A 57,423-nucleotide genomic window follows, 5' to 3' on the forward strand; every position below is an offset into this window, starting at 1 on the left:
GGGGCCTCAAACCCCGGGGGCCTCCCACCCTTTCCCCGCCCGCTGTTTTCCCCCCCCCGCCCCCCGGGGCCGGGTTCAGCGGCGCTGGGTCTCCTTGGCGGCCTGCTCGGCGGCCTCCTTCTCGCGCTTCGCCTTGATCCGGGCCTCTTCCTTGCGGACGTCCACCTGGTTGGCGCGCTCGTGCTGGAGCCAGAGCGGGTTCTCGGCCTTGATCGCGTCGATCTGCTCGGTGGTGAGGGCCTCGGTCACGCCGCCGCGGGCCAGGCCCGAGATGGAGATGCCGAGCTTGGCGGCGACCACCGGGCGCGGGTGCGGGCCGTTCTTGCGCAGCTCCTGGAGCCACTGCGGCGGCTCGGCCTGCAGCGCGTTGAGCTCCTCGCGGGAGACCACGCCCTCCTGGAAGTCGGTCGGCGCCGCGGCGAGGTAGATCCCCAGCTTCTTGGCCGCCGTCTCCGGCTTCATGGTCTGGCTGGTCTTCTGCTTGAGCGATGTCATGTGACAAGGGTAAGGGAGTGCGCGGGCGCTTCCGGTCACGGTCGGTAGCCTTGCCCTGTGACAGACATGCAGGTGAACCCGCCCTTCCGGCTCGCGTACGTTCCGGGCGTGACCCCCGGCAAATGGGCCCGGGTCTGGGTCGAGCGGCTCCCGGACATCCCGCTCGACCTGGTCGCGGTGCCCTCCACCGACGGCGAGCGGACGGTGCGCGAGGGCGCGGTGGACGCCGGGCTGGTCCGGCTGCCGGTCGACAAGGACGTGCTCAGCGCGATCCCGCTGTACACCGAGAGCACCGTGGTGATCTTCCCCAAGGACCACTGGCTCGCCGCCGCCGAGGAGGTCGCGCTCGCCGACCTCGCCGACGAGGTGGTCTTCCACCCGCTGGACGACACCCTCGGTTTCACCGCCGAGACCCTGCCCGGGCGCCCGGCGATCGCCCGCCCGGACACCACCGCGGACGCGGTCGAGCTGGTGGCGGCCAACGTCGGGGTGCTGCTGGTGCCCCAGTCGCTGGCCCGGCTGCACCACCGGCGGGACCTCACCTACCGGCCGGTGGTGGAGGCACCGCAGTCGCAGGTGGCGCTGTCCTGGCCGCAGGAGCGCACCACGGACCTGGTGGAGGAGTTCATCGGGATCGTCCGGGGGCGCACCGTCAACAGCTCGCGCGGCCGCGGGGCCGGGCAGGCGGCCGAGCCCCAGCAGAAGGCCCAGCCGAAGAAGGCCGCCGCGCAGCGCAAGCCGCAGCAGCAGTCCCAGAAGCCCAAGCCCAAGGCGAAGCCGGCGGCGGGCGGCCGGGGCGCGGCGGCCGCCCGGCGGGGCAAGCCGAAGCGCCGTTCCTGACACCGCCCGCGGAGTAGCGTCGGCCCCGTTCCGGACAGTCGTGGTGGGAGGAGCGGGGCCGTGTGGCATGACCTGGTGGTCGTCCAGATTCCGATCGTGGAGAAGATCCTCCGGACGATCGCGGTCTACGTACTGATCCTGGTGCTGTTCCGGCTGGCCGGGAAGCGCGGGCTGGCGGGGCTGAACACCTTCGACATGGTGGTCGTCTTCCTGCTCTCCAACGTGGTGCAGAACGCGATCATCGGCAACGACAACAGCCTGCTGGGCGGCGCGATCGGCGCGGTCACCCTGATCGCGGTGAACGCCGGGGTGACCCGCTGGCTGGCCCGGGACCCGCGGGCCGCGCGGATCCTGGAGGGCACGCCGACCACGGTGGTCCGGGACGGTGAGCTGGTGCCCGGCGCGCTGCACCAGCTGGCGCTGCGCCCCTCCGAGCTGGAGCACGCGATCCGGGTGCAGAACGGCGATGACGTGAGCGGCGTCGCGCGGGCCCGGCTGGAGCCGGACGGGCAGCTGCTGGTGACCCTCCGCGCGGTCGAGCGGAGTGCCACCAAGGGGGACGTCGAGGAGTTGCGGGAGCGGCTGGAGTCGATCGAGCGGTTGCTGGCCGACATCGCCGCCGACCGCCGGCCCCCGCGCTGAGACGGCCCGCGCTGAGACACCCCACGCCCCCGCGCTGAGACGGCCCGCGCTGAGACACCCCACGCCCCCGCGCTGAGACGGCCCGCGCTGAGCCGCGCCACGCCCCCGCGCTGAGATGTCCCACGCCCCACGCCGGCGAACCCCGGCCCCGGGGCGGGTCAGCCCTCGGTGGGTGCGGCGGCCAGGCTGGTGCCGCGGCGCCGGCCGCGGGCGGTGGCGGCGGCCAGGGCGAAGCCGAGGGCGGCGGCGAGCAGGTGGCCGACGGTGGTGAACTCCGGGAGCGGTCCCGGCCAGTCGTGGTCGCCGGCCAGCGGCCAGACGAGGACGAAGGCGGCCCAGGGCAGCCGGGCCCAGCGGGGCAGTGCGAGGGTGGCGAAGGCGAGGGCGGCCTGGGCGCCGTAGCTGATGCCGTAGTCCGAGGCCTCGCGCACGCTCTCCGGGTACCAGCCCTGGTGCAGGGCGAGCAGGATCACCAGCGCGGTGACCAGGGTGGCGCCGACGTGCCCGGCGAAGAACACCGCGGCGGCGCGCGGGGTGCCGAAGCGGCGTTCGGCCCAGGCCAGGCCGACGACGATGCCCAGGCCGAGGGTGATCAGGGTGCCGCCGAAGCCGGTGGAGGCGATGTCGGTGAGCGTGCCGTCGTACAGCAGCGCGCTGCCGAGCAGGGCGCGGACCGGGTGGTCGTGCAGGTTGTCGAGGTTGGTGCTGATGTAGCCGCGCAGGTCGTCGGCGCGCGCCTCGGACAGTCCGTACTCGACCCAGGCGTGTCCGAGCAGCAGCAGCCCGACGTAGACGAGCGTCAGCGGCGAGCGGCGGGGGTACGTGCGGACGGCGTGCAGCAGCCCGGTGAGGAGCCCCAACGGGCGTCGTGCGTTCATGGTCTGATGGTGTCCCGGTCGAGCGGCTGGTCCGGCCGGCCCGGATGCGGTCGGCCACCTCCGGACAGTACCGAATGCCGGCGGACGACGGGCGGGGGCGCCCCTCAGCGGATGCGGCGGGCGAGCGTCGCGGTGAACGGGCGGGGGGAGAGCGAGACGCTGCGGTGCGGCCGGATGGGTCGGCCGCGGGTGGGGGTGACGGTCCAGCGGGCGGCGATGGTGGCGAGGGCGAGGGCGGCCTCGGTGGTGCCGAAGGCGTCGCCGATGCAGCGGCGGGCGCCGAGGCCGAAGGGCGTGTAGTTGCCGGGGGCGGGCCGGGCGGTGGTGAGCCAGCGGTCGGGGTCGAAGCGGTCGGGGCAGGGGAAGAGGTCGGCGCGGCGGTGCAGCAGGTAGGGGCTGTAGAGGAGGGTGGCGCCGGCCGGGAGGGGGTGGCCGCCGAGTTCGGTGTCGGTGGTGGCGGTGCGGCTGAGGATCCAGGCGGGCGGGTAGAGCCGCAGGGTCTCGCTGACGATCCTGGCCGTGAGCGGCAGGGCGGGCAGGTCCTGGTGGCGGGCCGGGCGGCCGTCGAGGACGGTGTCGAGTTCGGTGTGCAGGCGCTCGCGGACGGCAGGGTTGGCGGCGAGCAGCGTCCAGGCCCAGGAGAGGGTGGCGGCGGTGGTCTCCATGCCGGCCAGCAGGAAGGTGACCACCTGGTCGTAGATCTCGTCGTCGGTCAGGCCCCGGCCGTCCTCGTCGCGGGCGCCGAGCAGGGTGGAGAGCAGGTCGTGGTGGTCGGTGCCGGCGGCGCGGTAGTCGGCGACCAGCCGGTCGGTGATCTCCCGGAGGTCCCGCCGTGCGCGGGCGAACCGGCGGTTTCCGGGGGTGGGGATCCGGTCGGCGCCGGGCAGCGGCAGCACCGTCCGCCGGGCGACGCCGCGGGCGACCACGTCCATGGCGGTGTGGACGGGCAGCGCGCCGGCCCGCTCGTGGGCGGCGAACAGGCAGCGGGCGGTGACGGCGGTGGAGAGCCGGTACATCGCGGCGGGGACGTCGACCACGTCGCCGTCGCGCCAGCGGGCGGTGGCGCCGGCGATCTCTGCGGCCATCATGGCGGTGTAGCCGGGCAGCCGGTCGCGGTGGAACGCGGGTTGGAGCAGGCGGCGTTGGCGCCGGTGGTCGGCGGCGGGGCAGGTGGCGAGGCCGTTGCCGAAGGCCGCGCGGGCCTTCTCGACGACGATGCCGCCCTTGTCGTAGGTGCGGTGGTCGGTGAGCAGTCGGCGCACCAGTTCGGGGTGGCAGACGACGTGGGCGTCGAGCGGGCCGAGCCGCAGCCGGACGAGGTCGCCGTGCGCGGGCAGGCCGGCCACGAAGTCGAGCGGGCTGCGGAGCAGGGCGGGGGCGTGGCCGAGCAGCGGGAGCGCGCCGGGGGCGGTGGCCGAGGTGTACTGGGCGGCGGTCGGTCGGTACTGGGTGGGCACGGGCGTCACCTCGGGGAGGGCGGGTTCGTCGGGCGTCCGTGATCTTTCCCGGCGCCCGTCGGCGAAACGGTCGGTGGAACGGCCGGCGCCCGGCGGGTGGGGTGAACGCGGGGGCGTACGTAGAACGGCCGTGCGCCGTGACGGACCTGACGGCCGGTTCGGGGCCGTCGTGTGGGGGTATCCGGGGGCGGTGCCGCGCGCCTACACTGCGAACCTCCATACGATTACCGGCTGGTATACCGACCGGTAAAGCCAGTTGGTACTACCGGTTGGGAGTTGGGATGGCCGACGAGCGGGCCCACGCGTTCACCGACGACGCCCTCGGCACGCACGACGCGGTGGCCCTGGCCGCCATGGTCCGGGCCGGCGAGGTCAACCCCCGGGAACTGGTCGCGGCCGCCGTCGCCCGCGCCGGCCGGATCGACGGCACGCTGCTGCCCGTCGCCCACGCCAGCCACGACCGGCCCCGGATCAGCCGTGAGGGCATCGGTGGCCCGCTCTGGGGCGTACCGACCTACCTCAAGGACAACGTCGACCTGCGCGGCCTGCCCACCGCCATGGGCAGCGAGGCCTACCGAGCCCGCCCCGCCCGCCGCAACGCGCCCTTCGCCGACCAGTTCCTCTCCACCGGCCTGGCCGTGCTCGGCAAGACCCGGCTGCCCGAGTTCGGGCTGAACGCCTCCACCGAGTTCGCCACCGCCCAGCCGGTGCGCAACCCCTGGAAGACCTCCCACTCGCCCGGCGCCTCCTCAGGCGGCTCGGCGGCCCTGGTCGCCGCCGGCGTGGTGCCGATCGCCCACGCCAACGACGGCGGCGGCTCGATCCGCATCCCGGCGGCCTGCTGCGGACTGGTCGGCCTCAAGCCCACCCGGGGCCGGCTGGTCACCAACGCCCAGGGCGGCAAACTGCCGATCGACCTGGTCACCGACGGGGTGGTCACCCGCACGGTGCGCGACACCGCCGCCTTCTTCGCCGCCGCCGAGCGCCACCACCGCAACCCGGCACTGCCCCCGCTCGGCCTGGTCGAGGGCCCCGGCGAGCGCCGGCTGCGGATCGGCCTGGTGGTGGACTCGCCCACCGCCGAGACCGACGAGGCGACCCGCCGGGCCGTCGAGGAGACCGCCGCCCGGCTGGAGGCGATGGGCCACCGGGTGGAACCGGCCACCCTGCCCTTCGGCGAGGAGTTCTCCCGCGACTTCCTCTCCTACTGGGGCTACATCGCCTGGGTGATCGCGCTCACCGGCCGGGTCATGCTCGACCCGAGCTTCCGGGCCGGCCGGCTCGACGGCCTCACCACCGGGCTGCGCCGCAGCTTCCAGGCCGAGTTCCCGCGCATCCCCGGCGTGCTGCGCCGGCTGCGCCGGGCCGAGGCCGTCTACGCCGGGATCTTCCGCGAGCACGACGCGATCCTCTCCCCGGTGCTCGCCCACACCGCCCCGCCGATCGGGCACCTCAGCCCCAACGTCGCCTTCGACGAGCTGGTCGAGCGGCTGCTGCGCTACGTCGCCTTCACCCCGGTCAACAACGTGACGGGCGGCCCGGGCATCGCCCTGCCCGCCGGGGCGGCGCCCAGCGGGCTGCCGATCGGGGTGCACCTGTCGGCCGCGCACGGGCAGGAGCGGCTGCTGCTGGAGCTGGCCTTCGCACTGGAGGCGGACCGGCCCTGGCGGCGCATCCAGGACTGACCGGAGCGTCCGGGACCGGCGCGTCCGGGACTGACCGGCGCGTCCGGGACTGAGCGGAGCGTCCGGGACCGGCGCGTCCGGGACTGAGCGGCGCATTCAGGACCGAGCAGGACCCGCCCTCAGCCGGCCGCCACCGACCGGGCGGCCTGCACCTCGTGGTGCAGCCGGGCCAGCGCGCAGTCCGGTGCCACCGCGCGGTCCGGCGCCGGCACGTCCGGTGCGTCCGGGCCGCCCGGCGGCAGCGGCGCGCCGCTGCGCAGCGCCTCGGCCAGGTCGGTCAGCTCCCGGGCGACGGCACCGACCTCGGCCGGGGTCGGCACCGCCGCGCCGTGCTCGATCCGCACCCTGGTCGCGGTGGTGGTGTCCACGATCCGCTCCACCGCGATCACCAGCGGCCACAAGGCCTCCGCCCGGGCGCCGACCGGCGGCGGCTCGGTGAGCGCCCGCTGGAACTCGCTGCGCACCGCGGAGAGGTCCCGGTAGAGCCGGCGCCGGTAGCGGGCCCGGGCCGGTTCGTCCCGGCCGGGTGCGGTGGTGAAGGCCAGCGACACGTACGAGGCGGTGTCCTGGACGGCGTCGGCCAGCCGGTCGCCGATCCGGGTGTGCCAGGACTCCGGCCAGAGCAGGTAGCCCGCCACCAGGACGATGCCGCAGCCGATCAGCGAGTCGTACAGCCGGGGTGCCACCAGGTGGAAGCCCTGGTGGTTGAGCAGGTCGGAGAGCAGCAGGATGACCGGGGTGATCGCCGCGGTCTGGAAGGCGTACCCCTTGACGGACAGCGCCGGGATGAGCATGGCGAGCGCCGCGATCACGGGCACGTCCCACCAGCCGCGCTCCACCTCGGCCAGCACCGGGATCGCGATCAGCAGCCCGGCGGCCGTCCCGAGGGCGCGCAGCACCGCGCGGGAGAACACCGAGCCGAAGTCCGGCTTCAGCACGAAGGTGACGGTCAGCGCCACCCAGTACGAGCGCGGGACGGCGATCACCGACACCAACACCTGGGCCAGCCCGATGCACAGCGCCAGCCGCAGTCCGTACCGCCAGGAGGCCCCGGACAGCAGCAGCGCCCGGGCCGCCCGGCGGGCCCGCACCTCCAGGCCGGCTGGCCGGCCGAGCCGGTCGGTGGCCGTGTACGGGTCGGGCTCCGCCTCGTGCACGACGGTGGCGGCGTGCCCGATCGCCTCGGCCAGCGCCCGGGTGGAGGGGCCGCGCGGCTCGGGCAGCGCGGGCGGTGGGGGAGCGGGGCCGGTGCGGCCCCGGGCGACGGCCTCGGCCAGTTCGCGTACGGCGGCCGGGTAGGCGGGCGACAGCGGACCGTAGCCGGGCGGGCGCAGCTGGGCCGCGGCTGCGCCCTCGACCACCGGGATCAGCGCGTTGAGCTGGGCGAGCAGGCGCACCAGGGTGGCGGAGCGGCCGTGCCGGCGTGCCCGGCGGGCCAGCAGCAGGTCGTAGGACTGGTTCAGCGACTGGGTGAGTGCCCGGCGCCGGTCCTCGTAGTCGGGGGAGCCGGTGGCCTCCAGCAGTGCGGCCACCGCCCGGTAGGTGTCGGCGACCACGGCGCGCTCGGGAGTGCCCCCGCGCAGTGGCCAGGCCAGCAGGGTGAGGGCGAGCACCAGCAGTCCGCCGAGCAGCAGCAGGCCCGGCGGCAGCCACCACGGGGAGGGCATCGGCAGGCCGGCGCCGACCACGGTGTTCAGCAGCAGGAGCAGGCCGGAGACGGAGGCGACGGCGCCGACCGAGGAGATCATGCCGGAGAGCAGCGCGACCAGGGTCAGCACCGCCACGGCCGTCCAGCCGGAGCCGTACACCTGGGTGCCGACCAGCACTCCGAGGGCGCCGAACAGCTGTGGCACGGCGATGTTGAACACCCGCATCCGGTAGGCGTCGGCGGTGTCCCCGATGACGCCGGACAGCGCGCCCATCGACACCAGCGCGCCGTAGCCGGTCCGGCCGGTGGCGGTGCCGACGGCGAGCGGGGCGGCGAGTGCCACCGCGGCGCGGGCCATCGCGGCCCAGGGGACCGGCGCGTCCCGGGGGCGCAGGCCCTCGGTCAGCCAGCGGGGCGGGGCCAGCCGGGAAGCCGCCAGCCGGGAAAGTGTCGGACGGGAAGGCGCCGGGCGGGTGCGTGCCACAGACCCAACGTACGGCGGGCCGGTTCGGTTCACCCTTCGCGGTTACGTCAATTTCCGAAACATACCCGCCCTTATGTCAGTCTGCGAAACATAAAGCGAACCCCAGAGGCGCTGTGAACTGCGCTGATTTCCCATTCGGTTACCAGTGGGAAAGGGTTGACACCATTAGTTGGTCTAGTCCAACGTATGGGGAAGCGCGGTCCGGCCGAGGCTGATGTGGGGTGAGTGCCCTTGCCGGACGGGTGAGTTGGCCCCCTGACGTGGCGTTGTGCGCTGCTCGGGGGCCGAGGCGAGACGGAGCGCATGCGGACGGGCATCCGGTCCGCGCCCCGAATTCCCCTTCCGGCCGACGACCGGCCACCGGCTCGCCGCGCCCGCACCGGGCGCCCGAGGAAGCGCTGCACCGACCACGAACCACGGAGTGACCGCCCATGCCGAGCCCTGACGAACACCCCGAGGAATATCTGTACCGCGCCGCCTCGCAGCGCCCCTACTTCAGTGCCGACACCGAGAGCTACCTCGCCGGCACCGCCCTGCGCGAACTGCGCAAGAAGCACCCGCTGCGAGTGCTCTCCGAGGCGGACTTCGCGCACTGGCAGACCTACGGCTACGTCATCGTCGAGCAGGCCATCCCGACCGAGGCCGCGCGCCGGCTGCTCGACTTCGCCTGGGAGTTCCAGGGACTGTCGCCCGACCGTCCGGAGGACTGGTACCGCGAGCGCGACCACCGTGACGAACTCGACCGGCACCTGCACATCTACGGCTTCGTCGAGGCCTACCACCACCAACTCATGTGGGACAGCCGTCAGTCACAGCGCGTCTACGACGCCTTCGTGGACGTCTGGGACTGCGAGGAGCTGTGGGTCACCCTCGACCGGCTCAACCTCAACCCGCCGAACGTGCGCAACCGCGACCGCGCCCTCATCGAACCCACCGACAAGGGCTTCGACATCGAACTCCACTGGGACGTCGACACCACCCGGGCCATGCTCCCGCAGCGCGTCCAGGGCATCATCGCGCTCAACGACACCGCACCCGACCACGGCGGCTTCCAGTGCGACCCGGAGCTGTTCCGCCGCCACAACGAGTGGCAGGCCACCCAGCCCGCCGACCGCGACCCGATCCGCCCGGATGTCGACCGCGACGAGTTCCCGGTGGTCCGGCCCGAGTTGAAGGCCGGTGACCTGCTGATCTGGAACGGCCTGCTGGCCCACGGCGTCGCCCCCAACACCTCCGCGAACGGCGTGCGCTCGGTGCAGTACCTCTCCATGATGCCGGCCCTGGAGGAGGCCGAGCCGCTGCGCCGCTCCCGGGTGGAGTCCTGGCGCACCCTCGCCACCCCGGACTGGAACCGCACCCTGGTCGGGGATGCCGACCGGCCCGAGGCACTGCGCTACGGACCGGCCGAACTCACCGAACTCGGCGAGAAGCTGCTCGGCCTGCGGTCCTGGACCGGCCGCACCTTCGAGCAGCCCGAAGGGGAGCGCCCGTGCGCGCCGTCTGCCTGACCCTGCCCACCAACCGCGAGTGTGCGGACACCATCACCGCGATCGGCGCCGAAGCCGCCCACGCCGCGCGCGAGTTCGGCGTCCTGGTGCACTACCTGGTGCTCGACTCCGCCGACCCGGCGGCCCGCGCCCGGCACGCCGCGGCCCTCGCCGCGCTGGCGCCCACCGAGGGCGTGGTCACCCACCACCTGGACGAGGACGCCCAACGCGCCTTCCTGCGCTCCGCGATCGAGCGGGCCGGAGCCCCGGACCCCGACAAGCTGCTCGACCTGATGCTGCCCGACGCCGTCTCCTACGGCGCCTGCACCAACCGGGCGTTCCTGCTGGCCGCCGCCCTCGGCTGCACCTCCGTGCACCGCCGCGACTCCGACAGCCGCTACCAGTGGCACGACGGCGCACCGGTGTTCCCGATCGACCACGAACTCGCCACCATCGGGCTCAAGGCCGCCGACGCGGCCGCCGCTGTCACCGAGCACACCCTCGACCCGGCACACGCCGACAAGCCGGTCGCCCTGGTCGGCGCCTCCTTCATCGGCGAACTCTCCGTCGACCTCGGCGAGATCCGAGCCCTCGACCCGCAGGCCTACCACGACGTGGTCGCGCTCTGGGCACCCACCGGGGCGACCGAGCAGGAACGGCGGGAACTCGTCGCCGAATCCTTCACCGGTGGCGGCACCGAACCCTTCACCGCCGACCGCGCCGTGCTCGACCGGCCCGACATCTGGCGGATCGACATGTGCAACATCGCCCTCGACCACGAGGTGTACGAACGCGTCCCGCTGCCGCCCGCCACCGACACCATCGGCAGCGACTACTTCCTGCACCACCTCGTGCACGACGCCACCCTGCCCGGGGTGACCCACAACCGGCACATCGTCAACTACTACACCCCGGAACGGCGCACCGGCCCCGGCTTCACCGCCTACCAGGAGCGCTACGCAAAGTTCCTGCTCTCCATGCTCTACCTCCACCCCGTCTACTCCGAGCTGGAACGGGCCGGCGAGGCCCTCCTCGACGAGCACCACCACGTCCGCCCGGCGGCGATCGCCGACGCCGCCCGCCGCAGCGCCGCGACGGACCGCGCCGAGAACCACCGGCGACTCGCCGAACTCGACCGCTGCTACCGGAGACTCGGCGGCAAGTACGCCGAGTTCGCCGACCACCTGACGCCCCGACGAGCGCGTCTGCTCGACGAGGCGCAGGCGGACATCGAGGACTTCGCCCTGCTGATCGACGCGTGGGGCCCGCTGGTGCGGGCGAGCAGGACCAGCCCCGCCGACCGGCTGCCGCGCTAGCGCTAGCCGCACCGGGAGTTCATCCGTGATACGTCAGACCACCGAACCGCCCACCGAGGCGCGGGGGCGGACCAACCACCGCGCCCCGACCGCGGCCGAGACCGTGCACGCCGACCGCGCGCCCCGCCCCGACCAGCACGACCACGTCGCCCTGCGCGCCGCGCTCGCCGCCGCCACCGAGGACACCGTCATCTACGACCTGGCCGGCATCGGCCGCCAGTACGCCGCCCTGTGCGCCGAACTGCCCGGTGTGGCCGTCCGGTTCGCGATGAAGGCCTGCCCCGTCGACGAGGTGCTCGGCCACCTCGCCGGGCTCGGCTCCGGCTTCGACGCGGCCAGCCCGCAGGAGATCGCCCAGGCGCTGCGCACCGGGGTGGCCCCCGAGCTGATCCACTACGGCAACACCATCAAGTCCGACCGGAACATCGCCGAGGCCTACCGGCTGGGCGTGCGCGACTTCGCCACCGACAGCCTGGAGGACGTCGCCGCGATCGCCGAACACGCCCCCGGTTCACGGGTGTTCTGCCGCATCGCGACCACCGGTGAGGGCGCCCTGTGGGGCCTCAGCCACAAGTTCGGCTGCTCGCCCGAGGACGCCCTGCGGGTGCTCGGCGCCGCCCGCACCGCCGGACTGGTGCCCTCCGGGCTGTCCGTGCACGTCGGCTCCCAGCAGATGACCGCCGAGGCCTGGGCCGCCGCGATCGAGTCGCTGGCCGCCGTGCTGGAGGCGCTCAACTGGCGCGGCATCACCCCGGACCGGATCAACCTGGGCGGCGGACTGCCCGCCCTCGGGGTGCTCGACCGCGGCGGCCGAGCGCTCGAACCGCCGCTGGACAAGATGTTCACGGTGCTCCGCGAGGGCATGGAACGGCTGCGCGCCGTCAACGCCGCCCCGCTGGACTTCCTGCTGGAGCCCGGCCGCCACCTGGTCGCCGACCACGGCGCGATCCGCGCCCACGTCGCCCGGCTCTCCTCCCGCCACCGGCTCGACGGCACCCGGGAGGACTGGCTCTACCTGAGCTGCGGCAAGTTCAACGGCCTCTATGAGATGGACCAGTTGCAGTACCGCCTGGAGTTCCCCACCCACCCCGGCGGCCAGTTCGTCAACGCCGTGGTGGCCGGCCCGACCTGCGACAGCGACGACGCGTACGCCCAGGACGGCGGCGCGGTACGGGTCCCGCGCGCGATCGCCTCCGGCGACCCGGTGTGGATCCACTCCTGCGGTGCGTACGCCACCGCCTACGCCACCCAGGGGTTCAACGGCTTCGCGCCGCTGCCGTACACCTGCGTCGGCGGCCGCTCCACCGAGCGGGGTGACACATGACCGACACCCGGATCCGGCTGCTCCGCGACACCGACTGGCCCGCGGTGATCGCCGCCGAGGAGCGGGCCTACGCCGCCAGCGGCCTGTCCGAGGGCGGTGCGGCGCTGCGCTCCCGGCACCGCGCCTCGCCGTCGACCTGCTTCGTCCTGGAGGACGCGGACGGCTTCGCCGGCTACCTGCTCGCCCTGCCGTTCCCGCTGTTCCGCTGCCCGGACCTCAGCCGGGCCTCCTCGGACGGCGCCGTGCGGTCCAGCAACCTGCACGCCCACGACCTGGTGATCGCCGAGCGGGCCCGCGGCCGGGGCCTGGCCCCGCGGTTGCTGCGGCACCTGGAGGCGGCCGGCCGGGCGGCCGGCCACCGCACCCTCTCGCTGGTCGCCGTGCGCGGCTCCGAGGTGCTGTGGACCCGGCTGGGCTACCGCGCCCGGCCGGAGGTCGGGCTGCCCGCGAGCTACGGCGCCGAGGCGGTCTACATGGCGAAGCCGCTGGATCGTGCCGCCCCGAACCCCGTGGATCCGACCCCCGGATCCGCGCCCAGAGCCGAAGTGGGCTGATGCTGATGTCCTCCCCCGCACGCGACGAGTTCCGCCGGTCCCAACTGGCCATCGGCGCACTGTTCTTCGTCCTCGGACTGCAGTACGCGACCTGGGTCTCCCGGGTGCCCGCGCTCAAGGCCCGGCTCGACCTGGGCGAGGCCCAGATCGGCCTGCTGCTGATGACCTGCGGGATCGGCGCGGCGGTGTCCTTCCCGCTGGTCGCGGTGCTGATGCGGCGGCTCGGCTCCCGGCTGCTCTCGGTGCTGTCCGCGCTGGCCCTGGGGGTGATCCTGCTGGCCCTGTCGGTGGTGCCGAACTACCCGGTCACCCTGCTGGTGCTGTTCTGCGACGGCGTCGCGGTCGGCTGCCTGAACGTCGCGATGAACGCCCAGGGCGCCGCGCTGGAGGCCCGCTTCGAGCGCACCACGATGTCCAGGCTGCACGCCACCTTCAGCGCCGGCTCGCTGCTGGCCGCCCTGCTGGCCTCCGGCGTCAACGCCTTCACCGGCACCCTCGCCGTCCACTTCGGCCTGGCCGCCCTGCTGCTGGTGCTGCTGGTGGTGGCCGCCCGGCCGGGCCTGCTGGCCGACGGGCCGCCGCAGGCCGCCGCTGCGACGGAGCGGAAGAAGGGGCGCCGAGGCTTCGCCCTGCCCGCCGCGGCCACGCTCTGGATGGGCCTGGCGATGGTCTTCGGCACCGTCACCGAGGGCGCGATGAACGACTGGTCGGCGCTCTACCTCAAGGACGTGGTGCACGCGGGCGCCGGGATCGCCCCGCTGGGCATCGCCGTCGTCTCGGTGATGATGGTCTGCGCCCGGATCTTCGCCGACGGCTGGCGCACCCGGCTCGGCGACGGCCGGATCGTGCGCGCCGGCAGCCTGCTGGCCGGCCTCGGCCTCGCGCTCGCCCTGCTGGCCGGCGGCGTCGTGCCGACCCTGCTCGGCTTCGCCTGCGTCGGCCTCGGCGTCGCCGCCGTCACCCCGTGCGTCTACGTCGCCGCCGCCCGGCAGGGCCCGGACGCGCTCTCCCTGGTCGCAGCCATGGGCACCACCGGCCTGCTGGCCGGCCCCGCCGTGATCGGCTTCATCGCCGGCGGCACCAGCCTGGTCTGGGGCATGGCCGCGGTGGCCGTCTCCGCCGCGGTGGTCTCCCTGTGCGCCACCCGGATCGGCTGGCCGCAGCCCCGACCCCGACCTGCCGCCCAGCTCGCCCCCGAGGCGAGCTGACGGTCCACCGGTTGTCGCCCGCCCGGGGGAGGGTGTCCGACGGCGTGTGGGGAGGCGAGCTTCTAGAGTCACCTGCGGTACGACCGTACGACCAGGAGCCGTGTGAGCCGCAGGAGAGGGAACAGCATGACCGAGCAGACCCCCGAGACCTTCGAGCCCTTCGAGCCCGTCGACGAGGACTGGCGCACCGCCGTGGCGATCGTCGCCCACCCCGACGACATGGAGTACGGCGGCGCGGCGGCCGTCGCCCGCTGGACGGCCCAGGGCAAGCAGGTGATCTACGTGATGGTCACCAGCGGCGAGGCCGGGATCGACTCGCTCGACCCCGAGGAATGCGGGCCGCTGCGGGAGGCCGAGCAGATCGCCTCGGCCCGGGTCGTCGGGGTCGAGACCGTCGAGTTCCTCGGCCACCCGGACGGCGTGGTCGAGTACGGCCTGCCGCTGCGCCGCGACATCGCCCGGGTGGTCCGCCGGCACCGCCCGGACATCGTGATCACCGGCAACTTCCGGGACACCTACGGCGGGGTGTCCCTCAACCAGGCCGACCACATCGCGGTCGGCCGGGCCACCCTGGACGGCGTGCGCGACGCCGGGAACCGCTGGGTTTTCCGCGAGCTGCTGGACGAGGGCCACGAGCCCTGGAACGGGGTCCGGCAGATCTGGGCGGCCGCCTCCCCCGAGGCCCGGCACGCGGTGGACACCACCGACACCTTCGACCTGGGCGTCGCCTCACTGGCGGAGCACAAGGCGTACCTCGCCGGACTGGGCGGGGCGATGGCGGAGCCCCGGGAGTTCCTGGAGGGCTTCGGCCGGGGCGCGGGCACCCGGCTGGGGACGCGCTTCGCGGTGCCGTTCGAGGTGTTCCCGCTGCGCTAGGCCCTGGCCGGCCGGACGGGACCCAGTCACTCGCGGGGCGCGGGGGGCTCGTCGGCGGAGGCGCCGGCGTCCTCGCGGCGCCGCCGCCGGTAGCGCAGCACCTGCCGCAGCAGCAGCGCCGCGACCAGCACGCCCAGCCCGACCGCGAACCAGAGCTGGTAGCGCACCGCCGTCCGGTACACCGTCCCGATGTTGGCCCCGGCGACGTACCCGAAGGTGCCCCAGACGCCCGTCCACAGCACGGCGCCGAGCAGGTTGAAGACGGCGAAGCGGCGCCAGGGCATCTCGGTGGTCCCGGCGATGATGCCGTTGTACTGGCGCAGCCCGTCCACGAAGCGGGCGACCGTGACGACCTTGCCGCCCTGCCGGGCGAAGAAGCCGTCCGCGCGTTCCATCCGGGCCGGGGTGAGCAGCACGTAGCGGCCCCAGCGGTGGACGAAGGCGCGCCCGCCGGTGTGGCCGATCAGGTAGCCCAGGCTGTTGCCGAGGGTGGCGGCGACCACCGCGATCAGCAGCACGGCGGCGAAGTCCAGGTGTCCGGTGCCCGCGTAGACCGAGGCGAGCACCAGGATGGTCTGCCCCGGCACCGGGATGCCGCAGTTGTCCAGCAGCACGAGCAGCGCCACCGCCAGGTACCCGTAGTGGTCCAGCAGTGGCGCGAGCCCGGCGAGCGCCCCGGGCAGAGGGGGCGTCGGTGCGGACACCGCTCCTCACCACCTCGCCCGGGACCGGCGCGGGATGGTGGGGGAGTGGGTCAGCGTTCCGCCAGGCGGGATTCGATGTTGCAGTCGGGGCCGGGGTAGATCAGGCCCTCGTGGCCGTCGTCGAAGCGGACCACGTACGGCGGTTCGCCGTTGGCGCCGCGCACCTCGATGATCTCGCCCTTCTGGTCGGTCATGCCCACCGCTCTGCTGTGGATGTGGAGCTGGTCACCTACCGCTGCGTGCATGGTCTGCTCCTCGGATCGTACGGCCGTTCCGCTATCCACTGTGCTGCGCGGGCGACGGCCTCGCAACGGCTCGGACGGACGGGCTCCGCGGGGCCGGTGGGCCGGGCGTCAGCGGACGGGCAGCTGTTGCGCGAGGTAACCGCGCACCAGCCGCTTGCACTCGGCGATCAGGGCCGGGTCGCCCTGGGGGTCCCCCCGGAAGGCCAGTTTGAGCACCGCGTCGGCCGCCTCCAGGGCGACCCGCAGGGCGAGCGTGGTGGCCGCCGGGTCGCCCGCCTCGAACAGCTCGCCGCCGAGCGCCTGCAGCCGCAGGGCGACGGCGGTGTTGTTGTCCACGCCCGCGTCCAGCAGGTGGGTCTCGTCGCGCACCCCGGACGGCACGACCGTGCCGGCCAGCCCGAAGTCCACCTGGCCGAAGCCGGGCACCGTGCGCTTCATCGCGACGAACTCCTCCACGGCGAGGTCGGTGAACCCGGCCGGGCCGACCGGGGCGGACCGGGCCAGCAGGGCGTCCAGGCGCTGGAGGTAGTGGTCGAGGTTGCGGGCGGCCAGGGCGGCCAGCAGGTCCTCCTTGCCGGCGAAGAACTGGTACAGGGTGCCGATCGGCACCTGGGCGCGCTGGGCGACCTCCTTGGTGGTGAGCGCGGTCGCCCCGACCTCGTCCAGCAGTCCGGCGCAGGCGTCCAGGATGCGGCCGTACCGCTCCTGGCTGCGCTGCTGGACCGGCCGCCGCCTGGCCGGACCTGGGCTGTGCTGGAGACTCCGGGCGTCGACGCTCATGGCGCAACTCTGCCGCATCGGCTGTTCCGACGGCGAATCATCGGGGCGGGAGAGCGCCGGCGTTTCCGCTGGGGAGGGAATCAACTGGTGGCCGGAGCTGAACGGCACGGTGGCGGGAAGGTGTCGACGGGTTGGCTTTGCTCTTGTCGTGGACGCGATGGCCGGTTCATACTCCTGGGGCGGATCACCTTGCGTGATCATTGCGTGCCTCTTCGTGGTGACCGCGATCCCAGCTGGCCGTGGCGACGACGGGCGTTACCGCCGCCACCCGAAGTCTGGACGGACCCGTGAGCCCCCTTGCCCGTACCGAGTCCCGTTGTGCTCGCACCCGACGCACCGGCTGTGCGTCCCGTCGACCGGAAGGAGGCGGTCGGAACGGTGACGCTGTTCTCCACGGGGCGTGAGGCCCTCGACACCGAGCACCGCCGTCAGTTCCTGGATTCCGGCTACCTCGTCCTGCCCGGGCTGCTCCCCGAGACACTGCGCGAACGCCTCGCCCCCGAGGTGGACCGGTGGGTGGACGAGGGCCTGCGGGCCCGCTCGATCGCCGCCTGCGCCGACCCCGAACGGCACGGTCCGCCCCCGGTGCTGGAACTGGAGCTCCCCGCCCACGGCGAGCTGCTCACCCACCCGCCGCTGCTGCGCGCGCTGACCGGGCTGATCGGCCCGAACTTCGTCTTCCACCACCTGCACAGCGACCGCCAGGCCCCTGACATCCCCGGCAAGCCCTGGCACCACGACTGCGAGCCCAACGACGGCGCCGACCCGTCGCTGCTGATGGTCCACGCCCTGCACTACCTCGGCGGCCTGGACGAGCGGGTCGGCAGCCTGGCCGTGCTGCCCGGATCGCACCGCACCGCCGCCGACAAGACCGCCTACGCCCACCACGGCACCGGCGAACTGCCCGGCGAGGTGGTCCTCGACCGGCTGCCGCCCGGTACCACCGTGCTGCTCAACTCGGCGCTGTTCCACACCCGCAGACCGGCGCCCGACGGGCCCGGCCGGCCCCGCTACTTCATCGACGCCTCCTACTGCCAGGTCGGGGCGCGCTGGCGCCCGGTGAAGCCGCACTGGCGGCGGATGCTCGCCCGGGCCCGCGAACTGGACCTGGCCGACGGCCAGTGGCCCGACCTGTTCGCGGAACACCACTTCACCGAGTACACCGGAACCGTCTGAACCGCCTGAGGAGCACTGCCGTGGAGATCGTCACCGCCGTCGCCCACTCCGAGGTGCACGACGCCTACCTGCGGGACCACCCGGTGGAACGGGCCCACGAGGCGAACACCAACCTGTACGGCGAGGAGAACCTCGAACGCGCCGCCGTGATCCCCGGCGGCTGGTGGCGGATCCGGCTCACCCGGGCCGACGTCCTCGGCGTCGTGCTGCCCTGGCACCTCAGCGAGGGCGGCGACCTCGAACTCGTCCCGCGCACCGGGCTGACCGTCGCCGACGCGGCCGAACGCGTCCGCACCGGTGGCGTTGACTGGGCGGCGGCCAACCCGGTCTGCTCGGCGAAGCTGCGGCTGCTCCGCCGGGCGCCCTTCAGTGCGCTCTACCTCGCCACCGCGCCGGTCGACCACCCCGACTACGCGGGTCTGGCGGTCGGTCACCGGCTGATCCACGTCGACGGACTGCACCGCATGCTGGCCTGGGAGCTGGCCGGCCGGCTGACCGAACAGACGGAGCTGGAAGGGTACTTGGCGGGCGACCCGGCCGACCTCGCCGCGCCGGACGCCCTCGCCCGGTGGGCCGACCTCGCCCCACCGGACGCCCCTATCCGGACGGGGGACGAACCGGCGTGACATCCGCGACGCAGCACGTCCGGTCCACGCCCGCCACCGGCTCGCTCAGCGCGCTGCTGACCCACCTCGCCCGCACCCACCCCGACCGGCCCGCCGTCAGCGACGGCCGCCACACCCTCGACCACCGCACCCTGGACGCCGCGGCCGGGCGGATCGCCGCCCGACTGGCCGCCGGCGGCACCGGGCGCGGCGACCGGGTCGCCCTGCTCGGGCCCCGGGACGCCCGGATGCTGGTGCTGCTGCACGGGGTGCTGCGCTCCGGCGCCGCCGCCGTACTGACCGATCCGGGCTGGACGGCGGCCGACCTGGCCCGGCGGCTGGCGGCCGTCGGGGTCGGGCGGGTGCTCGCCACCGAGGACGGGTTCGACGGGCCCCGCCGGGAGGTGGTGGACGTCCTGGGCCTCCCCCCGGCGGATCCGTCCTGGTCGGGCGACGAGCCCACCGGGGACGACCCGGCGTACCTGTCCTTCACCTCCGGATCCAGCGGCGAACCCAAGGCGGTGGCCGTCACCCACGCCAACGCCGTCCACTACGCGCACGCGCTGGCCGACCGGCTCGGACTCACCGAGGCCGACGCCCCCGTCCTCGCCCACGTCACCACGCTCGCCGCCGACCTCGGCCACACCGCCTGGCTGCTCGCCCTGGCCACCGGCGGCTCCGTGCACGTGGTCCCCGACCACGAGGTGCGCGACCCGGCGGCCTTCTGGGCCACCCTGCGCCGCGCCGGGGCCGACACCCTGAAGACGACCCCCTCGCACCTGACCGCCCTGCTGGAGGGCCGCCCGGCCGGCACCCCGCCGCTGCGCACCCTGCTGCTCGGCGGCGAGGCCCTGCCGCGCCCGCTCGCCGCCGCCCTGCTCGACGGCGGCGTCACCGAGCGGCTGGTCAACCACTACGGCCCGACCGAGACCACCGTCGGCGCGACCTGCTTCCTGGCCACCACCGCCCGCCAACTGCCCGACGGGGAACCGACCGTACCGATCGGCAGCGGGATCGGCGAGGTACAGCTCACCCTGGTCGACGGCTCCGGGCGGGCGGTGGCCGACGGTACGGCGGGGGAGCTGCTGATCGGCGGGCGGGGCGTCAGCGCCGGGTACTTCGGACGGCCCGAGGAGACCGCCCGGGGCTTCGTCCGGCGGGACGGCCGGCGCACGTACCGCACCGGCGACCTGTGCCGCCGCCGGGCCGACGGGCAGCTGGTGTTCCTCGGCCGGGTGGACCGCCAGGTGAAGGTCCGGGGGTACCGGGTCGACCTCGCCGAGGTCGAGCGGGCGATGGACGGCTACCCGGGGGTGGCCGGCTCCGCGGCGCTGCTGCGGGAGGCCGCGCTCGGAAACCAACTGATCGGCACGGTGCGGCTGTTGGACCCGTCCGTCGAGGTGGCCGGGCTGGTCGACCACCTGCGTGACCGGCTCCCCGGCTACTCCGTGCCGCAGCCGATCCTGGTGCTGCCGGACTTCCCGTACGGGGCGAACGGCAAGCTGGACCGGGCCCGGCTCGGCGAGCTGGTGGACCACCTGGTCGAGGCCCGAGCCGAGTCGGCGGAGCCGGCCGCGGACGGCCTGGCCGGGGAGATCGCCCGGTTCTGGGCCGGCGCGCTCGGACTGCCCGCCGTCGGACCGCGGGCGGACGTGATCGGCCTCGGCGGGGACTCCATCCTCGCCATGCGCACCATCGCCCTGCTGCGGCGCTCCGGACTGCGGGTCGCCTACGAGGACTTCTACCGGCACCCGACGGCCGCCGGGCTGGCCGCGGTGGCCGTGCCCGTCGGCGCTGCCGCTGGGCCGACGCAGCAGAGCGGTGGCGGCCAACTCGCCCCCGCCCAGAGGTGGTTGTACCAGCAGCGGTCGGTCGACGACCTGCGGCACTGGAACCAGTCCGTCCTGCTGCGCTGCCGCGCCACCGTCGACCCGGCCGCGCTCGCGGCGGCCCTCACGGCCGTCCTGCAACGCCACTCGGCGCTGCGCCGACCCGTCCGCCCCGACGGCCCCGGCGAACCGCTCGCCGTCACCGACCTCGACCCGCTCTCCCACTCCCGCATCCCCCGCGCCGCCGGTGCGATCGCCGACACCGTCGCCGGGGTCTGCACCGAACTCCACCGCAGCCTCGACCCGGCGGCCGGCCGGCTGCTGCGCGCCCACCTGTTCACCGGCCCGCCCGGCACCGACCAGCGGCTCGCGCTGATCGCCCACCACCTGGTGGTCGACGGGCTGTCCTGGCGGATCCTGCTGGACGACCTCGCCCAGGCGTACCGGGCGGTGCTCGACGGGGAAGTGTCCGCTCCGGGGGTGGCCGAGCCGCCGCCCACGGGCGACTTCTACCAGTGGGCGGCCGCAGTCCCTCCTGCTCCTGCTGCTCCCGATCTCGCTGTTCCCGATCTCGCTGCTCCTGTTCCCGCCGCTCCCGACGCCGGGGCGCCCACCCGACCGGCCGCGCTCAGCTGGGCGTTGGACGCCGCCGCCACCGCCCGACTGGTCGCCGCGCACGGCGGCGGGGCCGGGCTGGAGGCCGTCCTGCTGGACGCCTTCGCCGGAGCCGTCGCCGACTGGCGCGGCGAGCCCCGGCTCGCGGTGGAGGTCGAGACCCATGGCCGGGACACCGGCGGTGACCCCGGCGAACACCTGGACACCGTCGGCTGGTTCACCGCGGTCAAGCACGTCGTCCTGGACCCCTCAGCCGCCGCCGGACCGGCGGACACGGCGCGGCGGCTGCGCGAGACACCCGTCCGGCCGATGGACGCACCCGGCGCGCGCCCGGACGTCGGCTTCAACTTCCTCGGCACCTTCCGGCTGCCCGAGGAGCCCGCGCTGGACTGGACCGTCGCCGACGAGCAGGCCGGTGCGGCCCGCTGCACCGGCGGTGACCCGCTGTACCGACTGCGGCTCACCGCACGGGTGGTGGAGCAGCGGCTGGTCGCCGACCTGGTGTACGGCCGGCCCGCCATGGCGCACCCGGCCGCCCGGCGGATCCTCGAAGGCTTCGCCACCGCCCTCGCCGGGCCCACCGCGGCCCGGCCCGTCCGCTCACCGCTCTCCACCTCCGGGCAGCTGCTGCACGCCCGGGTGGCGCCCACCGCCCGGGCCGCCGTCCGCGAACCCGCCCGGGTGCTGCTCACGGGCGCCACCGGCTACCTCGGCCGCCACCTGCTGGACGCCTTCCGGCGGCGCGGCGCGGTGGTCACCTGCCTGGTGCGGGCCGCCGACGACGCCGCGGCCGTACGGCGGCTGGCCGGCGAGCGGGCCCACGTCGTCGCCGGGGACCTCGACCGCGACGGCCTCGGCCTCTCCCCGGCCGGGCTGGAGCGGGCCCGGGACGCCCGGATCGTGGTGCACGCGGCCGCGGACGTCCGGCTGGTCGCCTCGCCCGACGAGCTGGAGCGCGCCAACCACACGGCGGTGCGCCGACTGCTCGGCTGGGTCGAGGAGCACGCCCCGGGAGCCCGGCTGCACCACGTCTCCACGCTGGCCGTGTCCGGCGGGGTGGAGGGCCCGCCGCGCCGGTTCAGCGAGGCGGACCTGTGGATCGGTCAGCACTTCCGGACCCCGTACGAACGCTCCAAGTACCGTGCCGAGCAGGCCGTCCGGGCCTGGGCGGCCACCGGGCACGCCGCCTACCTGTACCGCAGCGGCCACATCGCCGCGCACAGCCGGACCGGCGCCTTCCAGGCCAACCTCGGCGACAACCGGATCTACCAGCTGGTCCGCGGCTACCTGCTGGCCGGCGCCGCCCCCAGCCGGCCGGCCACCGCCTTCGCGTTCTCGCACGTCGACACGGTGGCCGCCGGGATCGCCGCGATCGCCCTCGACCCGTACGCGGCACCCGGCGCCTACCACGTCGAGACCCCGTACGAGACGCCGCACGACGAACTCGTCGGCTGGCTCACCGCCCACGGCCACCCGGTCCGGCTCACCGACGACGCGACCTTCGCCGCCGCCCTCGCCCGGGTCGAGCGGCAGCACCCGACGGCCGCCCGGCTGGCCGCCGCCTGGGCCCAGCAGGAGGAGCGCAACGTCCGGGTGGACGGCGCGTACACCACCTCGGTGCTGGACCGGCTGGGCGTGCGCTTCAGCGCGCCGACCCGGCAGTGGTGGTCCGCCGCGCAGACCTGGGCGGCGGAGGCGGGCCACCTGCCACCCCGCTGACCCGGCCCGGCCCGGCCCGCCTCGACCCGAACCGCTCGACCCGTCCGACAGGCTCCGATCCGACAGGCTCCGATCCGACAGGCTCCGATCCGACAGGCTCCGATCCGACAGGCTCCGATCCGACAGGCTCCGAGAGAAGGCAGACTCCGTTGTCCCAGCTCTCCCCCGTACTGAAGCAGGCCACCCCCGTCGTCGCCGTGCGCGGCGAAGGCCTCCACCTCTACGACGCCGACGGCCGCCGCTACCTCGACTTCACCTCCGGCGTGGGGGTGACCAGTACCGGCCACTGCCACCCCCGGGTGGTCGAGGCCGTCCGCGAACAGGCCGGCCGGCTGCTGCACGGCCAGTACACCACCGTGCTGCACGACCAACTGCTCACCCTCACCGAACGGTTGGGTGAGGTGCTGCCGCCAGGCCTGGACTCGGTGTGCTACGCCACCGCCGGCACCGAGGCGGTGGAGGCGGCGCTGCGGCTGGTCCGGCACGCCACCGGGCGGCCGAACGTGATCGTGTTCGAAGGCTCCTTCCACGGCCGCACCATGGGCGCGGCCTCGCTCAGCACCGCCGGGATCCGCTACCGGGCGGGCATCGGCCCGCTGGTGCCCGGGGTCGCGGTGGCGCCGTTCCCGGCCGCCTTCCGGCTGCGGCTCTCGCTGGGCCTGTCCGAGCAGGAGGCGGTGGCGCACGCCCTGCGCGGGCTGGACGAGGTGCTGGCCACCGTCTCCGCGCCCGCCGAGACGGCGGCCCTGTTCGTCGAACCGGTGCTCGGCGAGGGCGGCTACGTCCCCGCCCCGGCCGGGTTCCTCGCCGGACTGCGCGAGCGCGCCGACCGGCACGGCTTCCTGCTGGTCGTGGACGAGGTGCAGAGCGGCTTCGGCCGTACCGGCCGGTTCTGGGCCCACCAGCACGAGCCCGCCCGCCCGCACGAGGAGGACTTCCGGCCCGACGTCCTGATCACCGCCAAGGGCCTGGCCAGCGGCCTGCCGCTGTCCGCGCTCGCCGCGCCGACCGACCTGATGCGGCGCGCCTGGCCCGGCTCCCAGGGCGGCACCTACGGCGGGAACCCGCTGGCCTGCGCCGCCGCGCTGGCCACCCTGGACGTGCTGCGCGAGGAACGGCTGGTGGAGAACGCGGCCGAACAGGGCGTCCGGCTGCTGGACGGCCTGCGGGCGGTCGCCGCCGGGGCGCCCGGCATCGGCGACGTCCGGGGCCTCGGGCTGATGGCGGCCAGCGAGTTCTGCCGGCCGGACGGCTCGCCCGATCCGGCGGCCGCCCTGCGCGTCCAGCAGGCCGCCGCCGACCTCGGACTGCTGCTCCTGCTCTGCGGGATCCACCTCAACGTGGTCCGGATGATCCCCGCGCTGGTCGTCACGGCCGCGCAGACCGACGAGGCACTGGCACTCTGGTCCAAGGCCGTCGCGGCCGGGGCCCGGCCCGAGGAGGCGTAGTGAACGAGCACACTGTGACCGAAATCGGCTGGAACAGCCTGGAGTTGGAGGCGAGGCGGCAGATGTGGTCGTTGCCGCTGGGCGACGACGAACGGGACCTGCTGTGGGCCGACGCCCGGGCCGGACGCTGGGGTGCCGCCGAGCCGGTGCGCGAGCGGCTGCGGGCCTTCGTCCGGGAGAGCGTCGACTCGGTCGGGCTCACCCACCTCGCCAACGTGGTCGACCCGGACCGGCCCGAGCAGGAGATCACCGAGGCGCTCGCCTTCCTGCTCCGGGACTACGGCCGGATCGTCCCGCAGAACGGGCGCGGCGACCTCACCTCCGTGCTTCGCGACCAGGACGGCGACGGCAACACCGAACTCGGCTTCCACTGCGACACCTGCGACCTGCTGATCCTGCTCTGCCTCCAACCCGCCTACCGTGGCGGAGGATTGACCAAGCTGGCGAGCGCCCGGCACGTCCACGACCTGATCGGCCGGGAGCGGCCGGACGCCCTGGTCACCCTCGGCGAGGACTGGACCTTCGACCGCACCGGCCGGGCCGGCCCGCAGCTGGTCGTCACCCCGATCCTGTACCCCCGGAAGGACGGCACGATCGGCTGCTACTACCAGACCCGCACCGTCCGCTCCTCGCCCGACCGTGGCGGACCGGAGTTGACCGACCGTCAGTGGGAGGCGCTCGGCGTGCTGGACGAGGTGCTCTACCGGCCGGAGATCGCCTTCGGCCTGCCGATGGCCGCCGGGGACCTGCTGATCATCCGCAACAGCCGGGTGCTGCACGGGCGTTCGGCGTACCTGGACGAACCCGGCCGGTACGCCCGGCGGATGCTGCGGATCTGGCTCAACGAGGGGGAGACGTGGACGCCGTGAACCCGAAGGTGGCGCTGGTCACCGGCGGCGGCAGCGGCCTCGGCCGGGCCTCCTCGCTCGCCCTGCTCGGCGCCGGCTGGACGGTGGTGCTCGCCGGGCGCCGCAAGGACGCGCTGGAGGAGACCGCCACGCTCGCGGCCGTCGACCCGGAACGCGTGCTCGCGGTGCCGACCGACATCCGCAGCCCCGAGGAGGTCGCCCGGTTGTTCGACGCCGTCCGCGACCGCTACGGCCGGCTCGACCTGCTGTTCAACAACGCGGGCGCCGCCGCCCCGCGCCGGCCCATCACCGACACGCCCTTCCAGGACTGGAACCGCGTCCTGGACACCATCGTGACCGGCAGCTTCCTGTGCGCCCGGGAGGCCTTCCGGCTGATGAGCGCCCAGAGCCCGCAGGGCGGCCGGATCATCAACAACGGCGCACCCTCGGCCCACGTGCCGCGCCCCAATTCCCTGGCCTACACGGCGGCCAAGCACGCCGTCCTCGGCCTCACCAAGGTACTCGCCCTGGACGGCCGCCCGTACGGCATCTCCTGCGGGCAGATCGACGTCGGCAACGTCACCCCGACGGACGGCGGGCCGCAGCCCGCCGCGATGCAGGCCGACGGTTCGATGGCGGTGGAGGCGACCATCCCGGTCGAGCGCTTCACCGACGCGCTGCTGCTGATGGCCTCGCAGCCGCCGGACACCACCATCCAGTCCCTGGTGGTGCTGCCGACCACCATGCCGTTCGTCGGAAGGGGTTGAACCGTGCTGGTCAGTGCCCGCTCCTTCGCGGAGTACCGGGCGATGTTCGCGCTCACCGACCGCGACCTCGCCCAGCGGGTCCTGGACTGCCCGGGCGGCGCGGCGAGCTTCGTCGCGGAAGCCGGCCGGCAGGGCATCGACGCCGTCGCCGTCGACCGCGAATACGCCGTGCACCGCGAGGAGTTGGGCCTGCTGGTCGAACGGGAGACCAGCTTCAAGCGGGACCTCCTGGTCCGGGAGACCACCGGCTGGTCCCGGTCCTGGTACGCCGACGCGGACGACATGATCCGGCAGTGGACCGCCAACGCCCGGCTGTTCCGGGCCGACATCGCCGCCCGCCCGGAGCGCTACGCCGCCGGGGCGCTGCCCGAACTCCCCTTCCCCGACGACTCCTTCGACCTGGTGCTCAGCTCGCACCTGGTCTTCTCGTACGGCAACCGGCTCGGCAGGGAGGCGGTGCGGGCCGCGCTGCTGGAACTCGCCCGGGTGGCCCGGCGGGAGGTCCGGCTCTTCCCGGTCATGGTGTACGACACCGGGGAGCGGTACCGGGGGCTGGAGCGGCTGCGGGAGGAGCTGGCGGGCGTCGGCATCGGCAGCCGGGTGGAACGGGTGGCGTACGAGTTCCAGCCGGGAGACGGCGAGATGCTGGTGCTCGGCAGCGCCGGGTACCGGGCCCCGGCGTCGACCGCTCCGGGTACGGCGGCGGCCCTCGACCCGGTGCGGTGGCGGCACCGGGGCCCGGCGGCGTGAGGCGAGGCGGCCGTCGCCCCGACGGCGGGCCCGTACCGGCTTCGGATTGCCGACCGCGGCATCTCCACCACGAGCCCCTTCCGTCGCGTGAACATCGCCCGTATCACCGCGGGCGCGCAGAAGGCCGGCGGAGATTGTTCGATCGCTATCGGAGTTCCGGGAAAAGGCGTCAATAATCGAATGAATGCCTTGACATGATCATGTCTCCAGTTGCACGCTGTGGGCGCCCGATGCCATCGCCCGGGTGCCCACGACAGGGTGAGGAGGTGACAAGGATGAAGGTCAAGGTCGCGGAGAAGCAGGACACCGTGCGCACCACCACGCCGTACGTCGCCGGTTAAGGCGAATTCGGTGGGAGGTCCTTCACGGGGCCTCCCACTACCACGGACGCGACGATTCGGGAGACCGGGAGAATCCAGTATGACTGCTCTTCATTCGCGGGTGCGCGCCGCTTTCTTCGGTGAGCTGGACACGGCGGACAGGCGACTGGATTCCGCGGACCCGGACGGCCCGTTGTTCCTCCTGGTCACCGCGCCCGACGGCAGCGGAAAGGCCGACACGGTGCGCGCCTGGCTGGAATCCGGGGCGAACGGGCGCGCCGCCGGTACCGCGGTGGAGGGCAACGGCGACAAACTGAGCCACGGGTACCTGGCCGGGCTGCAGCCCCTGCTGGACCGGGCGATCGCCGTCGCGGAAGCCGAGGCCCCCGAACTGGTCGCGGCCGCCGAGCAGTCGCTGAAGCGGCTCTTCCCGCACCGCGAGTCCCCGGCCTACCGGATGCCGAAGGACCTCACCGGCGTGGCCGACCGCGACGAGCGGACCAGGTTCTACTTCCACGAGTACCAGGACAAGCTGCTCAACGGCGTGTACGAGTTCCTGGATGGCTTCCTCGCCCGGGACGGGCAGCCGCACACCCTGGTCATCGACAACGCCGAGCGGCTCTCTCCCACGGTGATGCGGTTCCTCGACATCGTCGCCCGCCGCCGCACGCTCTGCCGCCGGCTGCGGATCGTCCTGCTGGTCAACGGCGAACCGGACATCGGCCTCGTCGAGCATGCCGCACAGGCCGTACTGCCGCCGCTCTCCAAGGACGAGGCCCGGGAACTCATCGAGGCCTGGGGCTACGGGGCCCTGGCCGCCAAGCAGTTCGACCACCTGTGGCGGCTGTCGCAGGGCAGGCCGGCCCGGCTCTCGGCGCTGCTGCGGTGCCTCGACGCCAAGGTCTCGCTGCCGGACTACCTGACCTTCGAGACCCACCTCGACCTCTACCTGAGCCTGCTCGGCGAGCGGCCCAGGTACGAGCTGCTGGAGCGGTACGTCCGGGCGCACTGCGCGGACGACGACCCGATCGTGCTGCGCAACTACGAGACGTACGACGGCGGCACCAGGGAGAGGGTCCACCGGGAGGTGCTCGCCGGACTCGCCGGAGAGCCGGAGGAGGTCCTCCACCCCGTCCACCACCTCGGCCTGCGCGACGCCGCCGACCGGATGGTGGCGCTCGCCCCGCTGTCGATCTCGCTCCAGGAGATCGGCCTCTACGACACCTGGTTCGACCTCTTCTCGCGCTTCTGGGCGGACCCCCAGCTGCGCACCCTCCCCGGCGGCGGGCAGACCCACAACCTGGTCTACCTGCGGATGTCCTTCGTGCTGTACTCGCTCGGACTGGCGCACGTCTCCATTCCGTATCTGGACGCCTTCTACCAGCACTTCCCGCAGAGCCTCTACACACCCACCGTGCTCTATTCACAGAGCATGGCACACGGCCGCTACCAGTCGCCGCCCGACCTCGACACCGCCGAACGCTTCGCCCTGCTCAATCTGGAGAAGCTCGGCACCGAATTCCAGGACCACCCCAAATTCGAGTACATCAAGGTCTTCGCGGAGAACGCCCTGGCCTACATCCGCGCCCGGCAGGGACGAATGGACGAGGCGCTCGCGCTCTGCACCGAGGGCATGGACCGGATGCAGAAGATCTACGGCGACGAGAAGTACGCGCTGCACCAGTCGATCCTCGTCTACAACACCGCGCAGATCCACGAAATGGTCAAGGACTTCCCGAAGGCCTACGAGGTCTACCAGCGGACCATCGGCCTCGACCCGAACTACGGGGAGTACGCCAACGACCTGGCCAACATGCTGCAGCGCACCGGCCGGTTCGACGAGGCGCTGGAGTACTACGAGCGGGCCATCGCCCTGTGCCCGCCGTACTACGAGGCCCACCTCAACCGGGCCCGGCTGCACGTCCAGCGGGGGGACTCGGACAGCGCGGAACGCGACTTCCGGCGCGTGGTGGAACTCAAGCCCGGGGAGGCGCGGGCGCACCTGGGGCTCGGGGTGCTCCACCTCAAGCGGGGCAACCCCGCCGAAGCACTCGTCAGCCTGGACGCCGCCGTCTACCACGACCCGAAGAACGCCCAGGCGTGGAGCAACCGCGGCCTGGCCCAGTCCGAACTCGGGCGCGCGGACGAGGCGGAGGAGAGCCTGCGGACCGCGGTGGCCCGCAACCCCAAGCTCACCGAGGCCTGGAACAACCTCGCCCACGTCCTGCACGCGAGCGGCCGCCCGCAGGAGTCGCTGGCCTGCCTCGACCGCGCGGTCCAACTCTCCGACGACCCGGACTACGCCTACAACCGAGCCGTGCTGCGCCTCGAACTCGGCGACCCGGCAGGGGCCCGCGCGGACGTCGAACTCGCCGCCGAGCGCGGCGCCGACGCCACCGATCTGGACGACCTGCACGCCCGGCTCGCCAAAGCCTCGGCCGGCGCGGCGGATTAGCGCAGCTCCGGCACCTCTGCCGGGAGCCCATCGGATCCCAGGAACCCATCGGATCGCATCGGCTTCCCTCGGCTTCCATCGGATCCGATCGGCTTCCGTCTGACCCTGTCTGACCCTGTCTGACCCCGACCGACCCCGTCTGATCAGCGCGCGGCTTACGGGTGCGTGCACCGCCGGCATCGACAAGGAGCACCACCGTGCCACCCGCTGAGCGCAGCGAACCGTCCGAACGCCGTTCCCTCCGTGCGCTGCTGTCGGCCTACGCGGTCAGCCAGTTCGGCAACTGGCTGTTCCGCACCGGGGTCGTGTACTACGCCTACAACCAGAACCACGGTTCCAACGCGGTGCTCACCACGGCGATCGTGCTGGTGTACCTGCCGATCCTGTTCGGTTCCCGGCTGCTGGCCCCGCTGGCCGACCGTCGGGACACCCGGCGCACGCTGATCGGGCTGGACGCGCTGCGCGCCGCGGTGCTCGCGGTGCTGCTCGTGGTGGTGTCGGCCGGCGCCGGGTTCACCTCGGCGGCCACCATCGGCGTGATGGCGTTCCTCAGCCTGCTGACCCCGTTCTTCACCGCCTCGCAGACCGCCTACCTGCGGCGGGTCCTGCCGGACGACCGGCTGCCCGCGGCACTGGCGTCGCTGTCCAGGATCGACTGGTCGATGTTCATCCTGGGCACCGCCGCCGCGCCCCTGATGCTCCAGGTCAGCGACCTGCCCACGCTGACCTCGCTGGACATCGCCACCTTCGTCGTCTCCGGGCTGCTGCTCCTGCGGCTGATGCCGGCGCCCGCGGTGACGAGCGCCCGGCGCGGTTCCGCCGCGGCCGGCTCCGGCAGGCCGCGGCTGACCGGGAACAGCAGGCTGCTGCTGGTCAGCGTCTTCGCGCTGAACGCCGGCGCGGGGCTCATCAACGTCTACCCGAACGTGGTCGCCCGGGACTTCCTCGGCGGCGGCGCCACCTGGCTGAGCGTGATCAACCTCGCCAACGGCACCGGGGCGGTCATCGGCGCCACCCTCGCCGGGCGGCTGCGCAAGCAGCGGGGGCTGCGCCCCGGCGTGCTCGCCGCCCTGGTCGTGGCCGGGTCGCTGGCCTGCATGACCTTCGTGACCAATGCCTGGGTCGCGGTCCCCGCCAGCTCCGTCATGCTGGCGGCCGGTCAGGTCTTCGCGGTGCTCTTCCAGTCGCGGATCCTGGAGAACGAGCCGGTCGCGGTGGCGGGCCGGGTGTCCGGGCTCTTCACCCTCGGGACCTTCGCCGGCGTGACGGTGAGCATCCTGCTGTTCATGGCGGTCACCGGCTTCGGCACGGGCGCCGGCTCGGTGCGGCGCTCCTTCACCGTCCTGCTGCTGGTGGCCGCGGCCTCCGCGCTGGCCTCGGCCCTGGTGGGCGCCGCCGCACTGCGCCGCCACGGGGACCGGGCGCCCGGGGCCCCGGACGCGCCCGACGCGCCCGACGCGCTCGGGGCCCCGGAGGACCGCGAGACCCCTGCGGCGGCGTACGGGGCGTCCGGGCCCGACCCGGCGTCGGCCGCACCGCTGGTGCGGCAGGCGGGGCGGGCCTTCGCCACCGGCGTGACGGTTGCGTCGACGGTCCACGACGGGATCCCGCACGCCACCACGGTCAACTCCTTCGTCACCGTCTCGCTCGACCCGGCGCTCGTCCTGGTCTGCGTCGAGCGCGGCTCGCGCCTGGACGCGTTGATCGCCGAGAAGGCCCCGCTGGGGATCACCGTGCTCTCGGCCGGGCAGCGGGACACCGCGGTGCACTTCGCCAAGCGCGACCGGCCGTCGGGCGAGGCCCAGTTCGACGGGCACCCCTGGAGACCGGGCAAGGAGACCGGCGCCCCGCTGCTGGAGGCCGGTACCGCGTGGCTCGAATGCGCGGTGCGGACGGTCGTCCCGGCCGGAGACCACTCGATCGTCCTGGCCGAGGTCCTCTCCTTCACCGACGTCCCCTCCTGCACCGAGCCGGACCGGTACGGGCAGCGGCGGGCGCCCCTGGTCTTCTTCGGCGGCGGGTTCCACACCCTCGCCGAGCGTCTGCCGCCGAAGCAGCCGCCCGCCGAGGCCCGATCCGTCGAGCAGCCACCCGCCGAGGCCCGATCCGTCGAGCAGCCACCCGCCGAGGCCCGATCCGTCGAGCAGCCACCCGCCGAGGCCCCACCCGTCGAGCAGCCACCCGCCGAGGAGCCGGACAGTGACCTTCGACTACCCGCCCGCACACCGGAGTTCCGAGGCGCAGAAGCTGCACGGGAGAGTGGTCGAGGACCCCTACCGGTGGCTGGAGGACCCTCGGAGTGAGGAGACCCGGCGCTGGGCCGCCGCGCAGCGCGAGCTGTGCGACCGCGTCCTCGGCGAGCTGCCCGGCCGGGTCGGTCTGCGCGGGCGGATCGCCGGACTGCTGGGGACCGGCGCGGTGGGCGCCCCCGTCTGGCGGGGCCGGCGGCAGTTCTTCACCCGCCGTCTGCCGGACCAGGAGCGTGCCGTGCTGCTCACCGTGGAGCCCACCGGGGAGGAGCGCGTGCTCCTCGACCCACTGCGGCTGGACCCCTCCGGGGGCACCACCCTGGATGCCTGGCAGCCGGACCACGAAGGGCGGCGGCTCGCCTACAAGGTCTCCCGGGGCGGCAACGAGGAGTCCCACCTCCATGTGCTGGACGTCGCCACCGGTGCCCTGCTGGAAGGCCCCATCCCGCGCACCCGCCACTCGGCCGTCGCCTGGCTCCCCGGCGGCGCCGCCTACTACTACGTCCGCGAGCTGCCCGCCGCCGACGAGGAGCGACCGGCGGCCGACGAGGAGGGACCGACCGCCGTCGCGCCGGCTCGCGGACGCCGGGTCTACCTGCACCGGGTCGGCACCGATCCCGAGCGGGAGGACGTCCTGGTGTTCGGGGAGGGCCTCCCCGACGGCACCGACTACGGCATCCTGGTCAGCCAGGACGGACGCTGGCTGAGCCTCGGTGCGTCCCGGGGCACCGAGAACCGCAGCGACCTCTGGCTCGGTGACCTCTCCGCCGGTACGCCGCAGCAGCCGGTGTTCCGCCCCGTCCAGGTGGGGGAGGACGCCGACACCGGCCTGTACGTGTGGCGCGACGGCCGGGCCTACCTGTTCACCGACCGGGACGCGCCGCGCTCGCGGCTCTGCGTCGCCACCCCCGCCGACCTCTCCTACGCGTCCTGGCGCGACCTTGTGCCGGAGGACCCGGAGGCGGTGCTGACCGACTTCGCCATCCTGGACGGCCCCGAACTGGACCGGCCGCGCCTGCTGGTGTGCTGGACCCGGCACGCCGTCAACGAGGTGACGGTCCACGACCTGGAGACCGGCGAGCGCCTCGGCACCGTGCCGACGCCGGGCGTCGGGGCGATCGGGGGCCTCCACGAACGGCCGGAGGGCGGCCACGAGGCCTGGTTCTCCTACACCGACAGCACGTCGCCGGGGTCGATCCTGCGCTACGACGCGCGCTCCGGCACTACCGGCGTCTGGGCGGCCGCCCCCGGCCTGGTGCGGGTCCCGGAGGTACGGAGCTCGCAGGTCTCCTACCGCTCCACCGACGGCACGACGGTCCGCATGCTGGTGGTCGAGCCGCCCGACCGCAACGGGCCGCGGCCGACGATCCTCTTCGGCTACGGCGGGTTCGGCTCCTCCCTGGTCCCCGCCTACGACCCGTCGGTCCTGGCCTGGGTCGAGGCCGGCGGCGTCTACGCGGTGGCCCATGTGCGCGGCGGCGGCGAGGAGGGCGAGGACTGGCACCGGGCGGGGATGCGCGAGCACAAGCAGCAGGTGTTCGACGACTTCCACGCCGCCGCGCGGGCCCTGGTCGACGGCGGCTGGACCACCCCGGCCCGGCTCGGGATCCATGGCGGCTCCAACGGCGGCCTGCTCGTCGGCGCCGCACTCACCCAGCGGCCCGCCCTCTTCGGGGCCGTGGTCTGCGAGGCACCGCTGCTGGACATGGTCCGGTACGAGCACTTCGGGCTCGGGCACCTGTGGGCCGGCGAGTACGGATCCGCGGACGACCCCGAGGAACTCGACTGGCTCCTGGGCTACTCCCCGTACCACCACGTGCGGGAGGGGGAGTCGTACCCGGCCGTCCTGTTCACCGTCTCCGAGAACGACGCGCGGGTCGACCCGATGCACGCGCGGAAGATGTGCGCCGCGCTCCAGCACGCCACCAGCGGGACGGCGCCGGTCCTGCTGCGCAGCGAGTCCGAGGTGGGGCACCGGGGCCGGTCGACCACCCGGGTGGCCGCGCTGGCCGCCGACACCCTCGCGTTCCTCGCCCACCACACCGGCCTCGCACTGCCCTGACGCCGCACGGGCGCCGCCCCGAGCGTGCCCCGAGTGCCGTACGGAACGCCGTCCCGACATCCCTGACGACAATGAGGTCCGCATGACCGCCCAGCCGCCCGCCCGCCGCGTCGTCGCTATCGTCGACGCCTACTCCAGCGGCCGTTGCCTCGCCCCGATCTTCCGGGAGCGGGGCTTCGACTGCGTCCACATCCGCAGCGCCGCCACCACCAACCCCGCGTACGAGCGCAGCTTCCGGCCGGACGACTTCGTCGCCGAGGTGGTGCACGACGGGGATGCCGCGCGCACGGCCGAGGCCGTCGCCCGGCTCGCGCCGGGGTGCGTGCTGCCGGGGATCGAGAGCGGCGTCGAACTGGCCGACGTCCTGAGCGAAGCCCTGGGGCTACGGACCAACGGGACGGAACTGAGCAGCGCCCGCCGGGACAAGTTCCGGATGATGGAGACCGTGCGCGCGGCCGGGGTCCCCGCCGTCGAACAGATCCTGGCCACCGACCTCGACACCCTGCTCGACTGGTACGCCAAGGCCGGCGGCCGCGTGGTGCTGAAGCCGGTCCGCAGCGCGGGCAACGACGGCATCCACTTCTGCGACGACGCCGGGCAGGTCCGCGCGGCCTTCGAGGCGCTGATCGGCGCCGACAGTGCCCTGGGTGCCCGCAACCGCGAGGTGCTCGCCCAGGAGTATCTCGTCGGCGGTGAGTACATCGTGAACACCGTGAGCCTGGGCGGCCGGCACCACGTCACCGACATCTGGCAGATGCACCACATCAGCGCCAACGGGGTCCGCGACCTGGGGGCCAGCGCCGCACTGCTGCCCCGGCACGGCGCCGACCAGGACGCGCTGGCCGCGTACACCTGCCGGGTCCTCGACGCCCTGGGCGTGCTCGACGGTCCCGCGCACACCGAACTCAAACTCACCCCGTACGGGCCGCGCCTGATCGAGACGGCCGCCCGGGCCTGCGGCGCCGACCTCCACGTCCCGGTGAAGGCCGCGATCGGCGAGAGTCAGCTGGACTGGACCGTCGACGCGTACGTGGACCCGGATCGGTTCCTGGCCCGCTGGGAGAGCGGCTACGAACTGCCCCGGCACGCCGGGCTGGTGAACATGGTCTCGCCGGTCTCCGGCATCCTGCGCGACTACCCGAAGCTGGCGCGGCTGCAAGCCCTCGACAGCTTCCACGACCTCCTCCTGACCGTCCGCCCCGGCGGCCGGATCCACCGGTCGGTGGACGACTGGACGTACCCGATGCGCGTCTACCTGGTGCACGAGACGGAGAGCACCGTGCTGCACGACATCCTGACGGCGCGCTACCTGGACGGGGACGGCTTCTACGAGGTCGAGTGACCGGCACCGGCCGCTCCACGCCGCTCACCGCGGGGAGCGCCGCCCGCGCGTGCTGATCCACAGGGTGGACACCTCCACCCAGACCGGCCACGGTCCCGTCCAGGTGGTCAGCGGCGACCCGGGTGCCACCCGCTGACGGGCCGGACCGTCCCCGACACGGCCGCGTACCAGCCCGGTCAGTCCTTCGCCGATCCCACCACGGGGGTCCGGATCGACGTGCTCCGCCGAGGACCGCTGTCCTACACCGTCAAGGTCACCGAGCGGTCACCCGTCGAGCTGTCCGATCAGTGAGCCGATCACCGGGTCCCACTCCTCGATGCGAACGCCGTCCAGCACGCCCTCCCGCATGTACGGGTCGCCGTCCACCAGTTCCCGCACCTCCGCCTCGCTCGCGGCCCGGAAGATCAGCAGCCCGCCGGTGTCACGGACCAACGGTCCGCACAACGCGATGCTGCCCCGCTCGGCCAGGACGGCCAGGTACTCCCGGTGGGTGGGCCGCACCCGAAGGTGGCGGCGGTCGGGGGTGAAGGTGTACTCGACGACGTAGTAGGCCATGGTGTCCTCCGCGTGGTTTAGTCCGCCAGTGCGCCACTGCCACGGTACGGAACAGGCGGTGGCGGGTGAAGTGCCGACTCGGCGGCGGCTACGCTCCGCAGGGATGACCATCGAGTCGCGCCACCTGCGGGCCTTATCGAGCTGACGGATACCCGACAGACGGCCCGCCTCGGTGACCGGCGAGGCGAGACATCGCCTCGCCGGCCCCGTGGTCTTCAAGCCCTACCCGGGGTTCACGGTGATGGTCCGCCCCCTCTCGGGCGCACTGGCACGCGCCGCCGCGATGGGCGTGCAGTCCGAGCGGATCACCGCCGAACGCTGGGCCCGTCCGGGGGGTGTCCGTGCGTGCGGGCTCCAGGGGGCACTATCCTCTGGAGGCATGTCGAACCCCGATGGGCTGCTCGTCGACATCGCCGCAATGGTGGAGACCGAGCGCAGTAACCAGATGCCCCTGACCGTAGTCGTCCCGGGGGCGGTCATCACCGGCCGTCTCGCGCCCCAGAGCCTGTGGTACGAGCGAGTGGCCGAAGTGCTGGCCGACTCGGAGCACCTGAAGCCCTTCGCCGCCCTGTTCGCACCGCCCAGCGCCGACGGTGCGGACGGCACAGGCTCGGCACCTCGTGCCGCCGGACGCCCAACGCACCTTCACCTGCATGTCGCCCGCATCCTGCAGGGCAGCTACGGACTGCCGCACGCCGGCGGCATGTACCGGATCGCGATCGCCGACATCAACAGCTGGACGGTGGGAGACCTCAGCTACTCCGACCAGTGAAGCCGGGGCCTACCTGATCGCGCCCGGGTCGGCCGCCGGGGCCGAACGGGTTAGGCGTCCGGCGACATGCCGAGGGGCCCGCACCGCGCGTCGTGTACGCGGTGCGGGCCCCTCGCTGCCAGGCGGGTGCCGTGGCGGAAGAACTACAGCGGGCGGATGTTCTCGGCCTGCGGGCCCTTCTGGCCCTGCGTGACGTCGAACTCGACCTTCTGGCCCTCGAGCAGCTCGCGGAAGCCGTTGGCGTTGATGTTCGAGTAGTGGGCGAAGACGTCGGGGCCGCCACCCTCCTGCTCGATGAAGCCGAAGCCCTTTTCCGCGTTGAACCACTTCACAGTGCCATTAGCCATAAAAATCTCCTTCAAGGGGCTGTCCGAAGCCCGCACTGTGCGGGTTTCGAGTCGCCGCGATGAGCGCCCACCCGGGGAAGAGCCGGGAAACAAAAAATGCGCCTGCAGAACATCAGCAGGCGCACACAAAGTTCATGGGAACCACTACTGCAACTAAGACGACTCTAGCAGGCCACGGGCCGCCGCGGTGGGATATTTCAGCCCCCATCTCGTAGAAGCCCTCCTCCGGGGTGGCCCGGCCCGACCAGGCGGCACCGGCAACGCGCCTGGACAGCTGGGTGGTTGAGTGCGCCGCCGTACCCGGGATCCGGTGAATCCCCGGGGAGGGTGAATCGCGCCGCTGTGGAGCGGCTGCCTCCTCTGCGTCGGTTGCGCGAAGGCGACGTACCAGGCCCGTGCATTCCGAAGATCGAATGCGCTGCAAAGACACCGGGTCCGCGTCTTCCGGCGCGTTGGAGCGTCGGATGCGGCGCGGCTCGCCTTTTTGTTCGCGGCCCGTTGCACCCGTTGCCGACAGCATCACCGGAACGGGCACCCGGTCGGGAGTGGGAACACCTCGATGGGTGGGCGTCCCCACTCCTGGCCACCCACTCCTGGCCGCCCACTCCCGACCGCTCCCTCCGGCCGCTCAGGCGGCGACCGTCAGGTCGGCGCGGCCGAACAGCAGCGCGTAGCCGCGGGGCAGGTGGGCGATGAGGCGGTCGGTGAGGTGGTCGCCGGCGAGGTCGGTGAGGGCGGTCAGGACGGAGGAGGTGTCCCAGCGGGCGGCGGTGAGGCTGGTGCCCAGGTTGCGGGCGACGGCCTCCACGAAGGCGGGGGCTGCGACCGGTCCGGGCAGGGGGATCTGGGCGGCGAACACGGCGCGGGCCCGCTCGGGGAGGGCGGCGGCGAGGTCGCAGCGTTCCTCGCCGGTGAGCTGGGAGCCGAGGACGGCCAGGACCGCGTCGAGGACGCGTGAGGCTTCTTCGTCGGTGGTGTAGCGGCCCAGGGTGCGGACCTGCTGGATCAGGTGGCGGTGCCGGGTCATGACTGGGGCCTTCCGGGGGCGGGCTGGCCGCGCGGTGCGGCGGCGCGGGCATGTCGTCAGAGGCGGTTGCCTGGAGCGGGGCGGCCGAAGAGCAGGTCGTAGCCGGGGGGCAGCTGGAACAGCACGCGGTCCATGAGGTCGCCGCCGGCGGCGTCCGCGGCGGCGGACAGGACGGCGCCGATGTCCCACAGGGCGGTCTGTTCGGTGGCGCCCTCGATCCAGGCCGCGGTGGCGCGCACGAACCTGTCCGGGGTGAGCGGTTCGGTCGCCTGTAGGGGGTTGAGCAGGACGAGGGCGAGGGTCTCGGGCAGGCGCGCGGCGAGGTCGGCCCGCACGTCGCCGACGAGGTGGGCGCCGAGCAGGGCCAGCACGACGCGCGCCGCCCGTTCGGCCTCCTCGGGTGTGTCGTATTCGCCGCGTTCTCGGACCTGGTCCAGGAACGCCTCCCAGCGGACAGTCACCGCAGCATCTCCCTCCGTCGTCGAGAAGGATGGTGGTCACCGGCGGGACGGCGCCGTTCGGGGTCGCGCGGCGAGGCGCCGGTGAAGGCCGGTCAGTTCGAGCAGCCGGGCCACCCGGGGACCGGTCCCCCGCAGGGCGAGCCGGCGGCCCTGCCGGTCAGCCTGGTTGAGGGCCTCGACGAGGGCGCCGAGACCCGCGCAGTCCATGAACTCCACCTCCGACAGGTCGAGCACCACGTCGTGGTGCGCGGCCAGTGCGTGGGCCAGGTCGCGGCGAAGCCGCGGGGCGGCGGCGAGGTCGACGTCACCGCTCGCCCTGACCACGAACGGGGCCGAGAACTCGGTGTGCATGGCGGTTTCCGGGTCCAGTACGGCCTGCACGACGCCTCACGCGCTCGGGAAGAAGGGCCTCGAGTTCGGCCGGGGGTGTTCCGTGTCGCCCCGCGGGGGACCGGGGCGACACGGAACGGCAACGGGGGGCTGGTCAGGCCTGGATCTGCTTGGGGGAGCCGCTGTGGCTGATGGCGATCTTGCGCGGCTTGGCCTTCTCGGCGACCGGGATCTTCAGGGTCAGCACGCCGGCGTCGTAGTCGGCGCTGATCCCGGCCGGGTCGAGGGTGTCGGAGAGCATCACCTGGCGGGAGAACACGCCCAGCGGGCGCTCGGACAGCTCCCACTTCACATCGTCGCCCTCGCGGCGGGGGCGGCGCTCGGCCTTGACGGTCAGCATGTTCCGCTCGACGTCGATGTCGATCGCCTCCGGGTCCACGCCCGGCAGGTCGAAGCAGATCACGTACTCGTCGCCGGCGCGGTAGGCGTCCAGGGGCATCGGAGTCGGACGGGACCAGGTGCCGGTCGTGTTCAGGAACTGCTGGGTCAGACGGTCCAGTTCGCGGAACGGGTCGGTGCGCATCAGCATCGCGAAACACCTCCAGAAGGATCAGGGGGCCAGTGCGCTTCACCTGAGACCTTTCTAGCGCGTCATCCATCCGATGACAAGTCTTGGTGTCGCCTATAGAGTGACTCCATGAGCGAGAAGCCCCGCACACCCGCCGCCGGCCCTCCCGCGCCCGTCGAGCCCGCCTCCTTCCTCGCCGCCGCCGCGGCCCTGGCCGCCATAGACGACGCCGTCCGCACCGCCCAGGCCCCCGCACCTCAGCCCACGACCGGCCCCGAGGCACAGGAAGGCCCTGAGCGGGCCCTGGCCGCCCTGGCGCTGCTGCGAGACCTGCGCGGCCGGCTCGCCGGCTGGGAGGCTCCACTGGTGGAGACGGCCCGGGAGGCCGGCGCCACCTGGGCCGACCTCGCCCACCCCATGGGCGTCGCCAGTCGCCAGGCGGCCGAGAACCGCTACCTGCGCCTCAAACCCGCCAGCGGCACCACGGGGACCGGGCAGACCGAAACCGGCGCCGAACGCGTCAAAGCGGCGCGCGACCGCCGGGCCGCGGAGCGCGCCGTCACCGCCTGGGCCCGTGACCACGCCGCCGACCTGCGGGTGCTCGCCGCCCAGCTCACCGCCCTCACCGGCCTCGACCCCCACGCCCGGTCGGCCCAGGCCGCCCTCGCCACCGCCCTCGGCACCCCCGACCCGGCCGAGCTCGTCACCCCCCTGGCGGCCATGCGCCCCCACCTCGGCCCGGCCCACCCGGACCTGGCCACCCGCCTCGACGACCTCGCCCGGCACACCGACCGGCTCCGCCAGGACAGCGACCAACGGCGTACCTGACCTCGCCGCCGACGCGACACCGCCCACCGGTCCACCCCGACCGGCCGACACCGGGCGGCCAGGTCCCCGGCGACCGGAGTGCGCCAGGTGCACCCGCGGTCGCCGGCCGCCTGGTCGCCTACCATGCCACTGCCGTCGGCGAGAGCCGTCCGGGCTCACGCCGAACCCGTTTCTCACGCCGAACCCGTTTCTCAAGCCTCACCCGGAAAAGGAGCCCCAGAGTGGACAGCACCGTCGAGACGCTGGAATTCCAGGCCGAGACACGTCAGTTGCTCCGGTTGGTGATCCACTCGATCTACTCGAACAAGGACATCTTCCTGCGCGAGCTGATCTCGAACGCCTCCGACGCACTGGACAAACTGCGGCTGGAATCGCTGACCGATCCCGCCCTGGAGGCCGACACCTCCGACCTGCACATCGCCCTCGAAGTCGACCAGGACGCCCGCACGCTGACCATCCGTGACAACGGGATCGGCATGAGCCGGGACGACATCGTGGAGCTGATCGGCACGATCGCCAAGTCCGGCACCGCCGGCCTCCTGGCCAAGCTCAAGGACGCCAAGGACGCCGCCGCGGCACAGAACCTGATCGGGCAGTTCGGCGTCGGCTTCTACTCGGCGTTCATGGTCGCCGACAAGGTCACCCTGCGCACCCGGCGGGCCGGCACCGACTCCGGCACCCTGTGGGAGTCCGAAGGCCAGGGAACCTACGACATCCAGGCCGTCGAAGACCTGCCCACGGGCACCTCGGTCACCCTGCACCTCAAGCCCGCCGACAGCGAGGACGGGCTCGCCGACTACCTGTCCGAGCGGAAGATCCGCCAGATCGTCAAGCAGTACTCGGACTTCATCCGCTGGCCGATCCGGATGGCCACCGAGGGCACCGACGCGGACGGAACCACCACGCCCACCGTCGAGACCCTCAACTCGATGAAGGCGCTGTGGGCCCGTCCGCGCAGCGAGGTGACCGAGGCCGAGTACCACGAGTTCTACCGGCAGATCAGCCACGACTGGGTCGACCCCGCCGCCACCGTCCACATGCGCGCCGAGGGCACCTTCGAGTACGAGGCGCTGCTGTTCATCCCCTCGCAGGCACCCCTCGACCTGTTCTCCCGCGACACCCGGCGCGGTGTTCAGCTCTACGTCAAGCGCGTGTTCATCATGGACGACTGCGACGCACTGATGCCGAACTACCTGCGCTTCGTCAAGGGCGTCGTCGACGCCCACGACCTGTCGCTGAACATCTCGCGCGAGATCCTCCAGCACGACCGCCAGATCCAAGGCGTGCGCCGGCGACTGGTCAAGAAGGTCCTCGGCGCGATCAAGGACATGCAGGCCAAGGACGCCGAGCGCTACGGCAAGCTGTGGTCCCAGTTCGGCCGCGTGCTGAAGGAGGGCCTGATCGAGGACGCCGACAACACCGACACCCTCCTCGAACTGATCTCGGCCGCCTCCACGCACGACCCGGAGAAGACCACCACCCTGCGCGAGTACGTCGCACGCATGAAGGACGGCCAGGACGCCATCTACTACCTCACCGGCGAAAGCCGGGCGATGGTGGAGAACTCCCCCCACATGGAGGCGTTCGCGGCCAAGGGGTACGAGGTCCTCATCCTCACCGACCCCGTCGACGAGGTCTGGGCCGACCAGGTCCCCGCCTTCGACGGCCACAAATTGCAGTCCATCGCCAAGGGCCTGGTCGACCTCGACGAAGCCGCCGACGACGACCGGGAAACCGACTCCGACAAGGCCCGGCACGAGCAGGACTTCGCGGTCCTGCTGCCCTGGCTGACCACCACCCTGTCCGAGCACGTCAAGCAGGTCCGCCTGTCCTCCCGGTTGACGACCTCGGCGGCCTGCATCGTCGGCGACGCCCACGACATGACCCCCACCCTGGAGAAGATGTACCGGGCGATGGGACAGGAACTGCCCTCCGTCAAGAGGATCCTGGAACTCAACCCCGACCACCCGCTGATCACCGCGCTGCGCACGTCGCACCAGGCCGACCCCGACAACCCGGCGCTGGCGGAGACCGCCGAACTCGTCTACGGCAGCGCCCTGCTCGCCGAAGGCGGCGACCTTCCCGATCCCGCACGCTTCACCCGGCTCCTCGCCGACCACCTGACCCGCGCCCTGTAACCGGCGCGGGGTGCGGCCGGCCGCGGCACGACGGGGCCGGCCGGCCGTGCCCCGTCCCGGTCGGCGCGTCACCCGGCGGCCCACCGCCGCGCAGGGGCGCCGCGGGCCCGGGCGCACCGCGTCCTCCCGCGCCGCTGGTTCCTCGGGTGGCCGCACAGCCGACCTGCGCGCGGAGAAGCCGCGCCGCAGGCCGGACGATCGCGGATCACGTGTCCGCGGGAGGCTCCTGGTCTGACCGGGAGCGGCGGAGTTGTTCGTTGAGGCGCAGGGCTTCCTCGAGTTGGTCTTCGAGGATGACGATGCGGCAGGCGGCTTCGATGGGCGTGCCCTGATCGACGAGGTCGCGTGCGCGCATGGCGATGCGCAGTTGGTAGCGGGAGTAGCGGCGGTGGCCTCCGTCGGAGCGCAATGGGGTGATGAGGCGGTGTTCGCCCAGGGCGCGTAGGAAGCCGGCGGTGGTGCCGGTCATCTCGGCGGCGCGGCCCATCGTGTACGCGGGGTAGTCGTCGTCGTCGAGTTTGTCGGGTGTGTCGGGGCTGGCCGTAGTAGTCACTGCACCTCTCTGGTTCTCGGGAGAACGCGTCGAGGGGCCCCGGGGCCGTTGCGGCTCCGGGGCCCCGAAGGGGAAACAACACCATCTACCGGCCTGGGCCGGTCTGTTACGTCCGCACTGCCCCGGGGGAGGGGGAGTGCGGGGATCGCGTATGCGTGACCGGAAACCACCGTCCTTCGTGCCTTCGGGAGGTCTGCGGTGTCCGCCCGGGCGCGTGTTCACCGGCCGGGCGATCCTGATGGCGCTTGCGTCCTCCGTTCATCCTCTGTACTGAACTGTCACTTGCTGTACTGCACTTGCTGTACTGCCGGTACTGCACCTGCTGGTCGGTGGCCGTGGCGGCCCACCCTGTCCGGCAGCCCGGCCTCGCCGGCCGTCCTGCACCGGCGATGGACCGCAACCTCACTGCCCGGACCCCTCGACACGCGCGCCCGCAGCCTGACGCCTTTGCCGAGGTCCTGCCTGTCTCTCGACTGCTGGTACCGCACTCACTGAACTGCGTACTGCTCGATACCGCCGGCGGCCCCTGATACCTGAGGGCCGCCCGGTCCGGCAGCCAGTCCCGTCGCCGTCCTGCACCTGCTGGCTTCGAAACTCCGCTGCCGGACCGTACTGCGAACTTCTATCCAACAACCCCGGCCAGTTCGTGTCTGGCCGGTATCGCCGACTGCTGTCTACGAGAGAAACGCTAGACCCGTCCGCGAGCAATGTCTACTCCGGCGCGCATAGATTTTGCGTTGGCCGCGCGTGAGGTAGTCTCCCCGCTGCGCGGCGGCGGTACCCCCCGGCCGCCGCCGCGCTCGCCGAGGACCGAGCAGCACCGCGCAGGAGGCGGGAGTGGAATACCTGGTGGCCGCAGCACCGGAGAGCGGCCGACACGGGCAGGCAGTCCTGATCGAAGCGATCACCGAGGCCGTCCGTGACGGCGACGACCGCACCATCCGCCGGCTGCTGGCCCGCCTCGCCGAACGAGCCACCATCGCCGACCTGTACGCCCTGCGCGACGCCCTCGACACCGCCCGCCCACCCGGCGACCACCGGCGGAGGTGACGCCCACCGGCGAATACGACCTCGACGAGCTCAAGCGCCGCCTGCAGCACGGCTGACCCCGTCCGGCCGTCGTGAGGTCGGGGTGGCGGGACAGCGCCCTGGACCGGGGAGAGAGCGAGAAGCGGGCCACGGGGATCGCGGCCCGGACCGTGAACAAGGAACCGGGCCGGCCCGGGCGCACCGAACCCGACACCAGGCATGACGGGAGGACGATGCGACGAGCACGGACAAGGGCCCCCGAGACGCGGACGACGATTCGTCCGGTGACGCCGCGCGTGCGGCGCCCCGGGCTCCGACAGGTCAGGGCGACGGGCGCAGGTGGGTCTGCAGAAGGCGCAGCGCCTCGTCGACGCACCGCTGCTGGATCGTGTGCCGGTCGCCGCGCAGCTGCGGGGAGACGACGCGAGTGCCGTGCGCGTCGGCGAGCCCGAGGAACACGGTGCCGACCGGCCGGCCGTCCTGGGGCTGCGGACCGGCCACGCCGGTGGTGGACAGGGCGTAGGTGCTGCCCATCAGCCGCCGGACGCCGGCCGCCATCTGCCGGGCCACCTCGGCATTGACGGCGCCGTGCCGCTCCAGCAGGGCGCTGTCGACTCCCAGAACGCCGTGCTTGACGCCGTTGGTGTAGGCCGTGACCGAGCCGACGAACACCTCGCTCGCACCAGGAGCCTCGGTGAGTACGAGCGCCAGGAGACCGCCCGTCAGGGACTCCGCCACCGCCACCGTGCTCCCGGCCGCCAGGAGGGCCGAGTGGAGTTCACGTACCACCCGGCCCTCGCCCGCCTCGTGGGTCGGCACCGGGCTGCTCACCACCCGCTGTCCGAACCGGTACCGGACCGCCCCGCCCCGGCTCGGTGCGCGAGCACGGCGGCGCTGACCGCCTGGTGCCAGCCGTTCAGGGTGCGGCCCTGCTCGGCGGCCCGCTCGGCCAGGCGATCCAGTTCCGCCCGGTCGAGGCGCTCATCGGTGTCGGCGATGGCGCGCAGCGCCCGCCACACCGCGGCCTTGCCCTCGACCCCGGTGCGGAGCGTCTCCAGTTCGATCAGGTCGCTGAGCGGGGCACGGCGAACGACGGTTCCGTTGGGCTTGAGCCGGCCCAGTCGCTCGCCGGCGAGGCCGAGCCACGTCCGGTAGCGCCGGACGGGAACGTCGAGCCGGGTCATGATCCGCACGAGGTCGTCGCGATCCTGCTCGATGTCGCGAGCCAGGCGCCGCAGGTCGCCCGCGCGGCGACTGTCGGAGTGACTGCGGGCCATGCGGTCCGCGAGCGCAGCGCCCCCGAACGCGCCGCTCAGGTGATCGTTCAGGTAGATGTGCAGGGGCTCGGCCAACGGTTGAGGGGCCACGATTCCTCCCGGGTGAAGGGCCGATCCGCGGGACCGCCGAGCGCTGGGGCGCGCGGTGCTCACGAGCCGGCCATGGGAGCCGAACTGTCCGGTCCGTCTCATCGTGCCGCGAGCAGCCGCCCGGCGCTCGTGCGCCCATGACACAGCCGCGGCATCGGGGCCCGGCGCGTGCTGCGGCTGGGTCCTCTCCTTCGGCTCGGCGGGCGGACCGGATGAGGATGCCGGCGATGTGGAGCCCGGCCTGAAGGACGGTGGCGGCCTTCTCGGAGCAGGTGGCCAGACCGCGCCGGCCCTCAGGCCGTTGATGCCGTGCTCGACGGTGTCGCACCGCTTGAGGCCGCGCGGTCGAAGGCGGGCCGGCCATCACGACACGTGGTCGGCGGGTGGGCGGCTTCGAATCCGCCGCCCCTGGATGCCCCGTCGAACAGGCGACCGCCGGGGGCAGGTGGGCGCGGGAGTCATCGGTGGTGCCTGCCTCTGGTGTTTCGGGGTCGCGCCGGTAACATGAGTCATCCTCATGTTCCGTCAGGAGGCTGCCATGCCGGACCGCTTCGACCTACCGCCCGGCTTCCGCTGGGGCGCCGCCACCGCCGCCTACCAGATCGAGGGCGCGGTCGACGAGGACCGCCGCGGCCCGTCCGTCTGGGACGTCTTCGCCGCCCGACCCGGCGCCGTCCGCGACGGGCACACGGGTGCGGTGGCCTGCGACCACTACCACCGGTACCCCGAGGACATCGCCCTGATGAAGGGCCTCGGGTTGGACGGCTACCGCTTCTCCGTCTCCTGGCCCCGGGTGCTTCCCACGGGCGCGGGCGCCGTCAACCCGGCCGGACTCGCCTTCTACGACCGGCTGGTGGACGCGCTCCTGGAAGCCGGCGTCACCCCGCTGCCCACCCTCTTCCACTGGGACCTCCCGCAGGCACTGGAGGACCACGGAGGCTGGCTCAACCGCGACACCGCGTACCGCTTCGCCGACTACGCCGCGATCGTCACCGACCGCCTCGGCGACCGGATCCCCAGCTGGATCACCCTCAACGAGCCCTTCGTCCACACCGTCTTCGGCTACGCCCTCGGCACCCACGCCCCCGGCCGCACCCTGATGTTCGAGGCCCTCCCCGCCGCCCACCACCAGCTCCTCGGCCACGGCCTGGCCGCGTCGATCCTGCACGACCGCGGCCTGGAGGTGATGCTCTCCAACAACCTCACCGCCGTCGAGCCGGCGTCTCCCACGGAGCCCGATCTCGCCGCCGCCCAGGCCTACGACGCCCTCCACAACCGGCTGTTCACCGACCCCGTCCTCCTCGGCCGCTACCCCGACCTCTCCGCCCTCGGCGTCCCCGACGACATCTACGGCGCCGTCCGCCCCGGCGACCTCGACCTCATCCACACCCCCGGCCTCGACGGCCTCGGCCTCAACTTCTACAACCCCACCCGCGTCGCCGCACCCACCGACCCCGAGCTCCCCTTCGAACTGGTCGCCATCCCCGAAGTGCCCCACACCGCCTTCGGCTGGCCCGTCGTCCCCGACGCCCTGCGCCAACTCCTCCTCGGTCTGAGGGACTTCTACGGCAAGGCCCTCCCGCCCATCACCATCACCGAGAACGGCTGCTCCGTCGACGAGTCCACCACCCCCGACCAGCCCCGCATCGACTACCTCTCCTCCCACCTCGCCGCCATCGCCGCCGCCATCGCCGAGGGCATCGACGTCCGCGGCTACTACACCTGGTCCCTCCTCGACAACTTCGAATGGGCCGAGGGCTACCACCAGCGCTTCGGCCTGGTCCATGTCGATTTCGAGACGCAGGTGCGGACGCCGAAGGCCTCGTACGCCTGGTACCGCGACCTGATCGCTGCCCATCGGAACCGTACGGTGGGGTAGCGGGCCGGCCAGGTAGACCAACTTGACTGCTGGACAGCCGACGTGGGGAAGAGCGGTGGCTCGGAGTCAAGCTCCGTCGCGACCGATGGCGGTGCTCGGCCGGCTCCCGTCAAGCCCACTTGATGGAGCAGCCCACTCGCCCGGTGTGGCTCCGGCACGGGATCGCCCGCGGTCCGCTGTTGTGACTAGCCGACCACCGCCGGGGAGCGGGGCGCCTCGGCGGCGGCCTCCGGCTGGTAGAACTCGGTGTGTCCCTCGACGTGGAGGTGGGGCAGGCGGCGGTCCAGCCAGGTGGGCAGCCACCAGTTGCCGCGGCCGAGCAGGTGCATCACGGCGGGTACCAGCAGCAGTCGGACCAGCGTGGCATCGATCAGGATGGCCGACCCCATGCCGACGCCGATGACCTTGATCGGCAGGTCGGGCGACGGGACGAAGGCCGCGAACACGGCGACCATGATGGCCGCCGCCGCGGTGATCACCCGCGCGGTGCCCGCCAGTCCGCTGACGATGGACTCCGCGTTGTCGTCGGTGCGCAGCCAGGCCTCACGCATCCGGCTCACCAGGAAGACCTCGTAGTCCATCGAGAGGCCGAACAGGACGGCGAAGGTCAGCACCGGGACGAAGGCCGGCAGCGGGGTGGGGCTGTCGATGCCGATCAGTCGGCCGGCGGTGCCGCCTTCGAGGACGAGGGCGACCACGCCGTACGCGGCGCCGACGGAGAGCAGGTTCATCACAGCGGCCTTGAGGGCGACGGCGAGGCTGCGGAAGGCCACCAGGAGCAGGAGCATCGACACCGTGACCACGCCGCCGACCAGCAGTGGGATGCGGCCGGCGATGTTGTCGGTGCTGTCGATCGCGCTGGCGGTCGCCCCGCCGACGTGCACCCGGACGCCGGGGCCGACCGCGGCCGGGATGACGTGATCGCGGAGGTCGCGGACCAGGGTCTTGGTGGCGCTGGACTGCGGACCGCTGTCCGGGACGACGGTGAGCAGCAGCGAGCGGCCGTCGGAGCCGGGCACCGGAGGGGTCACGGCCGTGACGCCGGGCACCGCCTTCAGCGCGGTGGGCAGCGAGGTCGTCGCGTCGGCGGGGGTGCCCGGCGCCAACTCGGCGACCAGGACCAGCGGTCCGTTGCTGCCCGGTCCGAAGCCGGCGGCCACCGCGTCGTACGCCAGTCGGTTCGAGCGCCCGGCGGGGTCGTTGCCCGCGTCGGGGAAGCCGAAGCGCACGCCGAGGAACGGTGCCGCGAGCGCCAACAGGACGACGACCCCGGTGACGGCACCGACGACGCGGTGGCGCTCGACGAGCCTGCTCCAGCGCAGCCAGCCGGCGCTCACCGGGTTCTCGCCCTGGGCGGTGCGGCGGTGGGGCAGGGGCAGCCGGAGGCGCTCGATGTGTCGGCCGAGGTAGCCGAGCAGGGCGGGGAAGAGAGTGGCGGACGCGGCGATCACGACGAACACGGAGAGGATCGCCGAGACCGCAGCGCCGCGCATGAACGACAGGCCCATCGCGAACAGCCCGAGCATGCTGACCACCACGGTCATTCCGGCGACTACGACCGCGCGGCCCGCGGTGTCCAGTGCGGCGACCGTGGCGGCCTCGGGTTCGAGCCCCTCGGCGCGCCACTCGCGGAACCGGGTGACCAGCAGCAGCGCGTAGTCGATGCCGACGCCGATGCCCAGCATCGCGGCGAGCGCGGTCGACCAGTCCGGGACCGGCATGATCGCGGCGAGGACCGGCAGCAGGGCGCTGCTGACCGCGAGCCCGCCGAGCGCGGTGAGCAGCGGCAGGCCGGCGGCCACGACCGAGCCGAAGGTGATCGCCAGAATCACGGCGGCGGCCGCGATGCCGATGCCCTCCGAGCCGATCGCGCCCTGCTCGGCCTGCTGGACCGTCATGCCGCCCAGGTGGACGCGCACGCCGCCGTGGACGGGGCGGGCGAGGTCGAGCAGCCGCTGGGTGTCCGCCTTCGGCATGTCGGGGGCGACGGCGACGTCCAGGTGGATCTGCCCGAGGGCGGTGCGGCCGTCGGCCGCCACCTTGCCGCGCGGGCCGTACGGGTCGTCGATGCCGCTGACGTGCGGCACCTCGGCCATCCGGGCGAGCAGGTCCCTGACCCGGTCGCGGGCGGCGGCGTCGGTCACGCTGCCGTCGGAGGTCAGCACCAGGCTGATCGATTCACCACCCAGCCCGGGAAAGTCCCGTGCCAGCAGCTGCTGGGCCTGCTTGGAGTCCGAGCCGGGTGCGCTGTAGTCGGCGCTGTACTTTGCGCCGAGGCCGGCCGAGAGGCCGAAGGCCGCGCCGGCGGCGAGCAGCCAGAGCAGCACCGTGCGGCCCCGGTTCCGGAAGCTCCAACCGGCTATTCGGCCGAGCGGGCCGGGCCTGTGCGGCCCGCTCTCCCCGGCGGCCGTCCGCCGATCCTCGCGCGGTCCCTGGGACATGTGGTCCTCCGTACGTCGTCAGGGGCCCGTCCCCCCGGCAAAGCGTTACGCTTCATAACGCTCCTTATGAAGCGTAACGTTTCCCTCGACGGGTACGGATTGTCAACGCGGTGACGGGCGCACCGAGCCGATGGAGATGCGATGACGGGTGGGTCGACCGACGAGGGCAGGGGGCGGAGTCGCCGTGAGCGGCTGCGCGCCGACACCGTGGAGGAGATCAAGCACGCGGCCCTGGGCCTGATCGTCGAGCGCGGCGCCGCGAACCTCCGCTTCACCGACATCGCCCGCAGCATGGGGATGACCCCGCCCGCGCTGTACCGCTACTTCGCCGACCGGGACGAGCTGCTCACCGCCCTGGTCGCCGACTCGTACGACAGCCTGTCGGACGCGTTGACGGCGACCCGCGAGACCGTGCCGCCGGACGACCTGGACGGACGCTTCGTGGCCACCTGCACCGGCTACCGCACCTGGGCGCAGCGGAATCCGGAGCGCTTCGCCCTCATCTTCGGCTCCCCCGTGCCCGGGTACGCGGCCCCACCGGACGGACCGACCGTGGTGGCCGGCCGGCGGGCGATGGAGCACATGGTCGAACTCGTCGCCGACACGGCCGAACGCGGCCGGCTCGGCAGTCCCCTGGTGCCGGACGCGGCGGAAGCCCTGATGCTGGCCTGGGCCACCGTGCACGGCTTCGTCACCCTTGAGGCGCACGGCCACTTCCACGCGCTCGACCAGGACGCGCGGGACCGCCTCTTCGCGGTCCAGGCGGGCGTCGCCGCCCGCACCGCGGGCCTGTCGCCGGCCGCGGACCAGTGGTGATCAAGGTCCGCGCAGCAGACGGCCGTGGCTCGGGCGGCGAGGACGGTCCCCTGGACGCAACCGCCGCCCGCCGCCCGGCGGCACCTCGCCCGTCCGGCGGGTGCCCCGGTCACTCCTCGGTGGGGCCGAGGTCGGGTAGCCCACACAGGTCGACGGTGGGGGTGAGGTGGGCCGCGTGCAGTTCCAGCACGGTGATCTCGTTCGGCCCCGGGCGCAGGACGGGGCCGGGCAGGTAGAGCGAGCGCTGTGGGCCGCGGGACCAGAACCGGCCGAGGTGGAAGCCGTTGACCCAGACGTTGCCCTTGGTCCAGCCGGGGAGGTGGACGAAGGTGTCGGCCGGTGTGTCGACGTCGAAGGTGCCGCGGTGGAAGGCCGGGCCGATTGCGGGCTCGGCGCCGCCGGTGAAGGCGAGGCCGGTGAGCGAGGTGAGGGGGAGCGGTCGGCTGGTCCAGCCCGTGAGTTCGGTGCCGCTGAGGCGGACCTTTCCGAGGAGTCCCTTGCGGTCGTGGATGCCCGGTCCGTAGTTGACCCGGCCCTGGTTCTCCACGAGCAGGCGCAGGACGGCGCCCGTGCGGGGGGCGGTGAGCGCGATGGCGTGCTCATGGTTCTCGCGTTCCAGGACGCCCACGGGCTGGCCGTCGATGAAGACCTGGGCCCGGTCGCGTACGTGCTCGATCTCCAGCAGCGCGGGGCCCGCGGCGGGCAGGACGGCCTCGTAGAGGACGAAGCCGAAGTCCTGGCCGAGCTGTTCCATGGTGAGCGGCCGCTCGGAGGCCACCGGGGTGCCCAGGAAGGGCAGGTTGTCGAACAGCGGAGCGCTTTCGGTCAGGGCGATGCCTGGTGCGGCGAGCTTCGTGCCGCGTCCGGGTGTCGGATCGGTGGGCACGGGCGCGTACTTGGCGATGACCTCTCGGAACGCCTCGTACTTCTCGGTGGGGTCGCCGCTCTCGTCGAGGGGGGCGTCGTAGTCGTAGGAGGTGACGGTGGGGCGGTAGGTGTGCTTGTCGTTGGCGCCGTTGGTGAAGCCGAAGCTGGTGCCGCCGTGGAACATGTACAGGTTGACCGAGGCGCCAGTCGCCAGGAGGTCGTCCAACTCCCGTGCGGCATCGGCGGCTTCGCGGACCACGTGACGGCCGCCCCAGCGGTCGAACCAGCCGTTCCAGAACTCGCTGCACATCAGCGGACCGGTGGGCTGGTGGGCGCGCAGAACGGCGAGACCGCGTCGGGCGTCGCTGCCGAAGTTGGCGGTGGCGAGCGCGCCGGGGAGTGCGCCGCGCTCCAGGTCGGCCGGCTGGTCGCAGGTGAAGAGGGGGACGTCGACACCGAGGCGGCGCAGGAGGCGGGCGAGGTGGGGGACGTGGTCGGCGTCCCCGGCGTGGGCGCCGTACTCGTTCTCCACCTGCACCGCCAGGACGGGGCCGCCGCGAGTGGCCAGCCGGTCCAGCAGCCGGGGGAGCAGGTGGGTGAGGTAACTCTCCACGGCGGTGAGGTACTTCGGGTCCTGGCTGCGCAGCCGGATGCCGGGCTCGGCCAGCAGCCACGAGGGCAGGCCGCCGCCCTCCCACTCGGCGCAGATGTAGGGCCCGGGGCGTAGCAGGACGTGGAGTCCCTCTGCGGCGGCGAGGTCGAGGAAGGCCGGAAGGTCGAGCTCCGCATCGAGGCGGAACGCGTCCGGCCGTGGCTGGTGGAGGTTCCACGGGACGTAGGTCTCGACCGTGTTGAGTCCCATCAGGCGGGCCTTGTGCAGGCGGTCGGCCCAGTGGTCGGGGTGGATGCGGAAGTAGTGCAGGCCGCCGGAGATGATCCGGAACGGCTCGCCGTCGAGCGTGAAGTCGTCGCCTTCGATCTGAAGGACGGGCATGGTGCGGGGTGCTCCTAAGTCGAGGGGCCCGGCGGCACGGGCGGACACGCGAGTCGGTCGGGAGGGGGGACTCGTCATCGGGGGGTGCCGCCGGGTGGCCGGGGGCGGTTACTTGCCGGTGCTGAAGCCCTGGTCGTTGCCGTACTTGAGGGAGGCGTCCTGCCAGGCCTTCAGGCCGGAGCCCAGCGTGGTGGAGGAGACATAGGCCTTGCCGACGGTGTCGTTGAAGATCGAGTTGGCGTAGACCTGGTACGGGAGGTACTGCCAGCCGGTCACGACGTTCTTGGCCGAGTCGGAGAAGATCTTGTTGGCCTGCTGGCCGCCGAAGTAGGGAAAGGCGGTCTCGAGGAAGGCCTGCGAGCCGAGGTCGGCCGTGGTGGCGGGGAAGGCGCCGCCCTTGATGCGGTCCTGTACGCCGTCGCCGGCGTTGGCGAACTTCAGGAAGGCGTAGGCGAGGTCCTGGTTGGGGCTGGACTTCATGATCGCGAGTGAGCTGCCGCCGTTCTCGGAGCTGGCCGTCTGGCCCGCCTGCCACTGCGGAAGCGGGGCGACGCGCCAGTCGCCGGAGGCCGAGGGGGCGCCGGAGGAGAGGTTGGCGGGCATCCAGGCGCCGATGGCGAGGGTGGCGATGGTGCCGTCGCCGAGACCCTTGTACCACTGGTCGCTCCAGGAGGTGACGGGCGCGACGAGGTGGTTCGAGAGCAGCTTCTGCCAGGTGTCGGCGAACTTCGCGCTGCCCTGGTCGGTGAAGTCCACGGAGACCTTGGTGCCGTTCACCTTGAAGGGGTGGCCGCCGGCCTGCCAGATCATGCTGGTGGTGAAACCGGCGTCGCCCGCGTCGTTGGTGATGTAGGCGTTGGGGTTGGCGGCGTGCAGCTTCTGGGCATCGTCGATGTACTCGTCCCAGGTGGTGGGCACCTTGAGCTGGTACTGGTCGAAGACCTTCTTGTTGTAGAAGAGCGCCATCGGCCCGGAGTCCATCGGCAGTGCGTACACCCCGCCGTTGATGCCCACGGAGCTCCACGGCCCGGGCGAGTACTGCTTGGCGAGGTCGGACGCCCCGTACTTGGAGAGGTCCTGCAGGGACTTGCCGAGCGCGAACTGCCCCAGCGCGTAGTACTCGATCTGCGCGACGTCAGGGGCGCCGTTGCCGGCCTGGACCGCGTTCTGCAGGGCGGTGTACTGCTTGTTGTTCGTCCCCGCGTTCACCAGGTTGACGTGGACCTTGGGGTACTTGGCCTCGAAGTCGGTGACGACCTGCTTGAGGGTGGGTTCCCACGCCCACACGGTGATCGTGCCGCCCTTGTCGAGAGCCGCGTCGAGGCTCGCGGCGGACACCGGGCCGGAATCGGAGCCGGAGGTCGAGCTGCTGCAGGACGTGACGGCGAGTGCGGTGGCGCACACCAGGCCGAGGCCGCGCAGAGCGTAGGGAACTGAGGTGGTTCTCATCTCGGTCACTCCGGTATCGAGGTGGGTGGGAACGATGGAGCGTGAGGCGGGAAGGTCACTCCTTGACGCTTCCCGCGGCAAGGCCGGACTGCCAGTAGCGCTGCAGCAGGAGGAACGCCGCGATCAGGGGGAGGACGGTGAGCACGGAGCCGGTGATCACCAGGTTGAACACGGGTTGCCCGCCGGCGGTGGCGGCCTGGTCGTTCCAGGCGTTGAGGCCGAGCGTGAGCGGGTACCAGTTCGGATCCTTGATCATGATCAGCGGAAGGAAGTAGTTGTTCCAGGTCGTGACCACGGTGAACAGCAGCACGGTGACGATGCCCGGCGCGAGCAGCGGGAGGCTGATCCGGAAGAACGTGCGCAGCTCGCCCGATCCGTCGACGCGCGCCGCCTCCAGCAGCTCGGTGGGAACCGCCTCGGAGGCGAACACCCACATGAGATAGAGCCCGAACGGCGAGATCAACGAGGGGATGATGACGGCCCATGGGGTGTTGGTCAGCCCCATCTTGCTGAACATCAGGAAGGTGGGCACGGCCAGGGCGGTCGTGGGCACCGCCACCGCGCCGATGACGACGGCGAACACGGTCCGCTTGCCGCGGAAGTCGAACTTCGCCAGGCCGTAGCCGCCGAGCACCGCAAGGAACGTGGCGCCGCCGGCGCCGAGTGCCACGTAGAGCAGGGTGTTGAGCAGCCAGCGGCCGAAGATGCCGTCGTTGTAGGTGAGCGTCTCCCGTATGTTGTCCCACAGGGCGAAGCGGCCGCTGAACCAGACGCCCGGGGATCCCAGCAGGTCCTTCTGGGTCTTCGTCGCGCTGATCACCAGCCAGGCCAGCGGCACCAGGGTGTAGAGCACCAGCAGGCTCGCGAGGAGGGTGACCGATGCGCTGCGGCGGGGCCGGTCGACCGAGTGGACTCGCCGGCGTGTCCGCGCAGTGGCGCGGGAGCGCGTGCGGGGCCGGGTCGGGGTGTCCGTTGCGGTGGGCATCGGTCACACCTCCTTTCGCATGCCGCGCAGCTGGAAGGCGTAGGCGATGATCATGGTGATGACACCCATGATGATCGCCACGGTGGCGGCGTAGTTCTGCTGTTGGCCCGAGAAGGACAGCGTGTAGGTGTAGTAGTTCGGCGTGTAGTACGTCGTGATCGCATTGGGCGCCGGGTTCTTGAGGATGGCGGGCTCGTTGAACAGCTGGAAGCTGCCGATGATCGAGAAGATGGTCGCGATGACCAGGGCGCCGCGGATGGCGGGGAGCTTGATCGCCGTGATGACCCGCCACTGCCCGGCACCGTCGATCTCGGCCGCCTCGTAGAGGGAGTGCGGGACTACTCGCAGCGCCGAGTAGAAGATGAGCATGTTGTAGCCCACGAACTCCCAGGTCACGATGTTGCCGATGCCCGCGAGCACGAGGCTCGGTGACAGCGGGTCGGGCAGCGAGACGCCGAGGGCACGGTTGATGTCCCCGAGCAGGCCGAAGCGCGATCCGTAGAGGAACTCCCACATCAGCGTGGCGACGACCGCCGGTACCGCGTAGGGGAGGAAGACGGTGATGCGGAAGAAGCTCCTTCCGTACAGCCGTCCGCTGTCCAGCGCCAGCGCGGCCAGCAGCGCGATCCCGAGCATGATGGGGACCTGGACGGACAGGAAGAGCGCCACCCGCCCGAAGCCGGACCAGAACTTGGCGTCCTGGAAGGCCTGTCGATAGTGCTCGAGGCCCACGAAGGAGTTGCCGCCGATCAGGCGGTCCTGGAACAGGCTGAGGTAGATCGAGTAGCCGATGGGTGCCAGGAAGACCAGAGCGAAAACGGCCAGGAACGGCCCGGTGAAGCCCCAGCCGGCCAGGCCGCGGCGGCTCCGCCTGCGCGATGGGGCTCCGCGACCCGTTGCCCCGGGTGGTGAGGTGATCGTCATGACCGTCCCGTGGTTCATGGTGGTGATCGACTGCCTCGCCGGCCATGCCCCAGACAGGCATGCGACCTGGCAGTAGCCGGATGTTTACGTAAACACCGCCGGGCTGCGAGGCTGGATGTTTACGTAAACAATGGATTACCGTGATGCTGACACCGCCGCACGGCGACCGTCAAGAGGTCACCTCGGGTCCGCTTTTCAGCGCCGGCGGCGCAGGCACGAACGACAGCGGGAGAAGGAAGTGGTGGGCACGGCAAGGACGGTGGAGGCAGCTGGGGACGTCGCGAGAAGCGAGCGCAAGCGGAAGCGGGGCGCGTCCATGGCCGACGTGGCACGGCTGGCCGGCGTGTCCTCGCAGACCGTCTCCCGGGTCTCGAACGGCAGCCCGGGCGTGGTGGAGGACACGCGTCAGCGGGTTCTGGCCGCCATGAAGGAACTCGGCTACCGGCCCAACAGCGCGGCACGCGCCCTGAAGGCCGGAGAATTCCGCACTCTCGGTGTCATCCTGTTCACCCTCTCGACGACGGGCAACGTCCGGACACTCGAGGCGATCACCGAATCCGCCGCGAAGGAGGGCTACGCGATCACTCTGATGCCCGTCCTCCCGACCCGCACCGGTGTGCGCGGGGCGTTCGACAGGCTGGGCGAGCTCGCCGTGGACGGCATCATCGTGATCATGGAGGTCCACCTCCTGGACAGCGCCACCGTCCAGCTGCCGCCGCACATCAAGGTGGTGGTCGCCGACTCCGACGCGGGCGACCGCTACAGCGTTGTCGACACCGACCAGAGCGAGGGTGCGCGGATGGCCGTCCAGCACCTGGTCGATCTCGGCCACGACACCGTCTGGCACCTCGCCGGGCCGGAAGGCTCCTTCGCCGCCCAGCGCCGCACGGACGCCTGGCGGGGTGTCCTGGAGAACGCCGGCCGTCCCGTACCGCCCGTCGTGCAGGGCGACTGGTCCGCCGACTCCGGCTACCGAGCCGGCCTGCTGCTCGCCGACGAGTCCGACTGCACCGCCGTGTTCGTCGCCAACGACCAGATGGCCCTGGGCCTGTTGCGCGCGCTCCACGAGCGCGGCAAGCGCGTTCCGGAGGACGTCAGCGTCGTCGGCTTCGACGACATCGCCGAGGCCTCCTCCTTCATCCCCCCGCTGACCACCATCCACCAGGACTTCGACGAGGTCGGTCGCCGGTGCGTCGAAGGCGTACTGCACCAGATCCGGAACCAGACCGCGGAACAGGGCACCACCCTCGTCCCCACCCGGATGGTCGTGAGGGCCAGCACCGCTGCCCCGCCGCACCACTGACGGGAGTGCCCGACCAATGGACCTGCCGCCGCGGATCCGGCCGCCCCGTCATCGGTGGCAGTGCCGCGCGACGCTCACTGGATGAGGACGCGGTGGCGGAGCAGAGGGAGCGGCGGCGCAGGTCCGGGCGGCCGAAGGACCCGCGCGGCGCTGCTTCCGCCAGCACGGTTCGACGCGCCCCCGCACGTCCCTCCTACGGTGCGAGTGCCGCGTGGCATCCCGGAACGCGGGCTGCTCCGGTACGGTGACGTCGTCGTGTGCCTGTGCGCTGCCGTTGCCGGTAGCTCCCAGGGTGTTTGTGCGACATTCGACAGAAGAGTGGGGGCGCCGATGCTGTCAGACCAGGCCGTGATCGGTTGTCCGGGGGTGCTGGTGATCGGCACCCGGGGAGCCGCCGGTCCCGGTGAGGTGCTGGTGAAGATCAGGGGCGGTTCGGAGACGTTCCTCGCCTGGTCGGAGGAGCCCCTGCCGGAGGGGACGGCCGTCCTGGTGATCGAATCACGCGGCAGTCGCCAGGTCGACGTCATCGAGTGGACCGACCCTACCGACGAGACTCTCTGAGGAGAAACCAGGATGTTCGGCTATCGCGTCCCCGCCCCCGACCAGGCGATGCTGATCTCCGGTGGGAGGCGGGGCCTTTCGGGCGCGCCGTTCCGCGTGGTGACCGGGCACGGAAAGTTCGTCCTGCCGGTCTTCCGCAAGGTCCGCTTCCTGACTCTCGCGATGTGCGAGGCGGAGGTCGCCGAGACCTGCGTCACCAAGCAGGGCATCGCGCTGACGGTACGGGCGGTGATCGCCTTCAAGGTCGGCAACGACGGCGAGAGCATCGTCAACGCAGGCCAGCGCTTCCTCTCGGACCAGGAGCAGATGTCCGTGCTGACCGGCCGGATCTTCGCCGGGCACCTGCGGGCGATCATCGGCTCGATGACGGTCGAGGAGATCGTCACCGAGCGGCAGAAGCTCGCCACTGAGGTCCTGGACA

50 protein-coding genes (1 of these 50 only partly in view) are annotated in these 57,423 nt (G+C 72.8%); 29 read left to right on the forward strand and 21 right to left on the reverse strand.

All coding sequences use genetic code 11. The features are described from left to right. Positions 1–75: 75 nt before the first annotated feature. Positions 76–495: a DUF5997 family protein gene (locus tag ACFWIS_RS22625; RefSeq protein ID WP_380456702.1), complete on the reverse strand. Its 420-nt coding sequence runs from the start codon at positions 493–495 to the stop codon at positions 76–78. A gap of 66 nt (positions 496–561) precedes the next feature. Here ACFWIS_RS22625 and ACFWIS_RS22630 point away from each other — a divergent pair, with 66 nt between their 5' ends. Further along, positions 562–1,335: a LysR family transcriptional regulator substrate-binding protein gene (locus ACFWIS_RS22630; protein ID WP_380456713.1), complete on the forward strand. Its 774-nt coding sequence runs from the start codon at positions 562–564 to the stop codon at positions 1,333–1,335. 60 nt (positions 1,336–1,395) lie between these two features. Further along, on the forward strand, positions 1,396–1,977 hold the full coding sequence (locus ACFWIS_RS22635; protein ID WP_380456700.1) for a DUF421 domain-containing protein: 582 nt from the start codon (positions 1,396–1,398) through the stop codon (positions 1,975–1,977). Positions 1,978–2,135: 158 nt separating this feature from the next. Here ACFWIS_RS22635 and ACFWIS_RS22640 read toward each other — a convergent pair whose 3' ends face one another. Together ACFWIS_RS22640 and ACFWIS_RS22645 are read right to left on the reverse strand one after the other, a co-directional pair. Next, positions 2,136–2,855: a rhomboid-like protein gene (locus tag ACFWIS_RS22640; RefSeq protein ID WP_380456698.1), complete on the reverse strand. Its 720-nt coding sequence runs from the start codon at positions 2,853–2,855 to the stop codon at positions 2,136–2,138. Positions 2,856–2,959: 104 nt separating this feature from the next. Further along, positions 2,960–4,312 carry a cytochrome P450 gene (locus ACFWIS_RS22645; RefSeq protein ID WP_380456696.1) on the reverse strand — a complete coding sequence of 451 codons (1,353 nt, stop codon included), beginning with the start codon at positions 4,310–4,312 and terminating at the stop codon, positions 2,960–2,962. Between the two features lie 281 nt (positions 4,313–4,593). On the opposite strand from ACFWIS_RS22645, the gene ACFWIS_RS22650 reads away from it, so the two are divergent. Then, a complete protein-coding gene (locus tag ACFWIS_RS22650) occupies positions 4,594–5,997 on the forward strand; it encodes an amidase (RefSeq protein WP_380456694.1) in 1,404 nt (467 codons plus the stop codon). A gap of 119 nt (positions 5,998–6,116) precedes the next feature. On the opposite strand, the gene ACFWIS_RS22655 is transcribed toward ACFWIS_RS22650, so the two are convergent. After that, the gene (locus tag ACFWIS_RS22655) at positions 6,117–8,069 is read right to left on the reverse strand and encodes an FUSC family protein (RefSeq protein ID WP_380456711.1); all 1,953 of its coding nucleotides are present in this window, start codon (positions 8,067–8,069) and stop codon (positions 6,117–6,119) included. A gap of 491 nt (positions 8,070–8,560) precedes the next feature. Between ACFWIS_RS22655 and ACFWIS_RS22660 the strand changes: the two genes are divergently transcribed. The 6 genes from ACFWIS_RS22660 (at position 8,561) to ACFWIS_RS22685 (ending at position 14,894) form a co-directional block, all read left to right on the forward strand. Continuing rightward, the gene (locus ACFWIS_RS22660) at positions 8,561–9,637 is read left to right on the forward strand and encodes a phytanoyl-CoA dioxygenase family protein (RefSeq protein WP_380456693.1); all 1,077 of its coding nucleotides are present in this window, start codon (positions 8,561–8,563) and stop codon (positions 9,635–9,637) included. Further along, positions 9,619–10,932, forward strand: a complete 1,314-nt coding sequence (locus ACFWIS_RS22665) for a DUF6271 family protein (protein WP_380456691.1) — start codon at positions 9,619–9,621, stop codon at positions 10,930–10,932. The genes ACFWIS_RS22660 and ACFWIS_RS22665 overlap by 19 nt, the downstream gene beginning before the upstream one ends. A gap of 103 nt (positions 10,933–11,035) precedes the next feature. Then, the gene (locus ACFWIS_RS22670; protein ID WP_380456709.1) at positions 11,036–12,256 is read left to right on the forward strand and encodes a type III PLP-dependent enzyme; all 1,221 of its coding nucleotides are present in this window, start codon (positions 11,036–11,038) and stop codon (positions 12,254–12,256) included. After that, complete coding sequence (locus ACFWIS_RS22675) at positions 12,253–12,810, forward strand: GNAT family N-acetyltransferase (RefSeq protein WP_380456690.1); 558 nt, start codon at positions 12,253–12,255, stop codon at positions 12,808–12,810. Before ACFWIS_RS22670 ends, ACFWIS_RS22675 begins: the two co-directional genes overlap by 4 nt. A 5-nt stretch (positions 12,811–12,815) precedes the next feature. Next, positions 12,816–14,018 (forward strand): MFS transporter, encoded by a 1,203-nt coding sequence (locus tag ACFWIS_RS22680; RefSeq protein ID WP_380456688.1) that lies wholly within the window; start codon positions 12,816–12,818, stop codon positions 14,016–14,018. A 126-nt stretch (positions 14,019–14,144) separates the two neighbouring features. Then, complete coding sequence (locus ACFWIS_RS22685) at positions 14,145–14,894, forward strand: PIG-L deacetylase family protein (RefSeq protein ID WP_380456686.1); 750 nt, start codon at positions 14,145–14,147, stop codon at positions 14,892–14,894. Positions 14,895–14,920: 26 nt separating this feature from the next. Here the strand turns inward: ACFWIS_RS22685 and ACFWIS_RS22690 are convergent, their stop codons facing one another. The 3 genes from ACFWIS_RS22690 to ACFWIS_RS22700 all read right to left on the reverse strand — a co-directional run bounded on the left by ACFWIS_RS22690 (position 14,921) and on the right by ACFWIS_RS22700 (position 16,623). After that, positions 14,921–15,598, reverse strand: a complete 678-nt coding sequence (locus ACFWIS_RS22690) for a DedA family protein (protein ID WP_380456684.1) — start codon at positions 15,596–15,598, stop codon at positions 14,921–14,923. Between the two features lie 50 nt (positions 15,599–15,648). Next, complete coding sequence (locus ACFWIS_RS22695) at positions 15,649–15,843, reverse strand: DUF1918 domain-containing protein (protein WP_380456682.1); 195 nt, start codon at positions 15,841–15,843, stop codon at positions 15,649–15,651. A gap of 108 nt (positions 15,844–15,951) precedes the next feature. After that, positions 15,952–16,623, reverse strand: a complete 672-nt coding sequence (locus ACFWIS_RS22700) for a TetR/AcrR family transcriptional regulator (protein ID WP_380456681.1) — start codon at positions 16,621–16,623, stop codon at positions 15,952–15,954. A 378-nt stretch (positions 16,624–17,001) separates the two neighbouring features. Between ACFWIS_RS22700 and ACFWIS_RS22705 the strand changes: the two genes are divergently transcribed. From ACFWIS_RS22705 to ACFWIS_RS22755, 11 genes are all read left to right on the forward strand, one after another. Next, a complete protein-coding gene (locus ACFWIS_RS22705) occupies positions 17,002–17,799 on the forward strand; it encodes a phytanoyl-CoA dioxygenase family protein (protein WP_380456679.1) in 798 nt (265 codons plus the stop codon). Between the two features lie 20 nt (positions 17,800–17,819). Continuing rightward, entirely contained in the window at positions 17,820–18,425 is a 606-nt protein-coding gene (locus tag ACFWIS_RS22710) for a DUF6309 family protein (RefSeq protein ID WP_380456677.1), read from the forward strand. Beyond that, a complete protein-coding gene (locus ACFWIS_RS22715) occupies positions 18,422–22,567 on the forward strand; it encodes an AMP-binding protein (RefSeq protein WP_380456675.1) in 4,146 nt (1,381 codons plus the stop codon). Before ACFWIS_RS22710 ends, ACFWIS_RS22715 begins: the two co-directional genes overlap by 4 nt. Before the next feature lie 149 nt (positions 22,568–22,716). After that, the gene (locus ACFWIS_RS22720; RefSeq protein ID WP_380456673.1) at positions 22,717–24,015 is read left to right on the forward strand and encodes an aspartate aminotransferase family protein; all 1,299 of its coding nucleotides are present in this window, start codon (positions 22,717–22,719) and stop codon (positions 24,013–24,015) included. Then, positions 24,015–24,884 carry a TauD/TfdA family dioxygenase gene (locus tag ACFWIS_RS22725; RefSeq protein ID WP_380456671.1) on the forward strand — a complete coding sequence of 290 codons (870 nt, stop codon included), beginning with the start codon at positions 24,015–24,017 and terminating at the stop codon, positions 24,882–24,884. The genes ACFWIS_RS22720 and ACFWIS_RS22725 overlap by 1 nt, the downstream gene beginning before the upstream one ends. Continuing rightward, positions 24,872–25,630: an SDR family oxidoreductase gene (locus ACFWIS_RS22730; protein ID WP_380456669.1), complete on the forward strand. Its 759-nt coding sequence runs from the start codon at positions 24,872–24,874 to the stop codon at positions 25,628–25,630. Before ACFWIS_RS22725 ends, ACFWIS_RS22730 begins: the two co-directional genes overlap by 13 nt. Before the next feature lie 3 nt (positions 25,631–25,633). Next, entirely contained in the window at positions 25,634–26,380 is a 747-nt protein-coding gene (locus tag ACFWIS_RS22735; protein ID WP_380456667.1) for a methyltransferase domain-containing protein, read from the forward strand. Positions 26,381–26,800: 420 nt separating this feature from the next. Beyond that, on the forward strand, positions 26,801–29,155 hold the full coding sequence (locus ACFWIS_RS22740) for a tetratricopeptide repeat protein (protein WP_380456665.1): 2,355 nt from the start codon (positions 26,801–26,803) through the stop codon (positions 29,153–29,155). A gap of 197 nt (positions 29,156–29,352) precedes the next feature. Further along, the gene (locus tag ACFWIS_RS22745) at positions 29,353–31,458 is read left to right on the forward strand and encodes an MFS transporter (RefSeq protein ID WP_380456663.1); all 2,106 of its coding nucleotides are present in this window, start codon (positions 29,353–29,355) and stop codon (positions 31,456–31,458) included. After that, positions 31,355–33,466, forward strand: coding sequence for a prolyl oligopeptidase family protein (locus tag ACFWIS_RS22750; RefSeq protein ID WP_380456661.1), 2,112 nt, complete (start codon positions 31,355–31,357; stop codon positions 33,464–33,466). Before ACFWIS_RS22745 ends, ACFWIS_RS22750 begins: the two co-directional genes overlap by 104 nt. Before the next feature lie 82 nt (positions 33,467–33,548). Beyond that, positions 33,549–34,808 carry an ATP-grasp domain-containing protein gene (locus ACFWIS_RS22755; RefSeq protein ID WP_380456659.1) on the forward strand — a complete coding sequence of 420 codons (1,260 nt, stop codon included), beginning with the start codon at positions 33,549–33,551 and terminating at the stop codon, positions 34,806–34,808. A 264-nt stretch (positions 34,809–35,072) separates the two neighbouring features. Here ACFWIS_RS22755 and ACFWIS_RS22760 read toward each other — a convergent pair whose 3' ends face one another. Further along, positions 35,073–35,363, reverse strand: coding sequence for a YciI family protein (locus ACFWIS_RS22760; protein ID WP_380456657.1), 291 nt, complete (start codon positions 35,361–35,363; stop codon positions 35,073–35,075). Between the two features lie 379 nt (positions 35,364–35,742). Between ACFWIS_RS22760 and ACFWIS_RS22765 the strand changes: the two genes are divergently transcribed. After that, positions 35,743–36,135, forward strand: coding sequence for a hypothetical protein (locus ACFWIS_RS22765; RefSeq protein WP_380456655.1), 393 nt, complete (start codon positions 35,743–35,745; stop codon positions 36,133–36,135). Positions 36,136–36,278: 143 nt separating this feature from the next. On the opposite strand, the gene ACFWIS_RS22770 is transcribed toward ACFWIS_RS22765, so the two are convergent. The 5 genes from ACFWIS_RS22770 to ACFWIS_RS22790 all read right to left on the reverse strand — a co-directional run bounded on the left by ACFWIS_RS22770 (position 36,279) and on the right by ACFWIS_RS22790 (position 38,889). Then, positions 36,279–36,482, reverse strand: coding sequence for a cold-shock protein (locus ACFWIS_RS22770; RefSeq protein ID WP_030918248.1), 204 nt, complete (start codon positions 36,480–36,482; stop codon positions 36,279–36,281). A gap of 628 nt (positions 36,483–37,110) precedes the next feature. Continuing rightward, complete coding sequence (locus ACFWIS_RS22775) at positions 37,111–37,509, reverse strand: DUF2267 domain-containing protein (RefSeq protein ID WP_380456654.1); 399 nt, start codon at positions 37,507–37,509, stop codon at positions 37,111–37,113. Between the two features lie 56 nt (positions 37,510–37,565). Continuing rightward, entirely contained in the window at positions 37,566–37,970 is a 405-nt protein-coding gene (locus ACFWIS_RS22780; RefSeq protein ID WP_380456652.1) for a DUF2267 domain-containing protein, read from the reverse strand. Between the two features lie 36 nt (positions 37,971–38,006). Beyond that, positions 38,007–38,321 carry an STAS domain-containing protein gene (locus ACFWIS_RS22785; protein WP_380523973.1) on the reverse strand — a complete coding sequence of 105 codons (315 nt, stop codon included), beginning with the start codon at positions 38,319–38,321 and terminating at the stop codon, positions 38,007–38,009. A 133-nt stretch (positions 38,322–38,454) separates the two neighbouring features. Beyond that, complete coding sequence (locus tag ACFWIS_RS22790) at positions 38,455–38,889, reverse strand: Hsp20/alpha crystallin family protein (protein ID WP_380456648.1); 435 nt, start codon at positions 38,887–38,889, stop codon at positions 38,455–38,457. A gap of 108 nt (positions 38,890–38,997) precedes the next feature. Between ACFWIS_RS22790 and ACFWIS_RS22795 the strand changes: the two genes are divergently transcribed. Further along, a complete protein-coding gene (locus tag ACFWIS_RS22795; protein ID WP_380456646.1) occupies positions 38,998–39,696 on the forward strand; it encodes a hypothetical protein in 699 nt (232 codons plus the stop codon). A 221-nt stretch (positions 39,697–39,917) separates the two neighbouring features. Further along, positions 39,918–41,834 (forward strand): molecular chaperone HtpG, encoded by a 1,917-nt coding sequence (gene htpG / locus ACFWIS_RS22800; RefSeq protein WP_380456644.1) that lies wholly within the window; start codon positions 39,918–39,920, stop codon positions 41,832–41,834. Positions 41,835–42,039: 205 nt separating this feature from the next. Here htpG and ACFWIS_RS22805 read toward each other — a convergent pair whose 3' ends face one another. After that, positions 42,040–42,321: a MerR family transcriptional regulator gene (locus tag ACFWIS_RS22805; RefSeq protein WP_380456707.1), complete on the reverse strand. Its 282-nt coding sequence runs from the start codon at positions 42,319–42,321 to the stop codon at positions 42,040–42,042. 903 nt (positions 42,322–43,224) lie between these two features. Here ACFWIS_RS22805 and ACFWIS_RS22810 point away from each other — a divergent pair. Next, positions 43,225–43,437 (forward strand): hypothetical protein, encoded by a 213-nt coding sequence (locus tag ACFWIS_RS22810; protein ID WP_380456642.1) that lies wholly within the window; start codon positions 43,225–43,227, stop codon positions 43,435–43,437. Between the two features lie 300 nt (positions 43,438–43,737). Here the strand turns inward: ACFWIS_RS22810 and ACFWIS_RS22815 are convergent, their stop codons facing one another. Further along, positions 43,738–44,247 (reverse strand): CinA family protein, encoded by a 510-nt coding sequence (locus tag ACFWIS_RS22815; protein ID WP_380456640.1) that lies wholly within the window; start codon positions 44,245–44,247, stop codon positions 43,738–43,740. Then, positions 44,244–44,768 (reverse strand): hypothetical protein, encoded by a 525-nt coding sequence (locus ACFWIS_RS22820; RefSeq protein ID WP_380456638.1) that lies wholly within the window; start codon positions 44,766–44,768, stop codon positions 44,244–44,246. Before ACFWIS_RS22820 ends, ACFWIS_RS22815 begins: the two co-directional genes overlap by 4 nt. A gap of 553 nt (positions 44,769–45,321) precedes the next feature. Here ACFWIS_RS22820 and ACFWIS_RS22825 point away from each other — a divergent pair. After that, on the forward strand, positions 45,322–46,662 hold the full coding sequence (locus ACFWIS_RS22825) for a GH1 family beta-glucosidase (protein ID WP_380456636.1): 1,341 nt from the start codon (positions 45,322–45,324) through the stop codon (positions 46,660–46,662). A 185-nt stretch (positions 46,663–46,847) separates the two neighbouring features. On the opposite strand, the gene ACFWIS_RS22830 is transcribed toward ACFWIS_RS22825, so the two are convergent. After that, on the reverse strand, positions 46,848–49,103 hold the full coding sequence (locus tag ACFWIS_RS22830) for an MMPL family transporter (protein ID WP_380456634.1): 2,256 nt from the start codon (positions 49,101–49,103) through the stop codon (positions 46,848–46,850). A 141-nt stretch (positions 49,104–49,244) separates the two neighbouring features. Here ACFWIS_RS22830 and ACFWIS_RS22835 point away from each other — a divergent pair, with 141 nt between their 5' ends. Continuing rightward, the gene (locus tag ACFWIS_RS22835; RefSeq protein WP_380456632.1) at positions 49,245–49,919 is read left to right on the forward strand and encodes a TetR/AcrR family transcriptional regulator; all 675 of its coding nucleotides are present in this window, start codon (positions 49,245–49,247) and stop codon (positions 49,917–49,919) included. Positions 49,920–50,028: 109 nt separating this feature from the next. On the opposite strand, the gene ACFWIS_RS22840 is transcribed toward ACFWIS_RS22835, so the two are convergent. From ACFWIS_RS22840 to ACFWIS_RS22855, 4 genes are all read right to left on the reverse strand, one after another. Beyond that, entirely contained in the window at positions 50,029–51,780 is a 1,752-nt protein-coding gene (locus ACFWIS_RS22840) for a beta-galactosidase (RefSeq protein WP_380456630.1), read from the reverse strand. Positions 51,781–51,888: 108 nt separating this feature from the next. After that, on the reverse strand, positions 51,889–53,229 hold the full coding sequence (locus tag ACFWIS_RS22845) for an ABC transporter substrate-binding protein (protein WP_380456628.1): 1,341 nt from the start codon (positions 53,227–53,229) through the stop codon (positions 51,889–51,891). Positions 53,230–53,284: 55 nt separating this feature from the next. Next, positions 53,285–54,214: a carbohydrate ABC transporter permease gene (locus ACFWIS_RS22850; protein ID WP_380456626.1), complete on the reverse strand. Its 930-nt coding sequence runs from the start codon at positions 54,212–54,214 to the stop codon at positions 53,285–53,287. 3 nt (positions 54,215–54,217) lie between these two features. Continuing rightward, positions 54,218–55,138, reverse strand: coding sequence for a carbohydrate ABC transporter permease (locus tag ACFWIS_RS22855; RefSeq protein ID WP_380456705.1), 921 nt, complete (start codon positions 55,136–55,138; stop codon positions 54,218–54,220). A gap of 316 nt (positions 55,139–55,454) precedes the next feature. On the opposite strand from ACFWIS_RS22855, the gene ACFWIS_RS22860 reads away from it, so the two are divergent. The 3 genes from ACFWIS_RS22860 to ACFWIS_RS22870 form a co-directional block, all read left to right on the forward strand. Then, positions 55,455–56,441, forward strand: a complete 987-nt coding sequence (locus ACFWIS_RS22860) for a LacI family DNA-binding transcriptional regulator (RefSeq protein WP_380456624.1) — start codon at positions 55,455–55,457, stop codon at positions 56,439–56,441. 330 nt (positions 56,442–56,771) lie between these two features. Beyond that, a complete protein-coding gene (locus ACFWIS_RS22865; protein ID WP_380456622.1) occupies positions 56,772–57,002 on the forward strand; it encodes a hypothetical protein in 231 nt (76 codons plus the stop codon). A gap of 12 nt (positions 57,003–57,014) precedes the next feature. After that, on the forward strand, positions 57,015–57,423 hold the beginning of the coding sequence (locus tag ACFWIS_RS22870; RefSeq protein ID WP_380456620.1) for an SPFH domain-containing protein. It continues 725 nt past the right edge of the window; 409 of the gene's 1,134 nt are visible here — the first part of the coding sequence; it begins with the start codon at positions 57,015–57,017; the stop codon falls past the right edge of the window.

The sequence above is a fragment of the Kitasatospora sp. NPDC127060 genome (assembly GCF_042724935.1).
GTDB lineage: Bacteria > Actinomycetota > Actinomycetes > Streptomycetales > Streptomycetaceae > Kitasatospora.

What these genes read in the sequence shown, in the direction of transcription:
- ACFWIS_RS22625 (WP_380456702.1), bottom strand. Translation starts at nt 495, where the DNA reads ATGACATCGCTCAAGCAGAAGACCAGCCAGACCATGAAGCCGGAGACG.
- ACFWIS_RS22630 (WP_380456713.1), top strand. Translation starts at nt 562, where the DNA reads ATGCAGGTGAACCCGCCCTTCCGGCTCGCGTACGTTCCGGGCGTGACC.
- ACFWIS_RS22640 (WP_380456698.1), bottom strand. Translation starts at nt 2,855, where the DNA reads ATGAACGCACGACGCCCGTTGGGGCTCCTCACCGGGCTGCTGCACGCC.
- ACFWIS_RS22650 (WP_380456694.1), top strand. Translation starts at nt 4,594, where the DNA reads ATGGCCGACGAGCGGGCCCACGCGTTCACCGACGACGCCCTCGGCACG.
- ACFWIS_RS22660 (WP_380456693.1), top strand. Translation starts at nt 8,561, where the DNA reads ATGCCGAGCCCTGACGAACACCCCGAGGAATATCTGTACCGCGCCGCC.
- ACFWIS_RS22675 (WP_380456690.1), top strand. Translation starts at nt 12,253, where the DNA reads ATGACCGACACCCGGATCCGGCTGCTCCGCGACACCGACTGGCCCGCG.
- ACFWIS_RS22680 (WP_380456688.1), top strand. Translation starts at nt 12,816, where the DNA reads ATGTCCTCCCCCGCACGCGACGAGTTCCGCCGGTCCCAACTGGCCATC.
- ACFWIS_RS22685 (WP_380456686.1), top strand. Translation starts at nt 14,145, where the DNA reads ATGACCGAGCAGACCCCCGAGACCTTCGAGCCCTTCGAGCCCGTCGAC.
- ACFWIS_RS22695 (WP_380456682.1), bottom strand. Translation starts at nt 15,843, where the DNA reads ATGCACGCAGCGGTAGGTGACCAGCTCCACATCCACAGCAGAGCGGTG.
- ACFWIS_RS22700 (WP_380456681.1), bottom strand. Translation starts at nt 16,623, where the DNA reads ATGAGCGTCGACGCCCGGAGTCTCCAGCACAGCCCAGGTCCGGCCAGG.
- ACFWIS_RS22740 (WP_380456665.1), top strand. Translation starts at nt 26,801, where the DNA reads ATGACTGCTCTTCATTCGCGGGTGCGCGCCGCTTTCTTCGGTGAGCTG.
- ACFWIS_RS22755 (WP_380456659.1), top strand. Translation starts at nt 33,549, where the DNA reads ATGACCGCCCAGCCGCCCGCCCGCCGCGTCGTCGCTATCGTCGACGCC.
- ACFWIS_RS22760 (WP_380456657.1), bottom strand. Translation starts at nt 35,363, where the DNA reads ATGGCCTACTACGTCGTCGAGTACACCTTCACCCCCGACCGCCGCCAC.
- ACFWIS_RS22765 (WP_380456655.1), top strand. Translation starts at nt 35,743, where the DNA reads ATGTCGAACCCCGATGGGCTGCTCGTCGACATCGCCGCAATGGTGGAG.
- ACFWIS_RS22770 (WP_030918248.1), bottom strand. Translation starts at nt 36,482, where the DNA reads ATGGCTAATGGCACTGTGAAGTGGTTCAACGCGGAAAAGGGCTTCGGC.
- ACFWIS_RS22775 (WP_380456654.1), bottom strand. Translation starts at nt 37,509, where the DNA reads ATGACCCGGCACCGCCACCTGATCCAGCAGGTCCGCACCCTGGGCCGC.
- ACFWIS_RS22785 (WP_380523973.1), bottom strand. Translation starts at nt 38,321, where the DNA reads ATGCACACCGAGTTCTCGGCCCCGTTCGTGGTCAGGGCGAGCGGTGAC.
- ACFWIS_RS22790 (WP_380456648.1), bottom strand. Translation starts at nt 38,889, where the DNA reads ATGCTGATGCGCACCGACCCGTTCCGCGAACTGGACCGTCTGACCCAG.
- ACFWIS_RS22795 (WP_380456646.1), top strand. Translation starts at nt 38,998, where the DNA reads ATGAGCGAGAAGCCCCGCACACCCGCCGCCGGCCCTCCCGCGCCCGTC.
- ACFWIS_RS22805 (WP_380456707.1), bottom strand. Translation starts at nt 42,321, where the DNA reads ATGGGCCGCGCCGCCGAGATGACCGGCACCACCGCCGGCTTCCTACGC.
- ACFWIS_RS22825 (WP_380456636.1), top strand. Translation starts at nt 45,322, where the DNA reads ATGCCGGACCGCTTCGACCTACCGCCCGGCTTCCGCTGGGGCGCCGCC.
- ACFWIS_RS22830 (WP_380456634.1), bottom strand. Translation starts at nt 49,103, where the DNA reads ATGTCCCAGGGACCGCGCGAGGATCGGCGGACGGCCGCCGGGGAGAGC.
- ACFWIS_RS22835 (WP_380456632.1), top strand. Translation starts at nt 49,245, where the DNA reads ATGACGGGTGGGTCGACCGACGAGGGCAGGGGGCGGAGTCGCCGTGAG.
- ACFWIS_RS22840 (WP_380456630.1), bottom strand. Translation starts at nt 51,780, where the DNA reads ATGCCCGTCCTTCAGATCGAAGGCGACGACTTCACGCTCGACGGCGAG.
- ACFWIS_RS22845 (WP_380456628.1), bottom strand. Translation starts at nt 53,229, where the DNA reads ATGAGAACCACCTCAGTTCCCTACGCTCTGCGCGGCCTCGGCCTGGTG.
- ACFWIS_RS22850 (WP_380456626.1), bottom strand. Translation starts at nt 54,214, where the DNA reads ATGCCCACCGCAACGGACACCCCGACCCGGCCCCGCACGCGCTCCCGC.
- ACFWIS_RS22855 (WP_380456705.1), bottom strand. Translation starts at nt 55,138, where the DNA reads ATGACGATCACCTCACCACCCGGGGCAACGGGTCGCGGAGCCCCATCG.
- ACFWIS_RS22860 (WP_380456624.1), top strand. Translation starts at nt 55,455, where the DNA reads ATGGCCGACGTGGCACGGCTGGCCGGCGTGTCCTCGCAGACCGTCTCC.
- ACFWIS_RS22865 (WP_380456622.1), top strand. Translation starts at nt 56,772, where the DNA reads ATGCTGTCAGACCAGGCCGTGATCGGTTGTCCGGGGGTGCTGGTGATC.